Raw genomic sequence first — 54,910 nt, forward strand, 5'->3', positions numbered from 1 at the left:
TACAGCGTGGTGCTCCTGGACGAGGTCGAGAAGGCCCACCCGGAGGTCTTCGACGTCCTGCTCCAGGTCCTCGACGACGGCCGCCTCACCGACGGACAGGGCCGGACGGTGGACTTCCGCAACACCATCCTGATCCTGACCTCCAACCTCGGAAGCCAGTACCTGATGGACCCGGCCACCCCGGCGGAGCTGAAGAAGGCCCAGGTCCTGGAGGTGGTCCGCTCGTCCTTCAAGCCGGAGTTCCTCAACCGCCTCGACGACCTCGTCGTCTTCTCCGCCCTGTCCGGCGATGAGCTCGCGCACATCGCCGAGCTCCAGATCGGCCGCCTCGCCCAGCGGCTGGCCGATCGCCGCCTGACGCTGGACGTCACCCCCGAGGCCCTGGCCTGGCTCGCCGACAAGGGCAACGACCCCGCCTACGGGGCCCGGCCCCTGCGGCGCCTGATCCAGACGGCCATCGGCGACCGCCTCGCCAAGGAGATCCTCTCCGGCGAGGTCAAGGACGGGGACACCGTACGGGTCGACGTGGCGGGCGAGGACCTGCTGGTCGGCAAGGCGCTCTGAGCCCCGGAAGGGCCTTTACCTGCGCCCTACGCCTGTCCGCCCGGAGCGGATAGGCGGGTGCGGGGGTGGACACGGGGTGGGAGCGATGGGGGAGGATGAGTTCATCCGCACGAAGGGAAATACACGGTGAGCATCGACCCGGCCTCGATTCCGAACTTCGGAGGGCAGCAGCCCGATCCGCAGGCCACAGGACCGGCGGGCCCCGTCGTCCCCGACCAGGATCTGGTCAAGCAGCTGCTGGAGCAGATGGAGCTCAAGTACGTCGTCGACGACGAGGGTGACCTCGCGGCGCCGTGGGAGGAGTTCCGCACGTACTTCATGTTCCGCGGCGAGGGCGAGCAGCAGGTCTTCTCGGTGCGGACCTTCTACGACCGCCCGCACAAGATCGACGAGAAGCCCCAGCTCCTGGAGTCGATCGACGACTGGAACCGCCGCACCCTGTGGCCGAAGGTCTACAGCCACACGCACGACGACGGCTCCGTCCGCCTGATCGGCGAGGCGCAGATGCTGATCGGCACCGGCGTCAGCCTGGAGCACTTCGTGTCCTCCACGGTCAGCTGGGTCCGGGCCTCCATCGAGTTCGACAAGTGGCTCGTGGAGCAGCTCGGCCTGGAGAAGGACGTCGACTCCGCGTCCGAGGGCGACGACAAGGGCGGCGACTCGGACGAGGAAACGAACTAGTCAGCCAGTCGTTCCAGCACGTCACAGCGCTACCCGGGCCACGAGGAGCAGGTACGCCCCGTAGCCGTGGGAGAGCCCGGCCAGCACCCCGGTCACCACGACCGCGGTGCGCGGCCGGGCTCTCGCCATGACGGCCGCCACCGGCAGGAGCAGCGGGAACGCGGGCAGCAGGAAGCGCGGCTTCGACTCGAAGAAGCCGGCCCCGCCGAAGGTGATCAGCAGCAGCACCCCGGTGTACGCGAGCAGCGGCAGCGGAGTCCGGTCCAGCGCCAGCAGCACCGCGAGCAGCCCCGCCACGGCCAGCACGGCCACTGTCACGGTGGTCGCCAGTGCCACGTGCCCGCCGGTCAGCACCTTCGCGGCGGAGCCCAGGGCGCCCGCGCCGAAGTCGAAGCGGGAGCCCCAGCGCCGCTGCACGGTGAAGTACCCGCCGAGCGGATTGCGCCCGCGCACCCCGACGGCCAGGACGTACGCGGCCCAGCCCGCGGGCGCGAGCAGCCCGGCCGCCCACACCTCGGCCGCCCGGCCGCCCCGTACGCGACCGCGTACGCCGCTGCTCCGTGCGCCGCTGCTCCGTACGCCGCGCCCCCGCACGCCGCGCCCCCGTACGCCGCGCCCCCGTACGCCGCCGCCCCGTGCGAGGAGCTCGTGCGCGGCCGCGACGGACACGGCCGCGGCCACCGCGATCCCGGTCGGGCGGGTCAGCCCGGCGGCCACCGCGAGGCCCGCCGCCCACAGCCAGCGGCCGCGCAGCAGGGCGTACAGGGTCCAGGCGGCGAGCGCGGCCAGCAGCGCCTCGGTGTACGCGAGAGTCAGCACGACGGCGTGCGGCAGCGCGGCCCACAGCGCGACGAGCAGCACCCCGGCCCGCGCCCCGAGCAGGTGCTCCCCGACCCGGTACACCCCGACGGCCGCCAGCGCGGCGGCCGCCCAGGCGACGGCGAGCCCTGCGACGGCGAGCCCGCCGGGCAGCGCCTGGGAGGCGGCCCGTACGAGCAGGGGGTACAGCGGGAAGAAGGCCACGTCGCTCTGGACGGACCCGCTCGCCGGCCACATCTGGATCCGGCCGTAGCCGTGCCCGGCGATCCAGAGGTACCAGACCGAGTCCCAGGACCCGCCGAGCACCCGGACCGGACTGCGCCCGGCCCACCAGGAAGCGGCGGAGAGCACCAGCACCCCGGACCCGCGCACGGCGGCGAACACCCCGAGCGCGATCACGGGGGACGGGGCCGCAGCCCGGACCCGCGCCGGGGTCAGCACGGACACCGTCGTCGCCATGTCTCCCGACTTTCCGCGTACGCGTGAACAGGCCGGACTCCCGGTCGGCGCCGCCACGATGGAGAAACCCTACGAGGGCGAAACGCTCCCGCGCCGCTCGGCCACGCTCGTCATCCCCGGAGGCGGCGCAGGCGGGCCACCGCCTCTTCCAGTACGTCCGTCCGCTTGCAGAAGGCCCAGCGGACCTGGGTGGCGCCCGCGGACTTGTCGTCGTAGAAGACCTGGTTGGGGATCGCGACCACGCCACAGCGGTCCGGGAGGGAGCGGCAGAAGGCGAGGCCGTCCTTTTCACCCAAGGGGGTGATGTCGGTGGTGATGAAGTAGGTGCCCTGGGGGCGGTAGACCTCGAAGCCCGCAGCGGCCAGGCCGTCCGCCAGGAGGTCGCGCTTCGCGGCGAGGTCGGTGCGGAAGCCCTCGTAGTACGAGTCGGGCAGGGCCAGCGCCTCGGCGACGGCGTACTGGAACGGGCCCGAGGACACGTACGTCAGGAACTGCTTCGCCGAGCGGACCGCCGTGATCAGCTCGGGCGTGGCGGTCACCCAGCCGACTCCTCGTTCGTACGCCCATTCGCATGCTGCGCGGCGAGCTCGAGCAGGGGTGGCCGCGGAACCTGTCCGGGCCGCACTCACGGGCGTACCGTCGGGCTCGGTTACGCGGCACTGTCCGCCGTATCCTGACCACACACGGGAAGGAGCCGTCCATGAGCGTCGACGCGATCGTGCACACCGAGTTCCCCAAGGGGTACACCGTCCTGTTCGGAGCCGACGGAAAGGTGATCATGACGCCGCAGAGCTTCGAGCACTCGAGCACGATCAAGTCGATGCAGTACGACACGGTCGTGTCCCTCGGACGCCATGCGAAGACTGCCTCAGACGTCTATCTCGACTTCCCCGCTGACGAGAACTCCGCCCCCGATCTGGCGATCCTTCGTGAGGATGCCCGCCGGGAGGGCAAGCGCTACAGCTTCGAAGACGTCCTGCTGATCTCCGAGGTCGTCTCGACCTCCTCCGCGCGCAAGGACTACGACGACTGCACCGCGAAGTACGGCCGCTACGGCATCCCGATCTACCTGGTGGTGGACCCCTACGCCCAGGAAGTCGTCCTCCACACCCAGCCGACCGGAACCGGTTACATCGCGGCTCACACGCACAAGTACGGCACCGGCAAGCTCCCCATCCCCCTGGCCGACGGCCGCACCTTCACCCTCGACCTCGACGAGCTCCCGCGTCCGGAACCCGAGGCGAACGCCGGCTGATCTCCGGCCGGGTTCCCGCGGCGCTGCGGCGGGTAGCGTGCCACCGCAAGGACTGCTGCGAACAGGGGGACGCGTCACATGCGGATGAGGTTCGAACCCGAGGCCGAGGAGGAGTTCGAAGCGGCGCGTGAGCTGCTCGTCGACCGCCTGGTCCGGTGGGCCGGGGGGCAGGGGCTGCCGGCGGACGGGTTCATGGCTGAGGCCGCGCTTGACTACCGGCACGGGGCGACCGCTGACGGCCGACTGGGCCTGTGGGATTCGCACCACGTGGAGGAGCTCCTGCTCACCTGGCTTCCCCAGCAGGTCACCGAGCTTCCCGGGGAGGAACGCTCCGACGCCCCGGGCACACTGCGCACCCTGCTGCGCTATCTGCACACCGCGCAGTTGGCGGAACCCCGCGGCCCCGCGCTCCAGGACTCCCTCGCCGCGGTCGACAGGCTCGCGGAGCAGCACCCGGCGGCGATGGCGGACCGTACTCGCTGGGGTCTGGCGAAGTTCTGGGCGATGACGGCCGCGGAGCAGGGCGTGGACATCCTGGACGGGGCGGAATTGCAGCGTTTCGCGGAGCGGGCGCGGCGAGGAGAAGCCCCCTACGACGAGCAGGCCCTCGACGCGGTCATGGAACGGCGGCTGACCGGCCGCACGCTGTCCCGCTCGGCCCGGGCCGAGCCGCAACTGCCCGTCGCGCTGCCCGAGGACGACGAACTGGGAGGAATACCCCCCGGATGCCGCCCGACCGGAGCTGGCCGGCTGGATCACGGCACGCGGCGAGCGGGCCGACGCGCTACGGCAACTGACCGATTCCGTAGGGGCCATGGTTTTCCGTACGCGTGCGCAGGCCATGCTCGGCGTGCTGTCGGCGGCGCTGCCGGACGGTGAGGGCGAGCGCCTGCTGCACACCCTGCGTCGTGACCCCCAGCTGGCGCCGCTGGCGTTGAACGCGCTGGCGCAGCGTGAGTTGCTGTCTCCGGAGGACATGACCGGAGCCGAGCACCTGCTCGTGCTCGCCGAGAACCTGCTCCAGCTGGTGGAGCTGGCGGGCGGCTCGGACGCCGCCGAGGAGGCGCTGCGCGCCCAGGGCACCGAGGTCAGGGACGCGATCACCGCCGCGTCGGACTCGGCGCATCCTGACCGGGCCGGTCTGGCAGAGCTCAGGCAGCTGGCGGCCCGAGCACCGCGTGCTCCTGCCGCCCGTCTCGGCCGCGCCCACAAGCGGGGGCGCGCCACCGGCAGGAGCGGCCGCAAGGGGCGCCGCTGAGCAGCGGCGACACCGCCCGGCGCCGCAGGCGCGGGGTGAGACCGGCACCGGTACGGAGCCAGGGAACTCGGTGGGTCCTGGCTCCGTCCGACGAGGACGCGTGCTTCGAGCGAGGCCGAAGACGGTGTGAGTTCAGGATGCGAGGCGTCGAAGACGGCTGATGGCCTCGGTGAGGACGTCGTCCTTCTTGCAGAAGGCGAAGCGGACCTGGCTGCGGCCGGCGTCGGGGTCGTCGTAGAAGACGGAGTTGGGGATGGCGACGACGCCGCAGCGTTCGGGGAGGGCGCGGCAGAAGGCGTAGGCGTCCTTCTCGCCGAAGGGGGTGATGTCGGTGGTGATGAAGTACGTGCCCTGGGGCTGGTAGACCTCGAACCCGGCCGCGCGCAGGCCGTCGCCGAGCAGGTCGCGCTTGCGCCGCAGGTCGGCGCGGAAGCCGTCGAAGTACGCGTCCGGCAGGCGGAGTGCTTCGGCGATGGCGTACTGGAAGGGACCCGCGTTGACATAGGTCAGGAACTGCTTCGCCGACCGGACGGCGGTCACGAGTTCCGGGGTCCCCGTCACCCAGCCGACCTTCCACCCCGTGAACGAGAAGGTCTTGCCCGCCGAGGAGATGGTGACCGTGCGCTCGCGCATGCCCGGGAGCCCGGCCAGCGGGGTGTGGGAGCCCTCGAAGACCAGGTGCTCGTACACCTCGTCGGTGATGACCAGCAGGTCGCGCTCCACCGCCAGCTCGGCGACGGCCGCGAGCTCCTCGGCGGTCAGGACCGTGCCCGTCGGGTTGTGCGGGGTGTTCAGCAGGAGCAGCCGGGTGCGCGGGGTGACCGCGGCGCGCAGGGCGTCCACGTCGAGGCGGAAGTCCGGGGCGCGCAGGGTGAGCGGGACGCGCACCGCGCCGGCCATGGCGATGCAGGCCGCGTACGAGTCGTAGAACGGCTCCAGGGCGATGACCTCGTCACCCGGTTCGAGGAGGGCCAGCAGGGCCGCCGCGATGGCCTCCGTGGCGCCGGCGGTGACCAGTACCTCGGTGTCCGGGTCGAAGGCGAGCCCGTAGAAGCGCTGCTGGTGGGCGGCGACGGCCGTGCGCAGCTCCGGGACGCCCGGGCCCGGCGGGTACTGGTTGCCCCGGCCGTCGCGGATCGCGCGCACCGCCGCCTCGGCGATCTCCGCGGGGCCGTCGGTGTCGGGGAAGCCCTGGCCGAGGTTGATGGACCCGGTGCGCGTGGCCAGCGCCGACATCTCGGCGAAGATCGTCGTGCCGAAGGCCGCGAGGCGGCGGTTCAGGAAGGGGCGGTTGCTGCTCTCGGGTGCGCTCATGGGCGTCATCCTGCGGGCAACCTCTGGACTTGCTCAAGTGTGCTTTGGCCCGTGTGGCCAGCGGGCATCCCCCTTTCACGCGGGACGCGGGGATCCCGCTCCTCGGGAAGACCGAGGTGGAAGAGAGATTGGGGGCGAGGACCTTGACCGGATTCCTCATCCTGGCCGTCGTGGCCGCTTTCGTCGTTTTCGTGTTCGTGCTGGTCAAGGTCTCCGGCGGGAAGAGCGGCTACGGCGGCTCCGGTTCCAGCTCCAGCTCCAGCTCCAGCTCCAGCAGCTGGTGGGCGAGCGGTGACAGCGGAAGCTCGTCGTCCTCCTGCGGGTCCTCGTCGTCCTCCTGCGGCGGCGGATCCTCCTCGTCCTGCGGTGGAGGCGGTTCCTGCTGACACGGGGCAGCGGGCACCGCGCAGGTCAGGGCGCCCGGCGGGCCAACATCCGTCGGGCGTCCTCCTGTTCGGGCTCCGGCAGGGGTCTTCCGTGCAGGTCGCGGCACCGTCGGTAAAGCCCCGCGATACGCCGCGCAGGTGGAACTTGTTGAACACGTGAACTGTGTAGCCCCCGGGGGGATGTAAACCCCGTCAAGTTGGGTAAAAACGCTGTGAGTGCCGTGCCTTTCATGATTCCCTCGGTTGAGTAGACCAGTCCTCGGACCTCCCTGGACTTCCTGTGGACCCGTGCCGGTGTCCCCCCACCCGTTGACTACCGCTGGCGGGCCCCGGCCCATCTCCCTCGCGCGTTTGCGGAGCCGACTCATGCTCACGACCCTCCAGACCACTTACACCGACACGCGTGCCGCCGATCTGGCCTGGGCCCTCGGGCGGGAGCGGCTGCCCGCCCTGGCCGTGCTGAACCTCGAACTGGTGGGCGCAAAGGTGGAGTTGCGCCTGCTCGGAGCCTCCCACCAGGTGCTCCTGGAGGAGGGCGAGGTGCTCTGTTCGGAGACGGTCGCCTGCATGCCCGGGAGCAGCACGCCGCTGCCGCTCGGCGTGGCCAAGCGGGTCGGCGACTGGGAGTACGAGTTCGCCGCGCGGGTCGAGACCCTGTCGCAGGGCTCGTTCGCCGGGCGGGCGCAGGAGCTGCTCGCGCTGGTCGCGGATCACCCGAACGGGCTGGCCGGAACCTTCCCGGGCAGCCCGCACGCCTTCACCGCCATGCTGGCGCAGCGCTACGAGGGGCAGGTGCGGTGGCGCACCTGGCACGCGTACCCGCAGGAGGGTCAACTGGTCGCCACCCGCACCCGGGTCGGCGTACGGGTGGGGGCCCCGGCTGCCGCGGCCCTGGAGTCCCCGGCCCTGCTGTCCTGATGGCCGGGCGGGGGCGTGGGAGGACCGGGGCGCGGACGTTCTGATGCGGTTGCGCCAACTGGCCGAATCGATGCGTCAGTTGCACCCATGTGGGTGACTTGATGCAAGCGGGCGGTGACGTACGGTTCGCTGCATGATCGACCGTTCCGCCCCGCGCGGGGTGCTCCCGGCTCCGGAGCCGCGGGGCGTGGCGTCCGTCCCGGCCGCCCTGCCCGTACGGCCCCGGACCGGCCGACTGCTCGTCCTGGCCACCGTGTTCGTCTGCGCCGCCTGCGGCCTCGTGTACGAACTGGAGCTGCTCGCCCTCGGCTCCTACCTGATCGGCGACTCCGTCACCCAGGCGTCCGTCGTGCTGTCCGTCATGGTCTTCGCCATGGGCGTCGGTTCCCTGCTCGCCAAACGCCTGCGCGACCGCCCCGCCCTCGGCTTCGCCGCCGTCGAGGCCGGACTCGCGCTGTTCGGCGGGCTCTCGGCCATGGCCCTGTACGCCAGCTTCGCCTGGCTGGGGGAGTCCCGGCCCGCGCTCGTCGCGTTCTCCTTCGCCATCGGCGTGCTCATCGGCGCGGAGATCCCGCTGCTGATGGTCCTGATCCAGCGCATCCGCAGACAGGACGCGGGCGGGGCCGTCGCCGACCTGTTCGCCGCCGACTACGTGGGCGCCCTCGTCGGCGGTCTCGCCTTCCCGTTCCTGCTGCTCCCGGTCCTGGGCCAGCTCACCGGGGCCGTGCTCACCGGCACCGTCAACGCCGTCGTCGGCGGCGGCCTGGTGCTCTGGCTGTTCCGCCGCGACCTCAGCCGGCGCGCCCGCTGGCTGCTGGTCGCCGCGAACGTCGGCGTGCTGGCGACACTGGCCTCCGCCACCGTCCTCGCCGACGACTTCGAGCGGGTCGCCCGCCGGGCCGTCTACGGCGGGGAGGTCCGCGTCGCCGTCCAGACCGGCGTCCAGGAACTCGTCCTCACCGGTCCCTCCACCGGCTCCCCGCGCTCCCTCGACCTCTTCCTCGACGGACGCCTGCGGGTCAGCGGATACGACGAGTACCGCTACCACGAGGCCCTCGTCCACCCCGCGATGACCGGTCCGCACTCCCGGGTCCTGGTCCTCGGCGGCGGTGACGGCCTCGCCGCCCGCGAGGTGCTGCGCTACCGCGACGTCCGCTCCGTCACCGTCGTCGAACTCGACCCCGGGGTGGTCCGGCTCGCCCGTACCGACCCGATGCTCGCCGCGCTCAACGGCCGGGTGTACGAGGACCCGCGCCTCGGCGTCGTCACGCAGGACGCCTTCCGCTGGCTGCGCGGGCCGGCCGCGCGGGACCGCTTCGACGTCATCGTCTCCGACCTCCCCGACCCCGGCATCACCCCCAGCACCAAGCTGTACTCGCAGGAGTTCTACGGGCTCGCCGCGCGGGCCCTGCGCCCCGGCGGCCGCCTCGCGGTGCACGCCGGGCCGCTCGGCACCCGGCCGCGCACGTACTGGACCGTCGACGCCACCCTGCGCGCGGCGGGCCTGCTCACCGCCCCCTACAGCGCGGGCGGCCGCCTCTCCGGCTTCGCCGCCGGGCCCGACCGGACGCAGGGCGCGGCCGATGCGCCGCCGCAGGACTGGGGGTTCGTACTGGCCGCCCGCGACCGGGTGCCGGAGCTGCGCGTGGACCGCGACACGCCGAGCCTGCGCTCGCTGTCCACGCAGTCCCTGCACGATGCCGCGCGGGACGCGGAGCGCGGGCGGCTGCCCGGGCTGCCGCCGTCCACGCTGCCGCACCCGCGCTATACGTAGGCGGGAGTCGGTCGTCTCGGTAGGCTCGACCGCATGGAGCATCAGGTGTTCGTTCCGGTACCGGCAGCCGACCTCCGCGCCGTGCTAATCGATCCCGCCCGGGTGGCGCGCTGCGTGCCAGGGCTCCAACAGGATGCCGACACCGAGTCCGGGCCGCTGTCGGGCCGGCTGAAGGTACGGGTCGGCGGGCACACCGTGACCTATCGCGGGACCCTGGCCGTCACCGAGCGGGAGCCCGGCCACTTCACCTTCGACGGCGAGGGCACCGAGGTCCGGGGCAGCGGCACCGTCAAGCTCTCCCTCGGGCTGCGGCTGACACCGGCCGACGGGGGGACCCGCCTGGACCTCACCGCCGAGGGCGCCGCCGACGGGCGCGCCGCCGGTTTCGCCCCGGAGGCCGCAGCCACCGCCGTGCGCCGGCTCCTCGACCGGGCCGCCGCGCACCTGGCGACGGCGGCTGCCGCCCCCGGGCCGCAGGGCGCCCGGGCGGCCGCCGAACCGGTGACGGACGTGGTGGCCGAGGCCGAGGAGGAGGCCGGCGAGGACGTCGGGGACATCGGGGACGAGATCGACGAGGTCACCGCGTCCGTGTTCGACACCGAGGTGCCGCCCCCGTCCCTGGACCCCTTCCTGGAGGGCAGCTTCGGCGACCTGGGCGACCTCGACGATCTCGCCGGACCCCCGCGCCCACCGGCCGAGGCCGCCCACGCGCGCCGCACGATGATCGGCCGGAGCGCCGAGGAGGTCGACCACGCACCCCCGCGCGGCCGCTACGCCCCGGTTCCGGCCCCCGGCGCGGCGGCGGCGAGCGCGAGCCTGCGCTGGCTCGCTCCGGCGGCCGTGTTCGCCGTGGCCTCGGCGGTGGTCCTGGGCCGAGCCCTGCGCCGCCGCCGCTGACCGCGCCGCCGCTGGCCACGGGGCCGCCGACCCGGCACTAGGGTCGGTCGCATGAGCACGCAACTGAGCGCCGGCGGCGCGGAGCTGACCATCGACCAGGACAACGGCTGCCGGATCAGCAGTCTGCGGATCGACGGGACGGAACTCCTGCGCCAGGGGCCGAAGTACGGCTCCTTCCCGATGGTCCCGTGGTGCGGGCGCACCAGGAACGGGCAGTTCCAGGACGGTGCGACCCTGCACCAGCTGCCCCTCAACCACCCGCCGCACGCCATCCACGGCTTCGGCCGCGACGCTGCCTGGCGCACGGCCCGCGCCACCGCCACCGGGGCGGCCTTCACGTACGAGCTGGGCGACCCGTGGCCGTACCGGGGTGTGGTCACCCATCTCTTCGAGCTCGGTGAGAACGCGCTGACCCTGACCATGGGCGTGGAGACGTACGAGGACTCCTTCCCGGCGCAGGCCGGCTGGCACCCCTGGTTCCACCGCAACCTCGGCCGCGGCGAGGACGTACGCATCGACTTCGAGGCCGGCTGGCAGGAGGAGCGCGGCGCCGACCACCTGCCCACCGGCAACCGGGTCGACCCCAAGCCGGGCCCCTGGGACGACTGCTTCGGCATGCCCGACGGGGTCGATGTCACCCTCACCTGGCCGGGCGCGCTGGAGCTGAAGGTCACCAGCCGCTCCGAATGGGTGGTCGTCTACGACGAGGAGTCCGAGGCCGTCTGCGTCGAGCCGCAGTCCGGTCCGCCGAACGGGCTGAACACGCTGCCGCAGCTGGTCACTCCGGTGGACCCGCTGGAGATCTCCACGACGTGGACCTGGCGGCGGCTCTCGTAGCGCCCAATTAAGCTCGGGGCCATGACTGACGTACGCGATGCGCTTCTGCAGCAGATCAAGGACAAGGCCGTCGTGCACGGCAAGGTGATCCTCTCCTCCGGCCGGGAGGCCGACTACTACATCGACCTCCGGCGGGTCACCCTGGACGGCGAGGCGGCCCCGATGGTCGGCCAGGTCATGCTGGACCTCACCGCCGATCTGGACTTCGACTGCGTCGGCGGCCTGACCCTGGGCGCGGACCCGGTCGCGACCTCGATGCTGCACGCCTCCGCCGCGCGCGGGCAGCGCCTGGACGCCTTCGTCGTCCGCAAGGCACAGAAGGCGCACGGCATGCAGCGCCGCATCGAGGGCACCGACGTCAAGGGCAAGCGCTGCCTGGTCGTCGAGGACACCTCCACCACCGGTGGTTCCCCGCTGACCGCCGTCGAGGCGGTCCGTGAGGCCGGCGGCGAGGTCGTCGCCGTCGCCACGATCGTCGACCGCGGGGCGGCCGACGCCATCGCCGGGGCGGGCCTGCCCTACCTCACCGGCTACGAGCTCGGGGACCTCGGGCTCTCCTGACCCCGGCCCAGTCCGGCCCAGTCCGGCCCAGTCCCGCCCGGCACAAGTGGTGACTTAGGTCCCCAGGAGTCCTGCGGCAGGTCCTGACCTGGTCTTTTCCGACGGGGCGGAGTGTTTCACGTGAAACACTCCGCCCCGTTCGGCCATGTGGGGCGGCCGTCGGGGTGGAGTGTTGGGCGGAGTCTGGAAAGATAGCCCCGACGGCGACGTCGCCCCCAGGTCAGGGCCAGCAATAGCACACTCCCCGCACATCCAAGGAGCGGACAGATGCCCATCGCAACCCCCGAGGTCTACAACGAGATGCTCGACCGGGCGAAGGCAGGCAAGTTTGCCTACCCGGCGATCAACGTGACCTCGACCCAGACCCTGCACGCTGCACTGCGCGGCTTCGCGGAGGCCGAGAGCGACGGCATCATCCAGATCTCCACCGGTGGTGCGGAGTTCCTGGGTGGCCAGTACAACAAGGACATGGTCACGGGCGCGGTGGCCCTGGCCGAGTTCGCGCACGTCGTCGCCGCCAAGTACGACATCACCGTCGCGCTGCACACGGACCACTGCCCCAAGGACAAGCTGGACGGCTACGTCCGCCCCCTCCTGGAGGTGTCCGCCGAGCGCGTAGCCCGCGGTCTGAACCCGCTCTTCCAGTCGCACATGTGGGACGGCTCCGCCGAGACCCTGGCCGACAACCTGGCCATCGGCCAGGAGCTGCTCGCCAAGGCCGCCGCCGCGAAGATCATCCTTGAGGTCGAGATCACCCCGACCGGCGGCGAGGAGGACGGCGTCAGCCACGAGATCAACGACGAGCTGTACACGACCGTCGACGACGCGCTGCGCACCGCCGAGGCCCTCGGCCTGGGCGAGAAGGGCCGCTACCTGCTGGCCGCCTCCTTCGGCAACGTGCACGGCGTCTACAAGCCGGGCAACGTCGTCCTGCGCCCCGAGCTCCTCAAGGACCTCCAGGCCGGCGTCAGCGAGAAGTACGGCAAGTCCTCCCCGTTCGACTTCGTCTTCCACGGCGGCTCGGGCTCCACGGCCGAGGAGATCGCCACCGCGCTGGAGAACGGCGTCGTGAAGATGAACCTCGACACCGACACCCAGTACGCCTTCACCCGCCCGGTCGCGGACCACATGTTCCGCAACTACGACGGTGTCCTGAAGGTCGACGGCGAGGTCGGCACCAAGTCCACCTACGACCCGCGCACCTGGGGCAAGCTGGCCGAGGCCGGCATGGCCAAGCGCGTCACCGAGGCGTGCGCGAACCTGCGCTCGACCGGTACGAAGCTGAAGTAGTCGAGCACCGTACGAACCAGGGGCCCGGCGGCCGTCGAGAGACGGCTTGCCGGGCCTTCGGCTTGCCGGGGCTCGGGCCTCCGCCGGCCTGTCCGACTCCCGCTCCGGTCCGCCCGGGTCCCTCGGGGCGGCCGGGCGGCGATGCCCCAGACTGGTCGCATGTCCATTCACCAGAACCTGCTCGGGGGCCCCGCCCCCACCCACCTCCCCGACGAGCCGGGCCGCGAGGCCCTCGCCGCGGGCACCCCCGCCGTCGAGGTGGCGGCCGCGCACCCCACCTCCTCCCTCGCCTGGGCGACCCTGGCCGACGAGGCGTTCGCCGCCGGCCGCACGGTCGAGTCGTACGCCTACGCCCGTACGGGCTACCACCGCGGCCTCGACGCCCTGCGCCGCGCCGGCTGGAAGGGCCACGGCCCGGTGCCGTGGGAGCACGAGCCGAACCGCGGCTTCCTGCGCGCCCTGAACGCGCTGGCCCGCGCGGCCGAGGCGATCGGCGAGAAGGAGGAGCACGAGCGGTGCTCGACCTTCCTGCGCGACTCCTCGCAGACGGCGGCGGACGCGCTCGCCGCCTGACGCGGCGGGCGTCCGCCGGTGTGTTCCGGTGACTTCCGGCCGGGCCGCGTGTGCGGCCCGGCCGGAAGTGGAATGTGACCTACCCCACTCCCTATTGGAGTGCCTCCCCAACCCGGTCTTATGATGCGGACAGGGGACCGGAGCTCCACTCACCTCACCGGAAGGAGCGGACCGCTACCCGGAAGCACGTGTCGAGGAGACAGCGATGTCGCATACCCTTGATGCCTCCGGAGACGGCGGTTCGGACACCCCGAACCTCGACTTCGCCGGCACGACCCCGTACGAGGACTACGTCCAGGCGGACGTCCTGACCCACCTCCAGCACCTGCGCTCGGACGACCCGGGCGAGATGGTCTTCCTGGTCACGACCCAGGTCATGGAGTTGTGGTTCACGGTCATCGTCCATGAGTGGGAAACCGCCGCCCAGGCGCTGCGCGAGGACGACCTGCAGGTCGCGATGGACGCGCTGAAACGTTCCCTCCGCGAGCTGGAGGCCCTGAACTCCTCCTGGCGCCCGCTCGCCCAGCTCACCCCGGGCCAGTTCAACGCCTACCGCGCCGCCCTCGGCGAGGGCTCCGGCTTCCAGTCGGCGATGTACCGCCGGATGGAGTTCCTGCTCGGCGAGAAGTCCTCCTCCATGCTGGTCCCGCACCGCGGCGCCCCGCGCGTCCACGCGGAGCTGGAGAAGGCCCTGCACGAGCCCAGCCTCTACGACGAGGTCCTGCGCCTGCTCGCCCGCCGCGGGCTCCCGGTCCCGGAGGCGGTCCTGAACCGCGACCTGGCCCAGCGCTACGAGCCCTCGCAGGAGGTCGAAGCCGTCTGGACGGCCCTGTACGAGGACCCCGACCGGAACATGGACCTGCACCGGCTGGGCGAGGTCCTCACGGACGTGGCCGAACTGGTCTGGCGCTGGCGCAACGACCACCTGGTCGCCACCCGCCGCGCGATGGGCGCGAAGACTGGCACGGGCGGCTCGGCGGGCGTGACCTGGCTGGAGAAGCGCGCGACGAAGAACGTGTTCCCCGAGCTGTGGACGGCGCGCAGCCATGTCTGAGCCGACAGCGGATCTCGCGGCCCGCGCCGCGCAGCTGGACGCCGCCGACGAGCTGGCCAAGCTCCGTGAACGCTTCGAGCTGCCCGACGGGGTGGTCTACCTCGACGGCAACAGCCTCGGCGCGCTGCCGGCCGGCGTCGCGCAGCGACTGGCCGAGGTCGTCACCCAGGAGTGGGGCACCAGCCTCATCCGCTCCTGGTCCGAAGGCACCTGGTGGACCGCGCCCGAGCGGATCGGCGACAAGCTCGCCCCGCTCATCGGCGCGGCCCCCGGCCAGACCGTGGTCGGGGATTCCACCAGCGTCAACCTGTTCAAGGCCCTGGTCGGCGCCGCCCGCCTCGCGCGGCCGGGCCGTACCCGGATGCTGGTCGACGCCGCCACCTTCCCCACCGACGGCTACATCGCCGAGTCCGCGGCCCGGATGACCGGCCTGACCGTCATCCCGGTGGACCCGCAGGACGCGGCGGCCGCCATGGGGCCGGACACGGCCGTGGTCCTGCTCAACCACGCCGACTACCGCACCGGGCGCCTGCACGACCTGCCGGCGCTCACCCGTGCGGCCCACGCCGCCGGCGCCATCGCCGTCTGGGACCTGTGCCACTCCGCGGGCGCGCTCCCCGTCGGCCTCGACGCCCACGCCGTGGACCTGGCGGTCGGGTGCACGTACAAGTACCTCAACGGCGGCCCCGGCGCGCCCGCGTACCTGTACATCGCCGCCCGCCACCAGCAGGAGTTCGACTCCCCGCTGCCCGGCTGGAACGGTCACGCGGACCCCTTCGCGATGACCCCGGACTACGCGCCGGCCCCGGGAGCCGTCCGCGGCCGCGTCGGCACTCCGGACATCCTGTCGATGCTCGCCCTGGAGGCGGCGCTCGACGCCTGGGACGGGGTCTGCGTCGAGGCGGTCCGGGCGAAGTCCCTCGCCCTGACGGACTTCTTCCTGGAGTGCGTCGCGGCGTACGTCCCCGAGGGCGTGGTGGAGTCGGTGACCCCCGCCGAGCACGCCCACCGGGGCAGCCAGGTCTCGCTGCGCACCGCGAACGCCCGCGAGGTCATGGCGGAGCTGATAGCGAGGGGCGTCATCGGGGACTTCCGGGCCCCGGACGTCCTGCGCTTCGGCTTCACCCCGCTGTACGTCGGTTTCGCCGATGCGGAGCGTGCGGCGCGGACACTGGGTCACATTTTCGGGTGACCCGGTAGCGAAACGTCACATCACCGGGCGGGCGGGGCTACGGCTCCGCCCGCCCGCGTGCGTGGCCCACCCCGCAAGGAACGTCCTGTTGAGGCCTGATACGGTCCCGCTCTGCCGGAACACCGGAACAACCGGAACATCAGTCCCCGCTGTCCCACGCGTTACCGAGAGGTTGAGTCGATGACGGACCCCGCAGTGGAACGGGACGCTGCCGAGGCCGCCTCGGCCTTCTCCCATCCTCCGGTCGCCCCCGACGTGACGGCGGCCTACGGTGAACACCCCGACCAGGTCGTCGACTTCTACGCCCCGCGCGGCGAGGAAGTCTCGGCCCAGGTCCCGCTGGTCGTGGTCCTGCACGGCGGCGCCTGGCGCGCCCCGTACGACCGCCAGCACATCACCCCCTTCGTGGACTTCCTGGCCCGTCGGGGTTTCGCCGTGGCCAATGTCGAGTACCGGCGCGGCAGTTCGCTGCCGCACCAGGACGCGGCGGGTCCCGTGGCGGGACGCTGGCCCGAGACCTTCGACGACGTGGCCGCGGCCATGGACGCCCTGCCCGGGCTCGCCGCGGCGGCCCTGCCGCAGGCTGACCCCCGCCGGATGGTGATCACCGGCCACTCCGCGGGCGGCCACCTCGCCCTGTGGGCCGCGGCCCGGCACGTACTGCCGACCGGGTCCCCGTGGCGGCTGCCCGCCCCGCCGCTGCTGCGCGGCGTGGTGGCGCTGGCCCCCATCGCGGACTTCGGGGTCGCGGAGGAGCTGGGCGTGTGCGGCGGGGCCTCGGCGCAGCTGCTGGGCGGCGGGGCGCTGTTCGAGGAGCGCCGCCCGTACGCGGATCCGGCGGCGCTGCTGCCGACGGGCATCGCCACGGCGGTGGTGCAGGGCCGGGAGGACATCGTGGTCCCGGACGCGGTGGCGGAGGCGTACGTGGCGGCGGCCGCGCAGGCGGGGGAGACGGTCGGGCTGACCCTGCTGGACGGGATCGGCCACTTCCCGCTCATCGACCCGGCGGCGGACGCCTGCGCGGTGGTCGCGGAGGAGATCTCCCAGCTGGCCTGGTAGGCCGGTCGCCGTATGGCACAGGTCACAGCCGGGGGTGCGATGAGTTCCGGCCGGGCCGGCGGTCTCCATTGCCGTAGAGCGGATACGAATCAACGCGAGGAGCGGGTCCCATGCGCATCGTCATCAGTGAGTTCATGACCCTGGACGGCGTAGTGCAGGCGCCGGGCGGAGCCGAGGAGGACACTGACGGCGGCTTCGCGCACGGCGGCTGGTCGCACCCGTTCTTCGACCCGGAGATCGTGGGCGGGGCCTTCGCAGAGGCGACGTCGAAGGCCGAGGCGCTGCTGTTCGGGCGCCGTACCTGGCAGACGATGGCGGGGGCCTGGCCCGAGCGGGCCGGCGACCCGTTCGCCGACCGGATGAACGAGATCCCCAAGCACGTCGTGTCCCGCACGCTCACCGAGTCCGACCTGACGTGGAACAACACCGCGCTCGTCCCCGGCGACGACGCCGTCGACCGCATCCGCGAGCTCCACGAGCGCGAGGGCGGCGACCTGCTGGTCATGGGCAGCCCCACGCTCGTGCGCACCCTGCTGGCCGAGGGGCTGGTGGACGAGCTCCGGCTCATGATCATGCCGGTGCTCGCCGGCGGCGGTAAGTCGATCTTCCCCGCCGACGGGGGCCTGCGCACGCTCGAACTGGTCTCCACGGTCACCAGCCCCAACGGCGTCAACGTCTGCACCTACCGCCCGGTCGCCAAGGCGTAGGTCCGAAGGACGCGCCGAGGGGCGAGGCGCGTGGTGCGCCTCGCCCCTCGGGGGTCGATCAGTTGTTCCCGCGGGCCGTCAGGGCCTACAGGAACGAGTTGATCTCGATCGTCTCGGTGCGGCCGGGGCCGACGCCGATCGCGGAGATCGGGGCGCCCGACATCTCCTCAAGGGCCTTGACGTACGCCTGGGCGTTCTTCGGGAGGTCCGCGAAGGTCTTGGCCTTGGTGATGTCCTCGGACCAGCCGGGGAGGTTTTCGTAGATCGGCTTCGCGTGGTGGAAGTCCGTCTGCGAGTACGGGAGCTCCTCGACGCGCTTGCCGTCGATCTCGTACGCGACGCAGACCGGGATCTGCTCCCAGCCGGTCAGCACGTCGAGCTTGGTGAGGAAGAAGTCCGTCAGGCCGTTGACGCGGGTCGCGTAACGCGCGATCGGGGCGTCGAACCAGCCGCAGCGACGGTCACGGCCGGTGGTCACACCGCGCTCGCCACCGATGCGGCGCAGGGCCTCGCCGTCCTCGTCGAACAGCTCGGTCGGGAACGGGCCCGCACCCACACGCGTGGTGTAGGCCTTGAGGATGCCGATGACGCGGCTGATCTTCGTCGGGCCGACACCCGTACCCGTGCAGGCGCCGCCCGCGGTCGGGTTCGAGGACGTCACGAAGGGGTACGTGCCGTGGTCGACGTCGAGCAGGGTGCCCTGGCCGCCCTCGAAGAGCACGACCTTGTCCTCGTCCAGCGCGTTGTTGAGGATCAGGGTGGTGTCGGCGACGTAGCCCTTGATCTGGTCCGCGTACTGGAGCATCTCCTCGACGATCGCGGAGGCCTCGATCGCGCGGCGGTTGTACAGCTTCGCGAGGAGCTGGTTCTTGCCCTCCAGCGCCGCTTCGACCTTCTGGGTGAGGATCGACTCGTCGTACAGGTCCTGGACCCGGATGCCGACGCGGTTGATCTTGTCCGCGTAGGTCGGGCCGATGCCGCGGCCGGTCGTACCGATCTTGCGCTTGCCGAGGAAGCGCTCGCCGACCTTGTCGAGGGTGACGTTGTACGGCGTGATCAGGTGCGCGTTGCCGCTGATGAGCAGCTTGGAGGTGTCGATGCCGCGCTCGTTCAGGCCGCGCAGCTCGGAGAGCAGAACGGCCGGGTCGACGACGACACCGTTGCCGATGACCGGGGTGCATCCGGGGGAGAGGATGCCGGAAGGGAGAAGGTGCAGCGCGTACTTCTGGTCGCCTACGACGACCGTGTGGCCGGCGTTGTTGCCGCCCTGGTAGCGCACCACATAGTCAACGGATCCACCGAGCAGGTCGGTGGCCTTTCCCTTGCCCTCGTCACCCCACTGAGCTCCGAGCAGCACAAGAGCGGGCACAGGCGTACACCTCTTCCGGATGGGGCATGTCCAAGGTCAGGGGGCGTACGACGATGTACACCGCAGGCTGAGCCGTCGGACCGGTACCCCGGAATAGACGAAGGCCCTGGCGCAATAGCGCAAGGGCCTCTTGCACAAAGATGCTACCCGAGGAAGGACCGAGGTGTCGGCTCCAGAGCCCACCATGAGCCATGCGGGCGCGCCGGTAGGCGCCCTGCTCGTGCTCGTCGACCCGGTCGCCCGCCGTCTTGACGGCGAGTCCGTGCGGATCGCGAAAGATGTGTTGTCAGCGGGAGCAGCGGCGAAAATCTGCCTGCCGGATTCGCAGGAGGAGTTTGCGCGGGCCCTCGCCCGCCGGGGCCATCGCCAGCCGGTGATCGTCGGCGACGACCGGGCGCTCGTACGGGCCGTCGGGCTGCTGCACCGGGAGCGGGCCCTGTCCGACGGGGTGGTTTCGCTGATCCCCGTGGGTCAGCCGGGGTCCCTGGTGCTGGCGAGGCTGCTGGGGGTGCCGCTGTCGGCCGTCTCGGCCGCGCGGGCGGTCCTGGACGGCACCGTCGGCATGCGGGACCTGCTGGTCGACGACAGCGACGGGGTGGTGCTGGGCGGGCTCAGCATTCCACCCGTCCGGCCGGTACCCCGTCCGGCGGGGCCGTCGGTGTGGAGCGCGTACCGCTCGCTGGTACGCACCCTGGTGCGGCCGCCGGCGGGCGAGGAGAGCGGTGCGTCCGGTGCGTCCGGTGCGTCCGGGGGCTCCGGCGCGTCCGGCGCCGGGCACCGGCTGCGGGTGGAGGCCGACGGGGTGGTGCTCGCGGACGTGGACCGGCTGGTGGAGGACGTCTCCGTGACCCCGCGGGAGGGCGACGGCCTCGCCGAGGTGGTCGTCCGCATGGGCACGGGCCCCGGCTCGGTGGTGCGCACGCGGGCCGGCACCGTGACGGTGTCGGGCGCGGACTTCCGCTACCGCGCCGACTCGGCGGTCACCGGCCCGGTCCGGCGGCGCACCTGGACCCTGCGGCCGGGGGCGTGGGCCCTCAGGCTGCCGCACCAGAGGTGACCTGTGATCCCCCGGGGTCCCCTGCGGTGAGCGGCCCGCCTGCGCCGCCGCCTGCGCCGCCGCCTGCGCCGCCGCCTGCGCCGCCGCCTGGGCCGCCGCCTGGGCCCCTGCCTGCGCCGCCGCCCGCGCCCGCGTGCCTGGCGGCGGAGCTGCGCGAGTGGCGGCGTGACGCGCTGCTGCTGTGCCTGCTGCCGGTGTTCTGCTGGCCGGCGGTGGTGGGAGGGCTGCTGGCCCGGCCGCTGTGGCTGGCGGGGGTGTGGCTGGCGGTGCTGCTGTGCCCGGCGGGGCTCGGTGTGCGGGAGCTGTACGCCGTCCGGCGCGTGCGGCGGGCGCTGTCCTCGCAGCCGGGGCCGGGCTGGGCGGCGTACGACGCGGAGATCGTCCGGAGCCGCGGACCGCGGGCGGGGGCGTCGGTGGCACCGCAGCTTCCGCTCCCGCTGCCGCGGATCTTGCTGCCGGACGGCCGCGTACTGCGCCCGGGGCTCGCGTGGCGCCCGCCCGTCGGGCCGGTCTCCCTCTGGCTGGGGCCGGGCGGCGCCGTCTGGATCCCGACGGCCCGCCGCCGGCTGGGCACTGCCCGGGCGCGGTGACGACGGGGGCGGGTGGTCTCCCGGCGGCGTGCCGCTGCCGCCGGGTTCCCTCCGCGTACGGGCTGCGGAGCCGGACCTCGACCGGCTGATGGCGCAGGACGCCCCGGGCTACACGCCGAGGGCGGCGCGGTACGGCGACAAAGCCCCCGCGGCCGCCGTCGCCACACTGCTCGAACGCGGCGGGGCCGACCACGTCGTACTCGACCCGGGGGTGCGTAGGGCGCTGGAGCGGGCGGCCGCGGGCGGCTGGACCTGCGTCATCGTGACGAACGGCCGCACGGGGCAGCAGGAGGCGAAGATCCGCGGCGATTCCCCGGCGGTGGACGTCGCGGGCGCCCACGCACTCGGAGTCCCGAGCGTCTGGGTCTCGGCGGGCCGCCCTCGGCCGGAGGCCCGGTTCACCCCCACGCGCCGGGCGCCGGACGCGGCGACGGCCATCGGCTCCGTCCTCGCCTCGGCCGGCGCCTGAGCCCGGCCGCGCTCAGGCCTCGGCGAACGGTCCCCCGGTGCCGAAGGCCAACTCGGCGAAGCGCTCGCCGATGCGACGGAGGCCGGCGGGGTCCGGGTGGAGCGCGTCGGGCAGCGGCAGCTCGGCGAAGTCCGCCTCGCCGTAGAGCGAGCGGCCGTCGAGGTAGTGCAGGTTCGGGTCGTCGGCCGCCCGCGCGGTGGTGATGCGGGAGAGCTCGTCCCGGATGATGCCGAGCGTCAGCCGGCCGGGGTCCGAGGGGTCGCCGGTGGCCCGGAAGCTCAGCTTCCCGCCCTCGAAGTCCGGTGCGAGGGGGCCCGGGGTGTCCTCCTGGACGGGGCAGAGGACGGGGGAGACCACCAGCAGCGGCGTGGTCGGGTGGCCCTCACGGATCGTGTCGAGGAAGCCGTGCACCGCCGGGCCGAAGGCGCGCAGCCGCATCAGGTCGGTGTTGACCAGGTTGATGCCGATCTTGATGCTGATCAGGTCCGCGGGGGTGTCGCGCATGGCGCGAGCGACGAACGGGTCGAGCAGCGCGTTGCCGCCGAACCCCATGTTGACCAACTCCACGCCACAGCGGCCGGCGGCCACCGCCGGCCAGGTCCCGGTCGGGCTCTCGGCGGTGGAGCCGTGGCTGATCGAACTGCCGTGGTGCAGCCACACCCGGCGGCCGAGGTCCGGCGCGGCTTCGACCGGGGCGTCGGTGCGCAGGGCGATCACCTCGGTGATCTCCGTCTGCGGGAGCCAGATCTCGATGTCCTTGACGACGCCGGCGGGCAGTTCGGCGAACCGGGCGGTGCCCGACGTGCCGGGAGTGGTGGTCGCCGACCAGGTGGCCATGTCGATGGTGTGGAGGTTGCCGCCGGGCACGCTCGTCCGGCCGGCGAGCCGGCCGTCGACGATCAGGTCGTACACGCCGTCCGGCCTCGCCGGGCCGCCCTGGTAGGCCGTCTTCGTGGGGAGCACGTCCAGCTCCACGGCCGTGGCCCGGGTGCGGAAGGCCAGGCGCACACCGGAGGGCTGGGCCTCCATCATGGCCAGGTTCTGATCGGGGAACTGCTTGCGCGCCCAGGCGGGCAGCCGGTGCGGCAGCACGCCCCGCGCGGTGCGCTCGAAGTCGAGCGCACCGCGCAGCAGGCCGGCGTCGACGGGGGTGGTGATCCAGTCGGCGGCGCTCATGACGCGGTGACCTTCGCGACGAAGGCGTCCAGGTTCCCCGACATGCGCGCGAGGCGCTCGTCGAGGGTCAGGGACTCCTCGTAGCGCACGGTACGCAGCTTCGGCTGCCGCTTGCCCCGCAGGTACAGGGAGCAGGCGAGGTCCGTGCAGATGTACGTGCCGACCGTGTTGCCCTCGCGGCCGCGCGGGCCGGCCAAGGGGGCGACGAGCAGGGTGGTCCCGGAGGAGGCGTGGCCCGTCAGGCAGACCTGGCACAGGCTGGACTTCATGGCGCTGGTGCGGCCGATGGCGGGGACGCGCAGGGAGATGCCCAGCGGTCCTTCCTCCCGGTGCAGCACGAGGTGCGCCCGGAGCGGGGCGCCGGGGTCGACCCAGCCCAGGAAGTCCAGGTCCTCCCAGGGTAGTTCGGCGAAGTCGAGGGGCAGTCGCAGGCGTGCCGCCTCGCCCTTGGTGCAGTTCACGAAGGACGAGCGGATCTGTTTCTCACTGAGCGGTTCCACGGTCGAAGACCCTAATGTCCAGACCAATAGCACCGCATCTCAATATTTCCTGACTTCACTTCCCGACTCCGCGCTAGAACTCCACTGCCAGCTCCCGCAGTCCGCGCATGACGAATCCGCCCTGCCACTGCGGCTCCCGGACCAGCCGCAGCCGCGGGACGCCGTCCGCCAGCAGGGCCCCGAAGGACGCGACCAGCTCCTGTCGGGCGAGCGGAGCGCCCAGGCAGTAGTGGATCCCGGCACCGAAGCTCAGATGCGGGTTGTCGGCCCGTACGAGGTCCAGCGCGTCGGGGGCCGCGAAGCGCGCGGGGTCCCGGTTGGCGGAGCCGAAGAGCAGCGCGACCTCGGCCCCGCGGGGGATGGCCGTGTCCCCGATCCGGATGTCGTCCAGGACCCAGCGCTCGAACATCTGCAGGGGCGTGTCGTAGCGCAGAAGTTCATCCACAGCTGTGGACAACTTTTCGGGATCCGCACGGAAGGTGCGCAGCAGCTCCAGCTGCGCCGGATGGCGGAACAGCGCCCACCAGCCGTTGGCCGTGGCGTTGACGGTCGCCTCGTGTCCCGCGTTGAGCAGCAGTACGCAGGTGGAGACCATCTCCTGCTCGCTGAGCCGGCCGCCCTCATCGTGGGCGGCGATCATGCCGGAGATCAAATCGCCCCCGGGCCGCTTGCGCCGTTCCGCGATCAGCTCGCGCAGGTAGTCGCTGAATTCCACGCTCGCCCGCACGGCCCTGCGCGCCGTCTCCTCGTCGGGCCGCAGCTCGTACATCCCGCAGATGTCCGCCGACCAGGGCCGCAGCAGCCCCCGGTCCGCCTCCGGCACCCCGAGCAGCTCCGCGATCACCGCGACAGGCAGCGGTTCGGCGACGGCGGTGAGCAGATCGCCGCCCCCGTCGGAGACCAGCCGCCCGACCAGCTCCCGCGCCAGCCGCTCGACGGCGGGCACGAGCTGCTCGACCGTGCGCGGCGTGAAGGCCTTGGCCACCAGCCGCCGCACCCGCGCGTGCGCGGGGTCCTCCAGGTCCAGCAGGCCGGTCCCGTTGAGCACGTGGAACGGCTCGTGCTCGGGCGGCGGGGCCTGCTGCCCGAACTCCTCGTGGGTGAAGCGGTGCAGATACGTGCGCCCGAGCCGCCGGTCCCGCAGCAGGGTGCTCACGTCGGCATGGTGCGGTACCAGCCACTGCCCGGTGGCCTCGCACCACAGGGCCCGCCCCGGCTCCCTCAACTCCCGATAGGCGGGGTACGGATCGGCGACGAACGCGGCATCCCACGGATCAAAGCCCATCCCCGCACCCTAAGCGGTGACCCGCCGGTCAGGCCGGGGTTACGAGACGGGTCTCGTATGCGAATACCGCCGCCTGGGTGCGGTCGCGCAGGCCCAGCTTGACCAGGATCCGGCTCACGTGGGTCTTGATGGTGGACTCGGCGACGATCAGGCGGTCCGCTATCTCCGCGTTGGACAGCCCCTGCGCGATCAGGATCAGCACCTCCGTCTCCCGCTCCGTCAACTCCTCCACGCTCCCCGGGTTCGCGACCCTCGGGACATCGGCGAGTTTGGAGAACTCCGAGATCAGCCGCTTGGTCACCGAGGGTGCCAGCAGCGCCTCCCCGGATGCCACCACCCGTACCCCGTCGGCCAGTTGGCGGGCCGAGGCGTCCTTGAGGAGGAAGCCGGAGGCCCCGGCCCGCAGGGCCTGGTACACGTACTCGTCGAGGTCGAAGGTCGTCAGGACCAGCACCTTCGCGTCCGTGTCGGCGGCCACGATCTCCCGCGTCGCCTCCAGGCCGTTCATCTCGGGCATCCGGATGTCCATCAGCACGACGTCCGGTTTCAGCGCCGCGACCTGCGCTATGGCTTCGCGGCCGTCCACCGCTTCGCCGACGACCTCGATGCCCTCCATCGCGTTCAGCAGGACGGAGAAGCCCTCACGGACCATCATCTGGTCGTCCACGATCAGCACTCTGATGGTCGTCATCCCTTGCCCTCCACGGGCTCGGACCCGGGCTCGGGCTGGGGCCGGCTGGTGACCGGTATGAACACCGCCACCTCGTACCCGCCGGCCGCCGTCCGTCCGGCGGTCATCTCGCCCTCCAGCATGGCCACCCGCTCCCGCATCCCGGTGATGCCGTGCCCGGCCCCCGGTGAGGGCCGCACGTCCCCGGTGGCCGCCCCGTTGACGACGCGTATCCCCAGGCCGCCCAGTACGTACGACACCTCCACCCCGGCCGCCGCGCCCGGCGCGTGCCGCAGGGTGTTGCTCAGGGCCTCCTGGATGATCCGGTACGCCGACAGCTCCACGCCCTGCGGCAGCTCCCGCACCGCGCCCGTCACCGTCTTGTCCACGCTCAGCCCGGCCTCCCGCACATTGGCCAGGAGCCCGTCCAGCGAGGCCAGCGTCGGCTGCGGGGCATCAGGTGCCTCGTAGTCCGCGGAGCGCACCACACCCAGCACCCGCCGCAGCTCCGTCAGAGCCGCCACCGCGTTCTCCCGGATGGTGACGAAGGCCGCCTCCAGCTCCGGCGGCGGGTTCTTCACCCGGTACGGTGCGGCCTCCGCCTGGATCGCCACCACCGACATGTGGTGCGCCACCACGTCGTGCAGCTCGCGCGCGATCGTGGTCCGCTCCTCCAACAGCGTCCGCCGGTCCCGCTCGACGGCGGTGACCTCCTGCTGCGCGGTCACCTCCGCCGCCGCGTGGCGGCGGATCTGGATGCTGGCCGCGATGGCCAGCGCGAAGGCGGAGAAGACGAACATGGTGGGCTGGCCGGAGCCGCCGAAGCCGAAGCGGTCACTGAACACGATCGAGGTGCTCATGCCGAACGTCACGGTGATCGCCCACATCCACCCCGCGACGCGGGGCCCGGTCCGCAGGGTCACCAGAACCATGACCGCGATATAGGAGGCGAAGGTGCCCGGAGTCCACGGCCAGGTATCCGACCAGCCGCCGCTCACCACGGCCGCCACCAGCGTCACCCCCAGGGCCAGCCAGTACGCGGCGATCGGGCGGACCAGGGTCATCAGCACCGGAGCGGCCGACATCAGCCCGATGGCGAACCGGGAGGAGTCGGTGACGTACCCCTCATGCGTGGTGCCGGAGAAGAACATGACGAAGAACGCCAACACCGCCACCGCCGCATGGCGACGCCACACGGCGTGGTGGCGTATGCCCTTGGGGAGCAGGCGGACGATGGGGTCATCGGCGCCCGCCAGCGCCAGCGGGCGGTAGGCGAAGGCGTCGGTGAAGAGGTCCTGGCGCAGGGACCGCAGCAGGCCCGTCGCCATTTTGATCTCCGGTGTCCGGGAGGTCCCCCCGGTGGTGGTCTCGCTCATGTACAAGACGGTACGTGCGGCCCCCTGTCACCCGCGTCGCCGCTGAAGGGGATTTCCCGGGGTCCCCCTCAAGTACTACCCGGGGTCCTTCAGTAGCCCGTCGGGCGGATCAGGCCGCTCTCGTACGCGAACACCGCCGCCTGGGTGCGGTCCCGCAGGCCCAGCTTCACCAGGATCCGGCCGACGTGGGTCTTCACCGTCTGCTCGGCCAGGACCAGGTGTCCGGCGATCTCCGCATTGGACAGGCCCTGGGCGATCAACGACAGGACCTCGGTCTCCCGCTCGGTCAGCTCGTCGATGCGGGCCCGCGTGGGCGCCCGCGGGGCGCCCATCCGGGAGAACTCGGTGATCAGCCGCTTCGTGATGTTCGGCGAGAGCAGAGCCTCCCCGGCCGCCACCACGCGCACCGCCTCGGCGAGCTGGTCGGCCGAGGCGTCCTTGAGCAGGAAGCCGGAGGCGCCCGCGCGCAGCGCCTCATACACGTACTCGTCGAGATCGAAGGTGGTGAGCACCAGCACCTTCACGGCCGAGCCCGGGACGGAGGTGATGACCGAGGTGGCCTCGATGCCGCCCATCCCCGGCATCCGGATGTCCATCAGGACCACGTCCGGGGCGAGCTCGGCGACCTTGGCCACCGCCTCGGCGCCGTCCACGGCCTGGCCGATCACCTCGATGTCGGGCTGGGTGTTGAGGAGCACGGTGAAGCCCTGCCGGACCATCATCTGGTCGTCGGCGATCATCACCTTGATCGGGCCGGCGCTGTCGGTCGGGGCACTCATGCGTCCTTCTTCCTCGTGTCGGCGGCGGGAGCCGCCCCCATGGGGAGTACGGCGCTCACCTCGTACCCGCCGTCGGGACGCGGGCCGGCCGCCAGCTCACCCCCCAGCATGCCTGCCCGCTCCCGCATCCCGAGCAGCCCGTGTCCCGCCCCGTGTGACGGCGGGGCCGGCCGCGTCGGCGCGCTGTTGGCGACGCACAGGTGCAACTCGCGGGGCCCGTAGGCGATGCCGACCTCCACGCGGGAGCCGGGGGCGTGGCGCAGGCAGTTGCTCAGGGCCTCCTGCACGATCCGGTACGCGGTGAGCTCGACGCCGGGGGTCAGCGGCCGCCGGATGCCCGCGATCTCGGTGGTGACATCCAGCCCGGCGCCCCGCACGTTGTCCACGAGGCCGTTCAACTCGGCCAGGGTCGGCTGCGGATGGTGCGGGTCGGCGGGATCGTCCGGGTCCTCGGAGCGCAGCACGCCCAGGACGCGGCGCAGTTCGGTCAGGGCCTCCAGCGCGTTCTCCCGGATGCCGGCCAGGTTCTCCTTGAGTTCCTCGGACGGGTTCTCCACCAGATGCGGGGCGACCTGCGCCTGGATGGAGATCACCGACATGTGGTGCGCGACGACGTCGTGGAGTTCGCGGGCGATGCGGCTGCGCTCCTCCAGCAGGGTGCGCCGGGCCCGCTCCTCCTCGGTGAGGGTCTCCTGCTCGACGAGCTCGCTCCGGGCCAGGCGCAGTGCGCGCAGCGCGTACCCGAGGAGGCCCACGAAACCGAAGAGGAGACCGGCGATCACGATGGTGCTCTGGCTCTGGTACGGCCTGAAGAACCCTTCGGCCAGGGCGGTCCAGGCGATCGAGACGCCGACGACGGCGACCGTCACCCGGGGCGGCACGCGCAGCGCGACGAGCAGCACCAGCGGCGCGAACGCGAAGATTCCGCCGGGCAGCCAGGGCCAGGTCTGGCCTTGGCTCACGTGGTCGTGGATCGTCCAGGAGATCAGGCCGGCTGTCAGCAGGCCGAGCCACCAGGCGGGTATCGGGCGGAACATCGCCAGCAGGATGGACACACCCGTCAGGGCGGAGGCGAGGTCCACGAGGCCGCCGCCGACGTCGTGGTGGTCGCGCATCTGCTGCGAGAGGAGGAAGCCCATGGCGACCGCCGCGTAGCAGACGACCGCATGCGGCAGCCAGGCCAGCCAGCGCGGCCGCGACATCCGGGGCAGCGGATCGGCCCGCAGGGTGAACAGCGCCCGGACCAACTCCCGCCACTGGCCGCCGCCCTGGACGGCGTCGGACGGCGGGGCTTCTTCGGCCAGGGATGCGCGCTGCTTGGTCACACGGATCAGCCTAGGCATGACCGGCCTCCTCCAGGCGGCCGGTCCGGAGACGGGGGACGCCGGGTGTCGTCGCAATGGTCCGGGCCGGCCGGGGGGTCTGCGGGGGCCGGGGGCGGGTGCCCTGTTCGTACGCACGGAACGCGGCCCAGCAGATCGCCAGCGCCGCCGCGAGCACGGGCAGCCACAGCAGCCGGGCGGCTATCCACCCCGCGGAGCCGGGCACGGTGTGCAGTCCCGGAAGGTCGGTGGAGACCAGCAGCCCGAGCGCGGTGACGGCCATCATGGCGGTCTGGTGCCAGAGGAAGATCGTCATGGCGGACAGGTTCACCAGGGCCACTTTCGCCCAGGCCCGCGGCCGGCGCATCGCACCGGCCAGCGGCTCCCGGAGCAGCAGGGCCAGGCCGCACTGCGCCAGGCCGAAGGCGACGGCGGCGAGGGTCGGCGGGTTCAGGTTCGAGATCGCGGCGCCGGGGACACCGACCATGGACGCCGGATACCCGCCCCAGAGGATCAGCGCGGCGGTGGCCAGCACGCCACCGCCCAGCAGGAGCGCGGCCGGGGTGCGCCGGGCGAACGCCCCGCGGGACCATGCGGCGCCGAGGGTATAGGGGACGAGCCAGCCGGCGGCCACATTGACCCAGCCGATCCACTCAGGCCCGCCGAAGCCGAACCGCCAGACATCCACGCCGGCCACGACGGCCAGCGGCCACACCGGGCCGAGCCGGGCCACGAGCGGGGTCGCGGCGGTGAGCGCGGCGAAGACGAGGAGGAACCACAGCGGGGAGAGCACCAGCTTGAGGAGGGTCCGGACCGTGTCCAACTCCACTCCGCCGAGCAGCAGTCCGCCCGCCGCCACGGTCCACAGGACCAGCACCGCGGCGACCGGCCGGAAGAGCCGGCCCAGCCGCCGGCCGACCCAGGTGCCGTACGGGACTCCGCGCGCCCGGGCCGAGGCGTAGCCCTGGGCGCCGACGTGGCCGCCGACCAGGAAGAAGACGGCCAGGGTCTGGAACAGCCAGGAGACCGGGGCCAGTGCGCTCATGTGGGCGAGCGGGCTGGTGGCGCTCAGGCCGCCGTTGGCGGTGGTCAGCGCGGTGACCAGCCAGTGGCCCAGCACCACCCCGAGGATCGCGAGGGCGCGCAGCGCGTCCACGGAGCGGTCCCGGGTGGCCGGGGTGCCGGCGTCGATGCGGTCCGCGAGTACGGACCAGCGGGCTCGGGCGCGGCGCAGGGGCTCAGACACGGGAGGCCTCCAGGGCGGTGGGCGCGGCCGGTGCGGCGGGGCCGGCCGACGGGCCGAGCACGATCCGGGCCAGGCTGCCGAGGGACTCGGTGCCGGGCTTGAGGTAGTCGCTGTGGCCGGCGGAACCGGCCGCGAAGGCCCGGGCGCCGAAGGCGGGGTCCACGGGGTCGGCGCCGAAGCCGAGCCCGGCGAGCCGTACGTGCGGGACGTTTCCGATCCAGTCGCCGCTGCCGCGCCCGGCCCATATGCGGGCGCCGGTCGGCAGGTCCGCGGCGGAGTCGGCCCCCGTGCCCGGGCTGCCGAACAGGGCCACATCGGTGACCTCGGGGCCGGTCGGGGTCCGGGCGCAGACCACGGAACCGTAGGAGTGGCACAGCAGCGAGAGGTGGGCCCCCGGGGCGGCCATCCGCGGCAACCGTTCGAGGAACGGGCCCAGTTCGGCCGCGGCCTCCTTCGCCCGGGCGGCGGTGAGGACGGTCGTGCTGATCGTGCCGGGGGTGTCGTACCCCAGCCAGGCGACCACGGCGGAGCGGGGGTGCTCGGCCTGGAGCCGCTGCTGAAGGGCGACGGCCCCGGCGCGGAACCGTTCGTAGGTGTCCAGGGTGGTGTCCGAGCCGGGCACCAGGACGGCGACCCGGTCGGCGGTCTCCAGATCGCCGAACACCGCGGTGACGCGGCCCTTGCCGCGTCCGTCGAAGGCGAGGAACCGGGCGCCGTCGTCGGCCTCCATCGCGCGCAGCTTGCCGGCCCGGGCATCGCGGCCGGCGTCCTGCGCCATGCGGGCGGCTTCGGCGAGGTTGGCGCGGCTGGCCGAGTACCGGGCGAGGAGGCCCGTAGGCCCGTCGAAGGCCACGGGGTCGGGGGCGGGGACATTGGGGGAGGCGGCGGCGGAGACGGGGAGCACGACGGCCGCGGCGACGAGCCCGGCCAGCAGGGTGCGGCGCAGACGGCCGCCGGGGCGGCGGCCGTTGGGACGTGCGGTGGGGCGGGCGGTCATGGTTCCCCGATTCCTTTGCTCGATACACAGGGCGGCTGCGGGGGCCGCTGTGGCCGCCCGCGTTCTCTCTGGTTTCGAAATTAGGAATCGGACCCCGTCATCGGCGTCCCGCTGCGGAGCCGCCTTCTGAGCTGGCTCTCAGGTATGACAAGGGGTACTTGGGAGCCACGGCGCCCCCCTGCGACCCCCGGCAACCCCCCCGGCAACCCCCCCGGCCCCCCAATTGCGCGGATCCCGTCCGCTAGGGTCCCGGGATGAACGACACCGACTGGCGCCGCGACCGGATCGCGAGCGCGCACCGGGGCGAGAACCCCACCGTCCTGCGCCGCCTCGACGCCGGCTTCGCCGTGATCGGGGACCGGCAGTTCCTGCCCGGCTACGCGGTACTCCTCACCGACGACCCCGCCGTGACGCGCCTCTCGGACCTGCCCCGGGCGCGCAGGGCCGCGTACCTGGGCGACATGGAGCGGCTCGCCGAGGCCGTCGAACTGGCCTGCCGCCGCCTCGATCCGGCCTTCCGCCGCGTGAACATAGAGATCCTGGGCAACACCGACCCGTACCTCCATGCCCACGTCTGGCCCCGCTACGACTGGGAGCCCGCCGACCTCGTCCGGATGCCCGTCTGGTTGTACGAGGAGCAGTACTGGAGGAGCCCGGAGTACGAACTCGGCGCGCGTCACGACGCGTTGCGCGCCGCCATCGGGGAGGAACTCGACCGGCTGTAGGGGCGGATCGCGGCTACCGTTCAGCCAGTACGTCCAAGGCCGCGGCCAGCCGCTCCAGGACGCGCACGGTCTCGGCGAAGCCCTCCTCGCCGAGTTCCTCCGCGAGCCGGTCGGCCAGGTCCGCGTGTCCCGGGTTGATACGGGCGATGGCGGCGCGCCCGGCCTCCGTCGGGCGCAGCAGCTTCGCGCGCCGGTGCGCCGGGTTCGGTACGTACTCGGCCAGGCCCTTGGCGGCGAGCAGGTCCGCGATCCGTTGCACGCTCTGCCGGGTGATGCCCATGGCCCGGGCGATGCCGGCGACGGGCAGCGGCTCCCGGAGCACGGCACCAAGCACCTGCCACCAGGCCGCGGTCAGCCCGGCGGGGCGGGCCAGCTCCTCCGAAACGGCGAGGAACTGGCCGTTCAGCCGGAACACCCCGAGCGCGGTGCGGCTCAGCAGGTCCTGGCGGGCGCGTACGGGGAGGTCGGGGAGGTCAGGCATCGCCGGACTCCGCCGCGGCCATGAGGACGGGGTACGCGCTCGCGTCCGAGTCGTGGAACAGGCGGTACCACGCGTCGAGCGCCTCCGGCCCGTACACCGAGAGCCGCGCGAAGACCTCGCGGGCGAACGCCACCGGTTCGGTCGGACCCGCCGTGATCAGGTCGCCGTCCGTGACCGCGTCGGCCTCGACGTACCGCTCGGCGCCCGCGTAGCCCGGCTGCCCGGCCAGGTAGAAGGGGGCCGCACTGGTGTGCGTACGGCCGTCCAGTACGCCGGCCCGGGCGAGGCCCGCCGTGGCTCCGCAGATCGCGGCGACCGGGACGCCGGCCGCCAGGAACTGCGCGGCCTTGGCCGCGAAGGGGGCCAGCTCCTCGCTCGTGTCCCACAGGCTCGCGCCCGTGAGGATCAGCAGCTCGGAGTCCTCGGGGCGCAGGTCCGCGAGGGCCATGTCGGGCTGGACGCGGACGCCGCCCATGGTGGCCACCGGCCGGCCGGGGCCGGAGGCGCTCACGGTGCGGACCTGGTGGCCGCGCTGGGTGAGGTGCGCGGTGGTGTGGCCCGTCTCCCAGTCCGCGTAGGTGTCGTAGACCGCCAGGTGGACCTGCCGCCGCGGGGCAGCCTCCTCGGTCGCCGCCGTCGCGTCCGCCGCCGTCGCGTCCGCCATGGCGTCGGTCGCGTTCGTCGTCCCGTTCGATGTTCCGGTCATGGGGCTCGCCTCCACTGTCCGTGCATCACTGCGTTCTCTGATGACAAGAGACTGTCATCTCGACAGGATGCTGTCAATCACCGGAATCAGACCCGTGGAACCCGCCGCGCAGACAGACTGCCGAGACCCGCCCCCCACCCCCATACAGTCCGCCGATGTCCCTCCCCACCTGCGCACTTCTAGCGTGGCCGCATGACCCCTCACGTCACCTCCGGCGCCGCCGTCAAGGCCGCCGACCGCGCTCACGTCTTCCACTCCTGGTCCGCTCAGGCCCTGATCGACCCGCTCGCCGTCGCCGGGGCCGAGGGTTCGTACTTCTGGGACCACGACGGCAACCGCTTCCTCGACTTCTCCTCCCAGCTGGTGAACACCAACATCGGCCACCAGCACCCCAAGGTCGTCGCCGCCATCCAGGAGCAGGCCGCCAAGCTCTGCACCCTGGCCCCCGGGTTCGCCGTGGAACCGCGCTCCGAGGCCGCACGCCTCATCGCCGAGCGCACCCCGGGCGACCTCGACAAGATCTTCTTCACCAACGGCGGCGCCGAGGCCGTCGAGAACGCCGTCCGCATGGCCCGTCTGCACACGGGCCGCGCCAAGGTGCTCTCCACCTACCGCTCGTACCACGGCGCCACCGCCGCCGCGATCAACCTCACCGGCGACCCGCGCCGCTGGCCCTCCGACACGGCGGCCGCCGGTGTCGTGCACTTCTGGGGCCCGTACCTCTACCGCTCGGCCTTCCACGCGACCACCGAGGCGGAGGAGTGCGCCCGCGCCCTCGCCCACCTCGCCGACACCATCGCCTTCGAGGGGCCGCAGACCATCGCGGCGGTCATCCTGGAGTCGGTGCCCGGTACGGCCGGGATCATGACCCCGCCCGCCGGCTACCTCGCCGGGGTGCGCGAGCTCTGCGACCGCCACGGCATCGTCTTCATCCTCGACGAGGTCATGTCGGGCTTCGGCCGGACCGGGAAGTGGTTCGCCGCCGACCACTGGGGCGTCACCCCCGACCTGATCACCTTCGCCAAGGGCGTCAACAGCGGCTACGTCCCCCTCGGCGGCGTCGCGATCTCCGCCGAGATAGCCGAGACCTTCGCCACACGCCCGTACCCGGGCGGGCTCACGTACTCCGGGCACCCGCTGGCCTGTGCCGCCGCCGTGGCGACGATCAACGCCATGGAGGAGGAGGGCGTGGTCGAGCATGCCGCCCACCTCGGCGAGAACGTGATCGGCCCGGCCCTCGCCGAGCTCGCGGAGCGCCACCCCTCGGTCGGGGAGGTCCGCGGCCTGGGCGTCTTCTGGGCCCTGGAGCTCGTACGGGACAAGGAGACGCGCGAGCCGCTCGTGCCCTACAACGCCGCCGGGGCCGCCAACACGCCCATGGCCGAGTTCGCCGCGGCGTGCAAGAAGTCCGGTCTGTGGCCGTTCGTGAACATGAACCGCACGCACGTCGTGCCCCCGTGCACCATCTCGGAGGCCGAGGTCAAGGAGGGTCTGGTCCTCCTCGACGAGGCGCTGACGGTCGCGGACCGTCACACTTCGGCCGCGTAGCGTCGGTATAACGATCGCTAAATCCGCATACCGGCCACAAATCGTTCGGTTTCAGCCTCGCTGTCTGGCCTATGGTGTCCGAAGATCTATGGAGGAGACGGGACCCCTATGCCAGGCAGCGGCGCTGTCACGCGCAACACACTTCGGCAGCAGATCGCGGATGCGCTGCGTGACGAAGTGCTTGCCGGACGCCTCCCGCCGGGGACGGAGTTCACGGTCAAACAGATCGCTGAGCAGTACGAAGTCTCCGCCACGCCCGTCCGCGAGGCTCTCGTGGACCTCTCGGCGCAGGGGCTGCTGGACTCGGTCCAGCACCGAGGCTTCAGGGTCCGTGTCTTTTCCGTTGACGATTTCCGGGGAATGATCGAGGCTCGGACGCTTATAGTGGACGGGATCTTCCGTCGGCTCGTCGAGCGTGGCACCTCCGCAAGCTATGGCGAGCGGCTGGTGTCGGTGCGTCGACGTGCAGAGGAGGCGCGGCGGGCCGCGCAGAACGGATCGCTTGAAGTGCTGATCGGTTACGACCTGCGCTTCTGGCGGGAACTGAGCGGGCTGGTCGGAAACTCGTACATCACCGAGTTCCTGCACCGGATCCGGGTGCAGTGCTGGGTTTTTGCCGTACCCCACCTGCAGCGTGCGCCGCAGCAGATGCGCGCCGCGTTGTGGGACGGGCACGGCGAGCTCGTGGACGCGATCACACTCGCGGACGCCGAGGAGGTGCGCCGCTTGGTGCACGCCTACAATCAGCACGGCTTGGACTGGGCTGCCGCTCTGTAGGCGGGCGTTCGGTCTCCACCGAGACCGGCCGCGGGACGACGAGACGAACGGCTTGAACGGGTTGAAAACCAAGAACGGCATACTCACTGCCCCCGCGGTCTCCGCCAGGGGCAAGTCCGCCGACCCCTCGCCCGGGTCCGTCGGCCTGTCCGTGGTCATCCCGGCCTACAAGGAGGAGGAGCGGCTCGCTCCGACTCTTGACGTCGTGCGGGAGTACCTCGACGAGCACGTCGGCACCGGCTCCGCCGACTGGGAGATCGTCGTCGTCGACGACGGCTCCCCGGACGGGACCGCCGCCATCGCGCTGAAGGCGGCCGACGAAGACCCCAGGATCCGGCTGATCCAGTCCGAGCAGAACCGCGGCAAGGGCAACGCCCTGCGCCTCGGTGTCGTCGGCTCCCTCGGCCGGCGCGTCCTGATCATGGACGCCGACCTGGCGACTCCCATCGAGGAGCTCGACAAGCTGGAGCAGTCCCTGGCCGGCGACGAGAACCTCGACGCCGCCATCGGCTCCCGCGCACACCGCGACTCCGCCATCGAGCGCCAGCAGAGCATGCTGCGCGAGGTCCTCGGCTGGGTCGGCAACCGGGTCATCCGCCTGGTCGCCGTCCCCGGGATCCGCGACACGCAGTGCGGCTTCAAGCTGTTCGACGGCGACCAGGCCCGCACCGCCTTCGGTGCCTCCAAGCTCGACGGCTGGGCCATCGACGTGGAGATCCTCCAGTACTTCCGGCGCAAGGGGTGGCCCGTGGCCGAGGTTCCGGTGCGCTGGGCACACCAGGACGGTTCGAAGGTCCAGCTCCTCGACTACCTGCGCACGCTCGGCGAGCTGATGCGCCTGAACGCGGGCGGCATCGCCGTCGCCGCGCTCTACCTGCTGGGCTCGCTCTTCCTCTACAAGGGGCTGTGGAGCGACCTGGACGGGAAGATCCTGGCGCACTCGCTGCAGGACCAGAACCAGTGGGAGTGGTTCTTCGGCGTCACCGCCGACAACGTCTCCCACTTGCGCAATCCGCTCTTCACCGACTTCCAGAACATGCCCGAGGGCGTGAATCTGATGGGCAACACGGTGATGCTCGGGCTGTCCGTGCCGCTGACTCCGATCACGCTGCTCTTCGGCCCGACCGTCACCCTGGCGCTGGTCTTCACCCTCGGCATCGCCGGGACCGCCTGGGCCTGGTACTGGCTGATCCACCGCCGGCTGACCGAGAGCCGCTGGGCCGCAGCCGTGGGCGGTGCCCTCGCCGCCTTCGCGCCGCCGATGATCTCGCACGCCAACGCGCACCCGAACTTCGTCGTGCTCTTCATGATCCCGGTGATCATCGACCGGGCGCTGCGCCTGTGCGAGGGCAAGAGGGTCGTCCGCGACGGTGTCCTGCTGGGCCTGTTCTCCGCGTACCAGGTCCTCCTGGGCGAGGAGCCGTTCCTGCTCTCCGCCATGGGCATGCTGATCTTCGCCCTCGCGTACGCCTTCTACGACCGCGAGACGGCCCGCAAGGCCATCAAGCCGCTGGGCAAGGGCCTGGCCATCGCCGCGGCCGTCTCCGTGCCGCTGGTGGCCTTCCCGCTGTACTGGCAGTTCTTCGGCCCGCAGAGCTACCACTCGGTGCTGCACGGCGAGAACGGGGCGGGCAACCCGCTCCGCGCCCTGACCGAGTACTCGGCGCGCTCGCTCTTCGGCGACGCGGACAACGCCGGCAAGCTCTCGATGAACACCACCGAGCAGAACGCCTTCTACGGCTGGGCGCTGCTGGCCCTGGCCGCCGCGATCACCGTGTGGATGTGGCGCCGGACCGTCGTCCGCGCGCTGGGCATCACCGCCGTGGTCGCCGCGGTGCTGTCCCTCGGCCCCTCGGTGAAGATCGAGACCCTCGGCATCACCGTCCCCGGCCCGTGGGCGCTCCTGCGCCACGCGCCGCTGCTGGAGTCGGTCATCGAGAGCCGTGTGGCGATGGTCTGCGCGCCCGCCTTCGGCCTGCTGATCGCCCTGGCGCTCGACCGGTTCATCGGCTTCAGCGCCCGTGAGCACCGCGTCCTCGGCTACATGGCCGTGGGTGCCGCGCTCATCCCGATCCTGCCGCTGCCGCTGGTGGTCAAGGCCCGCGAGCCGGTGCCGACCTTCATCACGCAGGGCCTGTACAAGGACTACGTCAAGGACGGCCAGTCCCTCGTACCGGTACCGCTGCCGGACCCGATGACGGGCAACCCGCTCCACTGGCAGAGCAGCACCGGCTTCGGCTTCAAGCTGGCCGGCGGCTACTTCAACGGCCCCGACGGCCCGGACAAGGTCGGCATCTACGGCGCCAAGCCGCGGATGCTGTCCAGCCTCCTGAGCGACATCCGCTGGGGCGCCCCGTCGCCGGTGGTCACCTCGCAGATGCAGGAGGAGGCCCGCAAGGACCTCGCCTTCTGGAACGCGGGCGCGCTGGTCCTGCCCGAGAGCCAGAAGCACGCCAAGGAGCTGCGGACCACGATCACCGAGCTGCTGGGCCAGGAGCCGGAGAAGGTCGCCGACTCCCTGGTGTGGCGGGTCGCTCCCCAGTAGCCACAGCCGCATCAGTACGCACTTCCATGAACCCCGTCGGACCTCCCGGTCCGGCGGGGTTCTGCGCACCCCTTCGCGGAGGGTGTCCGGCGCACTACTCTGGCCCGATCGGCGGCAAACGACTGATCGGAGGCCGAGTGGCCTGTGACCTGTGGCTGGTCCCCCTTGTCGACGTGCTGTGCCACAGCCCCGACAACCCGTTCGCGGAAGAGATCGCCTCGTACGACAAAGCGCTGGGCGAGGCCGGACTGCCGTCCGTGCCGGTGTTCGCGTACATGCCCGGCCTGAGCGGCGACGTCGCCCCGGTCGCCGGCTTCGACTACGACGCCCTGCACTTCCTGCGGCGGGCGTACCTCCTGCAGCTCTGCGGGCTGCCGGTGACGCCCGTGGACGAGCTGGGCGGGGACTACGAGCAGCTGCTGGAGATGTTCGAGCCGACGGCCCAGCAGTCGCACCTGGTGTGGCACTACGACCACGCGGGTGCGTACGTCCCGGTGGACTTCGCGGCCCCGCTGGCCAACGAGGAGCTGCTGGCCGGGGGCGGGCCCCTGGGGTCCGCGCAGGGGCTCCTGCGGGAGCTGACGTTCGTCGCGCCCGCGATCGGGATAGACCCGGGGAACCCGCCGGCGGCGCCCGCTCCGCCGGGGCGGCCGACGTCGCTGGAGGAGCCCGCGGGGCCGATCCCGTACGACGACAGCCCCTTCGCGCGGGAGCGGCACGTGTGGCTGGGACTGCACGCGGCGGCGACCCGCAGCCTCGGCCAGGGCTCGATGATCATCTTCAGCTGACGGGATCCTCCGGATCCCGGACCCGGTGCTCCGACCCGCTCGCTCGCCCGCCCGCCCGCCCGCCGGACGGCTACCTCGGCTGTTCCGGCGGGCGCTGGCGCGGCATGTTGGGGCGGGTGCCCGGGGGGAGCGGGAAGCGGGCCGGGGGGATGCCGGCGTCCTGGCGGGCCGGGGAGCCGCCCAGGGACTGCATCACCAGCGGCGCGGGCCCCGTGCGGAACTCCACCATCCAGTCCGCCGTCTCCGAGCGCACCAGCTCCGTGATGTCCTCCGAGAACCGGCGCAGCACCGTCAGGCAGCGCTCCGCCGCCTCGCTCGCCGTGCCCTCGGTCGGGCCCAGGATCTCCCGTACGTTCTCCGAGGCCCAGTCGAACTGGAGTCCCTGGAGCCTGCGCTGCACGGCCTGCGCCGTGGCCACGTCCCGCATCCAGCCCGAGGTCAGCCCGAAGAACCGGTCGCAGGCCAGGCAGGCGGCCGCCAGGAGCAGGCAGAGATAGCCGTACGAGGACGCGCCCGGGGCCGAGCCCGTCAGCTCCAGCAGCGGCATCGCGGCGCCCGCGACGGCACCGGCCGCCGCCCCGGCGCGCAGCAGCCGCGCGCCCCGGCGCTTCCACGCCCGGTCGGACAGGTACCACTCGGCGGTGCGCAGGGCGTCGGCCTCGACCCGGCGGTAGAGCTCGTCGAGCCGCTCGGCGGGCTCGCCCCAGTCCCCGAGAGGGAACGGCCGGCCGGTCAGGTCGCCGTCCTCTGCGGGATCCCGGGGTGGCCCCTCGGGCTGCATCTCCGGCTGACTCACCCGGCACTCCCTCTGCCTGCGCTGACGTGTGGTGGTGCGCGTGTGCGCAATGATGCGCATGCTCTTCCTACCTTCGAATGGCGGGTCATGGGCAACGAATCCCCGGATTTCCGCCCGCAAGGAGGTCTCCATCAGGTACGCGCACGCCTGGTCTCTCACTCGAAAGAGTTGGTCCTCACGGCGTAGGGCGCGGCGCCCGGGGAGCACGTAGGCTCGGATTGACCAAGCCGTCCCGGGCTTGGACCGAGCTACGGAGTGAGTGACCTGTGATTCCCGGTGGTGGCCAGCCCAACATGCAGCAGCTGCTCCAGCAGGCCCAGAAGATGCAGCAGGACCTCGCCGCGGCCCAGGAAGAGCTGGCCCTGGCGGAGGTCGACGGCCAGGCGGGCGGTGGCCTGGTCAAGGCGACCGTCACCGGCTCCGGTGAGCTGCGCGCCCTGGTGATCGACCCGAAGGCCGTGGACCCCGAGGACACCGAGACGCTCGCCGACCTGGTGGTCGCGGCCGTCCAGGCGGCCAACGAGAATGCCCAGGCGCTCCAGCAGCAGAAGCTGGGCCCGCTGGCCCAGGGGCTGGGCGGCGGCAGCGGCATCCCCGGCCTCCCCTTCTAGCCCCGGCGGCCCCCGCGGCCGCGGCATACTCCCCCCGAAGCGAAAGAAGGCAGTCCGTTGTACGAAGGCGTGGTCCAGGACCTGATCGACGAACTGGGCAGGCTGCCCGGCGTCGGGCCCAAGAGCGCGCAGCGGATCGCCTTCCACATCCTGCAGGCCGAACCCACCGACGTCCGCCGCCTCGCGCACGCGCTGCTCGAAGTGAAGGACAAGGTCCGGTTCTGCGCGGTGTGCGGGAACGTGGCGCAGGAGGAGCGGTGCGGCATCTGCCGTGACCCGCGCCGCGACACGACGGTCATCTGTGTCGTCGAGGAGCCGAAGGACGTCGTCGCGATCGAGCGGACCCGCGAGTTCCGGGGCAAGTACCACGTCCTGGGCGGCGCGATCAGCCCGATCGAGGGCGTCGGCCCGGACGACCTGCGCATCCGCGAGCTGCTGGCGCGCCTCGCGGACGGCGAGGTGACCGAGCTGATCCTCGCCACCGACCCGAACCTGGAGGGCGAGGCGACCGCCACGTACCTCGCTCGCATGATCAAGCCCATGGGCCTGAAGGTCACCCGCCTGGCCAGCGGGCTCCCCGTAGGGGGAGATCTGGAGTACGCGGACGAGGTCACGCTCGGGCGGGCCTTTGAAGGAAGGCGACTTCTCGATGTCTGACGCAACGCTGCACGCCCTGGGCCAGGACCCGGACGACTTCGCCGTCCAGATCGCGGACCAGATCGAGTCCTTCATCGTCGCGGTCACCGAGGTGGCCAAGGGCGAGGACCCGGACAGCGCGGTGCCCTTCCTCCTCCTGGAGGTGTCCCAGCTGCTGCTGGCGGGCGGCCGGCTGGGCGCGTACCAGGACGTCCTCCCGGACGAGCGCTACGAGCCCGACCTCGGCCCCGAGCCGGACGTGGACGATCTCCGCGAGCGCTTCGCGCTGATGCTGGAGCCGGTCGACGTCTACTCCGAGGTCTTCGACCCCTACGAGCCGCGCAAGGCCCCGGTCGCGCACCGGATCTCCGACGACCTCGCCGATGTGGTGGCCGACCTGCGCCACGGCCTCATCCACTACCAGGCGGGCCGGGTCACCGAGGCGCTGTGGTGGTGGCAGTTCTCGTACTTCACCAACTGGGGTCCGACGGCCTCGGCGACGCTGCGCGCCCTGCAGTCGCTCGTCGCCCACGTGCGGATGAACCAGCCGCTGGAGGAGCTCGACGGCCTCGACACCGACGAGGACCTGGCCGAGGAGGAGCTCGCGGAGCAGGCCGGACGGGTGATGGCGGAGGAGCTCGGGCGCCTCGGGAAACCGTGAGATTCGCCCTGTCGGCCGTCCCGATCGCCGCAGATCGCCTGGTCAGGGAACCTGTTCTTTGATCTGTTCGTCTCATGATGTGGCACGGAGCGGCCGGATCGCGGTCGCTCGTTAGACTGCACCAGCAATGAGACGGACCGAGCGAGGAGCGCACGTGGGCCTTGTCGTGCAGAAGTACGGAGGCTCCTCCGTAGCCGATGCCGAGGGCATCAAGCGCGTCGCCAAGCGGATCGTGGATGCCAAGAAGAACGGCCACCAGGTGGTCGTCGTGGTTTCCGCGATGGGCGACACGACGGACGAGCTGATCGATCTCGCCGAGCAGGTGTCGCCGATGCCTGCCGGGCGCGAATTCGACATGCTGCTGACCGCCGGAGAGCGGATCTCCATGGCGCTGCTGGCCATGGCGATCAAAAACCTGGGCCACGAGGCCCAGTCGTTCACCGGTAGCCAGGCGGGCGTCATCACCGACTCGGTCCACAACAAAGCGCGCATCATCGATGTCACGCCGGGCCGCATCCGCACCGCGCTGGACGGCGGCAACATCGCCATCGTCGCCGGCTTCCAGGGCGTGTCCGCGGACAGCAAGGACATCACCACCCTCGGCCGGGGCGGCTCGGACACGACCGCCGTCGCGCTCGCCGCGGCGCTGGACGCCGAGGTCTGCGAGATCTACACCGACGTCGACGGCGTCTTCACCGCGGACCCCCGCGTCGTGAAGAAGGCCAAGAAGATCGACTGGATCTCCTCCGAGGACATGCTGGAGCTCGCGGCCTCCGGTTCCAAGGTGCTGCTGCACCGCTGCGTCGAGTACGCACGCCGCTACAACATCCCGATCCACGTCCGTTCGTCCTTCTCGGGACTTCCGGGCACCTGGGTCAGCAACGAGAATCCGCAAGGGGACGAGCAGGTGGAGCACGCCATCATCTCCGGAGTCGCTCACGACGTCTCCGAAGCCAAGATCACGGTCGTCGGCGTCCCGGACAAGCCGGGTGAGGCCGCGGCGATCTTCCGCGCCGTCGCCGACGCCGAGATCAACATCGACATGATCGTGCAGAACGTGTCCGCCGCCTCCACGGGTCTGACGGACATCTCCTTCACCCTCCCCAAGACCGAGGGCCACAAGGCCATCGACGCGCTGGAGAAGGCGAAGGGCAGGATCGGCTTCGAGTCCCTGCGCTACGACGACCAGATCGGCAAGATCTCCCTGGTCGGCGCGGGCATGAAGACCAACCCGGGCGTCACCGCCGCCTTCTTCCAGGCGATGTCGGACGCGGGCGTGAACATCGAGCTGATCTCCACCTCGGAGATCCGCATCTCGGTGGTCACCCGCCAGGACGACGTCAACGAGGCCGTCCGCGCCGTGCACACGGCCTTCGGCCTCGACTCCGACAGCGACGAAGCCGTCGTCTACGGCGGCAGCGGACGATGACCGCGACCCGGTCCCCCGGCCCGGCGCTCGCCGTGGTCGGGGCGACCGGAGCAGTCGGCTCCGTCGTGCTCCGGATCCTCTCCCAGCGGGCGGACGTCTGGGGTGACGTACGCCTGATCGCCTCCGCGCGCTCGGCCGGCCGGATGCTGTCCGTCCGCGGTGTCGAGAGCGAGGTGCTCGCCCTCACCGAGGACGCCTTCGACGGCCTCGGCGCGGGCGACGTCGTGCTCTTCCTCACCCCGGCCGAGGTCTCGGCCCGGTGGGCTCCCGCCGTCACCGCGCGCGGCGCCGTCGTCGTGGACCAGTCCGCGGCGTTCCGCGAGGACCCCGAGGTGCCGCTGGTGGTGCCCGAGGTGAACGGGCACGCCGTACGGACGCTGCCGCGCGGGATCGTCGCCGGTCCCGACTGCGTGACCGGCGCGATGATCGCCGCCCTGGGCGCGCTGCACGCCGAGTACGGGCTGGCCGACCTGGCCGTCTCCACCTACCAGGCCGCGAGCGCCGCGGGCCGGGCCGGCTCCGAGGCGCTGCGCCGCCAGCTGTCGCTGGTGGCCGGGACCGACCTGGGGGAGCAGCCCGGGGACGTACGCCGTGCCGTCGGCGAGGACACCGGCCCCTTCGCGGCGCCGCTCGCGCTGAACGTCGTACCGTGGTCCGGTGAGCTGTGCGAGGACGGCTGGTCCTCGCACGAGCTGGCCGTACGGGCGCAGGCCCGGCGGATCCTGCAGCTCGACCGGCTCCCGGTGGCGGTGACCTGCGTACAGGTGCCCGTGCTGACGGGGCACTCGCTGACCGTTCGGGCCCGTTTCGGGGCCGAGGTCGACGCCGCGCACGCGCGGGAAATCCTGGACGCCGCGCCCGGGGTGGTCCTGGTGGACGACCCGGCGGCGGGGGAGTTCCCGACCCCGTCGGACGCGGCGGGCACGGATCCGGCCTGGGTGGGGCGGGTGCGGGCCTCGCTCGACGATCCGCGCGGCCTGGAGTTCTTCGTCTGCGCCGACAATCTGCGCCAGGGTGCCGCGCTGAACGCGACCCGGGTCGCGGAACTGGTCGCGGGTGAGTTTGCGTAGTTCACTTTGTAGGATCGTCACTGATCCCTTGATCAAGGTGATGGCCCGACTGCCGCCTCGAAACACGGGGCAACCGGGAAGAGCGGCTACGCATGAGGGCATTGGGGATATCGCGGAGCAGTCCGCCGCGCGTGTACAACCCTGACGGGGGGACGCGTGTCCAACAGGCGTGGCAGAGGCATTGCTGGACTTCGCAGTCATACCGGTGCGCACCGGGGTATATCCGTCGCGCCGGGGTTCCCGGCTGTCCGGCGGGTTCCCGGTGATCGTTCCCGTCCCGCCGTCCCGTCCGGCAGCTTCGGCCCCCACCGCGCCCCCGGCGCTGTCGCCCGCCGTGCCGATCCGCGGCCGTGTGCCCTCGCCGCGCGAAGGCGCTGACAGCCATGGGAGCATCCCGGCGGCCGCGACGGCCGAGGCGGTGGAACTGGTGGCGGGGACCACCGTCGACCACCTCACCGAGACGTACCAGGCGCACTACCGCTCGCTCCTCGGGCTCGCAGCGCTGCTCCTCGACGACACCGCCTCCTGCGAGGACGTGGTCCAGGAGGCATTCATCCGCGTGCACTCCGCCCGCAACCGGGTCCGTGACCGGGACAAGACCCTGGCGTACCTGCGCCAGACCGTCGTCAACCTCTCGCGTTCCGCCCTGCGCCGCCGCATCCTCGGCCTCAAGCTGCTGTCGAAGCCGATGCCGGACATGGCGAGCGCCGAGGAGGGCGCGTACGACCAGTTGGAGCGGGACGATCTCATCAAGTCGATGCGCGGACTCCAGCGGCGCCAGCGCGAGGTGCTGGTGCTGCGCTATTTCGCGGACATGACGGAGGCCCAGGTGGCCGAGACGCTCGGGATCTCGCTCGGCTCGGTGAAGGCGTACGGATCGCGGGGCATTGCCGCGCTGCGGGTGGCGATGGAGGCTGCGCAGTCATGAACGAGGACCACAAGCCGGGCGAGGAAGAGGCACTGCGGAGCCTGCTGCGCGGGGCCGTCGAGGGACTCCAGCCCTCCGAGGGCGCGCTGGACCGGCTGCGGTACGCCGTACCCGTGCGCCGTACGCGCCGGCGCCAGGCCGTCGTGAGCGCGGCCGCGGCGGTGCTGCTGGCCGGGACGGCGATCCCGGCGGCCCTGCACATGGGCGCCGCGCAGGGCGAGAGCGCCGACCGCTCGGCCATGGCCGGCCACGGCCGGCACCAGGGCGGCAAGGACGGCTCCTCCGACCCGCACCAGAACGGCTCCGGCACCCACCCGAGGCCCACGGAGCGCTCCGGCCGGAACTACGGCGGCGCCGGCGGGGTCGGGGGCGGACCCTCGCCCGTGTCCAGCGGCGCCCCCGACGCGGCGACGGGCACCGGCCCCTCGGGCCGGCCCAGCGGCGGCAGCGTCGTCGGCTCCGGCAGCGGGATGCTGCCCCCGCCGGCGGCTCCGGGCGTGCCCGGGTGCAGTGCCGAGCAGCTCGGGGTGTCGGCGAGTGCGCGCGCCCGGGAGGCGGACGGCAAGGTCTACGGGAGTTTCAAGGTCACCAACGTCTCGCCGCGCGGCTGCACCGTCCTCGGCCCGGACACCGTGACCGCGGCCCCCGCGAGCGGGCCCGCGCCCGGCCAGGGCGGTACCGCCGTGGCCGTCGCCGGCCACAGCGCGGGGGATCCGGCGAGCGGGCTGCTGCCCGACCCGTCGAAGGAGGCGCCGCTGATGCTGCTCGCTCCGAACGCGGCGTACGAGGTCCGCTTCGCGTACGTGCCCCCGGACCAGGCCTGCTCGGCGACGACCCCGAAGCCGGGCGGCACGCAGCCGCAGGGCGGCGTGGCGAACGCCCCGGTGGACGGCGACAGCGCGGGCGCCACGGGTGCGGACGGCGGCGCGGGCTCGGGATCGACCGGCGGGACGGGCGGCACGACGCCGCCGGCTCCGGCCGGTACGGGGGTGACGGTGTCCCACACGCCCAGTACCCCGCTGCCCGGGGCGACCACGACGCAGACGACGATCCCCGACGCGTGCGGGGGCACGGTCTACCGCACGGGAGTGATCCCGGTGGAGACCCCGGCGGCGCCGTAGCCCTCCGGACGGAGCCGGGGCCGCAGCCGGGGCCGGGGCCGCAGCCGGAGCGCCCGGCCGCCGTCGCGCGGCTACGGCGCGACGGCCAGGCCGGCTTCCGCGTCGCGCAGGGTCTCCACCTCGCGGCGGTAGAGGCGGAACCACATGAAGAGCACGAAGGCGGCGAAGACGAACCACTCGCCGGTGTAGCCGAGGTTCTGGAAGGCCTTGAGGTCGAGCCCGGTGTTGCTCGGCGCCTCCGCGGGCACCGGAACCAGCCCGTCGGACGGGGTCTGCACGGTCAGCCACGCGTCGTACAGCTCGTACGGCACGAGGTTGACCAGCGAGGCCGCGCCGATCACGCCGAGCTGCCCGGCCGGTAGGCCGCCCTCCGCGTTCACGCCCTTGGTGCTGGAGTTCTCGGAGGCCTGCAGCGCGCCCGCCACCTCGACGCGCCCGGTCGGCGCCGCCGGCGCCCGGCCCGCGTCCGCGGTGCCCGGCAGCCAGCCCCGGACCACCGGGACGGCCTTGCCGGAGTCGGTCCTGAGCAGGGTCAGTACGTAGAAGCCGGACTTGCCGTCGAGCCGCCGGTCCGGGACGAGCAGCTGCTCGGCGTACTCCCCGGAGGCCGAAGCGAGCTGCCCGGAGGTCTTCTTGTCCACCGGAAGCAGCGATTCCAGCGGTACGGGCGCCTGGCCGGCGGGCTGCCCGGCGGTCGCCTCCTGGTGGGTGGCGACGCGGTCCTCGAACCGGCCGAGCTGCCAGGTCCCCATGAACAGGCAGAAGGGAACGCCGAGCGCGACGAAGACGTTGATCCCCCACCACCGCGGGGTCAGGAGAAACCGGTGCACCCCACCACCGTACGGGGGGTGCACCGGTCGCCTTCTCCCGGGGCTCCGTCAGGCGGACGGGCCGGGCAGGTGCTTCAGCGCGAAGTCCAGCTCCATCCGGACCTGCTTGATCCGCTCCTCCACCACGAGCGAGCCGTGCCCGGCGTCGTAGCGGTACACGTCGTGCACCGCCCCGCGCGCCGCGAGCCGGTCCACGTAGTTGTCGATCTGCCGGATCGGGCAGCGCGGGTCGTTGACGCCCGCCGCGATGTGGACGGGAGCCTTCACCGCATCGACGTAGGTCAGCGGCGAGGACACCTCGAAGCGCTCCGGGACCTCCTCCGGCGTGCCGCCGAAGAGGGTGCGGTCCAGGGACTTCAGCGCCTCCATCTCGTCGTGGTAGGCCGTCACGTAGTCGGCGACCGGTACCGCGGCCAGCCCCACCGCCCAGGCCTCCGGCTGCATGCCGAGGCCCAGCAGCGTCAGGTAGCCGCCCCACGACCCGCCCGACAGCACCAGCCGCTCCGGATCCGCGAGGCCGCTCGCGACGGCCCACTCGCGGACCGCCCCGATGTCCTCCAGCTCGATCAGGCCGACCCGGTGCTTGAGCGCGTCGGTCCACTCGCGCCCGTACCCCGTCGAGCCCCGGTAGTTGACCCGCACCACGGCGAAGCCGTGGTCCAGCCAGGCGGCCGGGCCCGCCGCGAAGGCGTCGCTGTCGTGCCAGGTGGGCCCGCCGTGCACCTCGAAGACCGTCGGGAAGGGGCCGTCGCCGTGGCCCACCGGCCGCTGCGCCAGCGCGTGGATCCGCCCGCCGGGGCCCTCCACCCACACGTCCTCCACCGGCACCGAGCCGGGCGGCCGGAAGCCCGGAGGGTCCAGTACGACCCCGCCCGCCGTCGAGCGCAGCGCCGAGGGCTCGGCCGCCGAGGACCACTGGTACTCCACCGACCCGTCGGGCCGCGCCGTGGCGCCCGAGACCGTCCCCGGCGGGGTGTCCAGGCGTACGAGGCCCCGCGCGGCCAGGTCGTAGCGCCACAGCTCGCTGCGCGCCTCGAAGCTGTGCGCGATCAGCAGCGCGGAACCGTCGGGGTACCACTCGGCGCTGACGTCGCCCGGGAGCTCGACCGCCAGCTCCTCCTGCGTACCGGTGGCCACGTCCCACACCATCGGCTCCCAGCGGCCGCGCCGCTGGTGGCCGATCAGCAGCCGGGTGTCGCCCGCGACCGGCGCGAAGCCCAGCACCTCCAGGCCGAGCTCCTCGGTACCGCCCTTGGAGTCGTCCAGCTCGGCGACGGTCTCGCCGTCGAGGGTCAGCACGCGCAGGGCGGAGTGCATGGCGTCGCCGTGCTCGGTGTGCTCGATGGCGATCAGGGACCCGTCGTGGGACAGGTCGCCCACGCCGGCCGACTCGCGGTGCCGGTAGACGACGGCGGGAGCGCTGCCGTCGGCCCGTACGACGTGGATCGTGGACCCGTCCTCGTCGGTGGACCGGCCGACGACCGCCGTGCCGTCACGGCCGATGGCGAGCCCGGCGGGGTACGAGGGCTCCAGCCCGGGCGTGGCCGGCTCGTCGGGGCCGCCTGCGAAGGGCTGGCGCACCCAGGTGCCGAACTCGTCGCCGTCGGTGTCGGAGAACCACCAGATCCACTCGCCGTCGGGGGAGAGGGCGCCGTCGGTGGTGCCGTTCGGGCGGTCGGTGGCCTGCCGCTGCGCGCCGGTGGCGCGGTCCCAGGCGTAGAGCTCGTAGGTCCCGGTCGCATTGGAGACGAAGAGCGAACGGTCCGGGGCGTCCTCTGCCCAGTCGGGCAGTCCTACGCGCGGCGCCCTGAACCGCTTTTCCCAGTCGGGCATGGCGTGTGCGTCAGTCATGCCCCTATGTAACCCGATGCCCCGGGATGCCGACTGGTCCGAACGGGTGCATGGTGGTGTGCGTACTCCGATCGTCCTGACGTTTCCGAGGAGGAGCGATCATGGCCAAGAAGGCTCGTACCGGTCAGCACGGCCACCAGGATTCCCAGCGTGCGATGGCGAAGAACACGGCGGCCGAGGCACGCGCCAAGGCCGCGGTCCAAGACGTGCACTCGTCCGCCGCGAAGACCCGGGGCATGCAGCAGAAGGCCCAGTCCAAGCGCGGCTGATCCACCGGCCACGGAACTAAGGTGGCCCCATGCGGATGATCGTCCGGGGCGCCCGGCTGCTGCACGCCGGTGACGGCACCGGAAGCCGGGGCCTGTACGACGTCGAGGTCGCGGAGGACGGGCGGATCGCCCGCGTCCTCCCGCACGACGACCAGAAGGAACCGCCGGCCACGGGCGTGCTGATCGAGGCCCACGGCGGGCTCCTCACCGCGCCCTTCGTCGAGCCGCACATCCACCTCGACACCGCTCTGACCGCGGGCGAACCGCGGCCGAACGCCTCCGGCACCCTATGGGAGGGCATCGCCTGCTGGAGCGAGCGCAAGCGGACCCTGACCCGCGAGGACGTCATCGCGCGGGCCACCGAGGTGCTGCGCTGGCAGGCGGCCCAGGGCGTGCTGCACGTCCGCACCCACTGCGACGTCACCGACCCGGCGCTCACCGGGCTCGACGCCCTGCTGGAGGTCCGCGACCGGGTCCGGGACGTCATGACCCTCCAGATCGTGGCCTTCCCGCAGGAGGGCATCGCCTCCTTCCCGGACGGCGGGGCGCTGCTGCGCGAGGCGATCGTGCGCGGGGCCGACGTCGTCGGCGCGATCCCGCACTTCGAGGACACGCGCGAGGATGGGGTGGCTTCGCTGGGCACCGCCTTCGCGCTGGCCGAGGAGTACGGACTGCGGGTGGACGCCCACTGCGACGAGATCGACGACGAGCAGTCCCGGTTCGTGGAGGTACTGGCCACCCTCGCCCTGCGCACGGGTCTGCGCGAGCGCGCCACGGCCTCCCACACGACGGCGATGGGCTCCTACGGCGGCGCGTACAGCTTCAAACTCCAGCGGCTGCTGGCGCGGTCCGGGATCAACCTGGTCTCCAACCCCTTCGCCAACCTCGGCCTCCAGGGCCGCTTCGACGCCTACCCCAAGCGGCGCGGCCTCACCCAGGTCAAGGAGATGCTGGCGGCGGGGGTCAACGTGGCCTTCGGGCATGACGACGTGATGGACCCCTGGAACGCGCTCGGCACCGGCAACCCGCTGCAGACCGCCCTCGTCGGCATCTACGCCGCCCAGCTCACGGGGGCCGACGAGATCCCGGTGGCCTTCTCGATGGTGACGGACCGCGCGGCGCGCGTGCTGGGCCTGTCGGAGGCGGAGTACGGCATCGCGGAGGGCGCCCCCGCCTCCTTCGTCCTGCTCCCGGCACCGAGCCCCGAGGAGGCGATCCGCCGCCAGGTGCGCCCGCGGTACGTCGTCTCGCGCGGCACGGTCCTCGCCGAGACCCCGCCGGCACCGGCCCGGCTGCTGGCGTGGCCGGGCGAACAGGCCCCCTCCGAGGTGGACTTCACCCGGCGCCGCCTACCCTGACACGTCATGACATGGACTTTTGACACGCCGGCGGGGCGGGCCGCCCTGGAGATCGCCACCGAGTACGCGGACGCGGAGCTGCTCGCCCACTCCGTCCGCTCCTACGCCTTCGCCGCGCAGTACGCGGAGCAGCACGGGCTGACGTACGACGGGGAACTCCTCTACGTCAGCGCCCTGTTGCACGACCTCGGCCTGACGGCGCCCTTCGACAGCCACACGCTCCCCTTCGAGGAGGCGGGCGGCCACGTCGCGCGCGTCCTGACGGCGGGCCTGGGCTGGCCGGCGCAGCGGCGGGCCCGCGCGGCGGAGGTCATCGTGCTGCACATGCGCGACGACGTCACGGCGGCCGAGGACGTCGAGAGCCACCTGCTCCAGGTCGGCACCAGCGCGGACGTCTCGGGGCTGCGGGTGGCGGACTTCGACCCGGCGTTCACGGCCGGTCTCCTCGCGCAGCACCCGCGGGGCGGCTTCGGGGCGTCCTTCCTCGCGCTGGTCGAGGACCAGGCCGTACGCAAGCCCGCCTGCGCGGCGGCGGCGTACGTCGCGGGCGGCGCGGCCGCGCGCATCGCGGCGAACCCGCTGGGCTGACCGGGACCGGCCGCCCCGGCCCGTCCGGGGCGGCAGGGTGGGTCAGAAGAACCCGAGGAGGTTGTCCAGGGACCAGACCTGCCAGCCCATCGCGAAGAAGGCCACGGCCGAGATCAGCGCCATCATCAGGTTCTGCCCCTGCTCGCCCCAGTCGTGGATCATGAGCACGAGGTAGATCAGGTTCAGGAGCAGCCCGGCCACCAGGGCTATCGGGGTCAGGAAGCCGGCGATGAGCCCGAGCCCGAGCGCCAGCTCCGCGTAGGCGACGAGGTAGGCCATGAAGCGCGGGTACGGCTTGACCACCAGGTCGAAGCCGCGCGTGACGAAGCCCCACCGGTGCTCGGCCGCCACCCCGGCCGCCCACCGGATGCCGCCACCGCCGAACCAGTCCTTCTTGTCCTTGTGCCGCCAGCTCTCCAGCCACCACAGCCCGAGCCCGATGCGCAGAACGGCGACCCATTCGGGCCCGCCGAGCCAGATGGTCTGCATCCCCGGTTCCCTTCCCTCGCGTACCTGACGATCCGTCAGTTTCCAGGCGAGGGCACCACGTGGCAAGGGGTCCGACGACCCCCGGCCCGGCATCTTCAAGATCAACCGGAAGTCATGGCCACCCGTACGGCCGCACACAACGAAGCAGGGCCGGTTTCCCTGAAGGAAACCGGCCCTGCGACTACAGCGTCGGGGTGGCGGGATTTGAACCCACGACCTCTTCGTCCCGAAGCAACCCGGGCCGATGGGTGATCTGCCGGTCCTGCTCCGCTGACCTGCGACGGAGGTTCGCCAGTGTCTGTGGTTGTCCGCCGCCGTACGGTGCCGTTGTCACGCAGTTAGACACTCACCGCTGCGCTCCTCCGTGGCATCCACAGCCGCCGAGTCAGCGGAACAGTTCCGGTACCGGGCAGACCTCCAACGGCTCCTCTGGCCGGTCGGCCCAGTGCCACCACACGTGCGGGCCGGGACACTTCCACAGCGCCCGGCACACCCGCTTGTCGTCTTCCGTCCGCCGGGACAGGACCAAGCCGCAAGACTTCAAGGGCTGGCTGCACTCGGGACAGGTCGGCGCGCCACTCGTCATGCTCCGCACGCTAGCCGACCTCTCAGTGATCTTCTGCTCCGTAGCTCTAGCCAGACCGGTCAGCGAGGGTCATTCCAGCCGTTTCGGAGCCGCACTGAGGCAACGCCGATCAGGCACGGTTGCGGTGGTTGCTGTACGCGACTGCTGTACTTCCGCCCAGCAAGGCTGCCAGCAATGCCATCGTGTTGACGTATACCCCTACGATTTCGGCCGCAGCCGGCCAGAGAACCAGAACGACGACGATCACCGGGACAAAGTCATTGACCCGGCTGGGATTTGACTCCTGGCCGCACAACGCCAGAATCGACATGGACCCTCCTGGGGTTCCGGGCCCGCCCCCAGCCGTCACGGTTCCAGCCTCAAGCGGCAGGGGGCGGGCGAGCGAGTTTCCATCATGGGGCGTCTCGACGCGGGGCCAAACTCTCGCTAGACAGATCAACTCACCGTCGTTAGCTGTCGCTAATTCGCAGCGTCCGGTTCAATTCTGGTATTACTGTAATTGCTGGTACGCACCCACCTGGGCCTTACCGTTTCCAATATTTGCGACTTTATAATGAAGCGTTGTAAGGACAGGGGACGCGAGGGGTGTACGCGTAACGATCGCTATGACCCGGCGCGACAGATGCGTGATGCAGATCACAATCCGGTCGGACGCGACCACAGCACCACCTGCTGTCATCCCGTCTGCCGTCGTCCCACACGGAGTGGTAGCGGGGCAGTCGCCAGGGGCCCAGGTGGAGCGCCCTGCTGGACGAACGACCTGGGCCCCTGGCGGCTGGTCTGCTACGGCTTGCCCTGGGACGACGGCAGGCGGGATGACAGCCCCCACCCCGAACCACAACCCACCCGCGGGCGCATGACGGGCCCCGCATCCCGGAGTCGGAGCGCCCCCGCCGGAGGCATGTCGGTGAGTGATGGCGCTGCCGGCCCGTAGGGCTCGACTCATGCCCTTGGGCCTACCCGCCTACAGGGGCGGGCGTCGGCGCAGCGGGGGCGGAGCGGGCCGCAGGCAGGAGCGTCGCCCCGAGCGGAGCCGGGAAGCCCGCCCGGCGGAGCGGAGCGCAGCCGGGTGCTTGATGAGGTAGAGAAACCTGTAACAGGTCCCCGCCGCTCCTGGCGGTCTTGCCGCCCTGGCCCGTAGCTGCTGGCATACCTGTGGGGACGGCAGCATGGGGGGCTGATGAGCGATCTCACGGTGAATCCGTGGAAGAGGCATGGCAGGGACCGGCTCTATGTGAACCTGCCGAACGGAATGGCTGTCGCCTGGGCAGACCGAGCGACGATGACCGTGACGATCAAGGTGCAGAAGTACCGGGACGAGGCACTCGCCCTCCTCCGGCTCCACCTCGGGGACGGGCTCGTCGTCGACGCCACACCCTCAACCCGCGTCCAGGCCTCGGACCCCGAACCGCCCGTCCCCGAGCCCCGGCCCACGCCCCCAAGGCACCGGCCAGATCGGGTGGCCTCCCTCCCGCCCCTCTCTCCGGGTGACGACCTGGCACGGAACCGCCCCGGGGCGCGTCTGCTGGGGACCATCGCCGAACGCGGCCCGTCTACGGCCCAGCGGTGGAAGGCGAAGCTGCTTAGACAGTCCTCGGAGTGGGACAACTGGTACACGGGACTTGAGGGAGAGCGGCGGGTCGGCCAGGAGCTGAATCGCCTGTCTCCGCTCGGCTGGCGGGTTCTCCACGGGGTCGAGAAGAGCAACGGCGGCGACATCGACCACTTGGTGATCGGACCCGGAGGCGTGTTCAGCATCAACACCAAGACCCACCGGGGCGCTTCGGTCTGGGTCGGTGACTCGATGGCCAAGGTCAACGGCGGGCCGCCGCAGCCCTACGCCGCTGCGAGCAAGGCCGAGGCCGACTACGTACGAAGGGTGCTCGGGCGGTACTGCGACTTCGAGGTCCCCGTCGAGCCGGTCCTGGTCTTCGTCGGCGCCGCGGCTCTAAAACGGGCAGTGACGCAGTATGCCGTTCGGATCTATCAGGAACGGGAGGTCTCGGCCCTCGGCCCGCTGACCGGCAAGCTCAACCCGGAGCAGGTGGAGAGCGTCTACGCCGTCGCCCGTCACCGACGCGCCTGGCTCCGGGCCTGACCCGCTTCATCGCGCAGGAGCCGACTCGTGAAGCCGTGCCGACACAGCCGCTCGTACGCCTCGGTCACGTCGCCGGGGACCTGCTGGCTGATCATGAAGCCCTGCGCCGGGTAGATCAGCAGACGCTGCAAGGCACCGACCAGCATGTCGATCACCAGGCGAGCATCACCGATGGAGTCGACGTACTCGTCCAGGGTCATCGGGCTGGAGGTACTGACGATCTCGACCTCGGGCCACAGCTTCCGCGCGGTGGCGTACGCACGCCGCTCCTCGTACGGCTTGCTGATCAGCAGCACGGAGGAGACGTCGACACCGGCCTCCTCGAGCAACTCTCGGGAGAAGCGGATGTTCTCGCCCGTGTTCCGGGCTCGCGGCTCGACGAGTACGGCCGAGCTGGGGACGCCGAGGTCGAGCGCCCGCTCTCGATAGTGGACGGCTTCACCGCGGGGCATCCGCTCCTGCGTCGTCGGGCTGGTGGCACCGGTGAAGACGAGGAGAGGAGCCATGCCGGTCCGGTACAGCTCGGCTGCGGTGTCGGCCACGCCCAAGTCATGGCTGCCGAGCCCGATCGCGACGGAGCACGGCCGGGGTGTGTGGCCCATCTGGTGGTAGTCCCAGAGGCGCCGCGTGTCCGCCCAGTCCTGTGTCGAGATCACTGCTGGCCTTCCGTGTCCTTCGCCGAGTCCGGCACCTTGAAGTCGTACTCCCAGGCGAACCGCGAGGCAGCGTGCACCCCGATGGCGAATTCGACCACGGTGCCGTCCGCCGTGTAGGTCGTACGGTGCAGCTCGACGACCGGTTCGCCCGGCGGTAGCTGCAAGAGCTTCGATTCGTCCGCAGTGGGCGTGCGGGCGAAGACCCGCTCCTTCATGTGGTCGATCTCGTAGCCCGCGTCGTACAGCACGCGAAACCCGCCGCCTCGGCCGGCAGGACCGGGCGTCGGATCCACCAAACGCGTACCTTCTACGTGCTCGGGCCGGTAGTAGCTGGTCAGCGTGTGTGTCGGCTGATCGCCTTCCTTCACCAGCCGGGCACGGGCATAGACCGGGGCGTTCGCCGGCAGACCGTGTGCGGCGGCCACCTCGGGGGATGCCTCGACGAGGCTGACGGACTGGGTCTGCTCGTTGCGGCGGTACGCCCGACCCGATGCCACGCGGTCCGCGATGAACGCCACCTCATCCCCATCGCGCCACTTGGCCTTGTCGTACCGGGCGATACCAAGCCGCTTGAGCGGCACCTGCTGTCGCACGACGGTGCCGTGGCCTCGGGAAGAGGTGACCAAGCCTTCCGCTTCCAGCGCCTTGTACGCGGCATGAACCGTGGACTTGGAGCCTTCTCCCGCCTCGACCAGCTCTCTGATGTGCGGCAACTGTTGGCCCGGCGCGTAGTCACCGCCTCTGATCCGTTCAGCCAGCTTGTCCGCCAGCTCTCGCCACTTGGGCGCCATTTCGAACTCCTCTCGCCGGAATCAGTCAAACACAGTCCCAGGACTGTTGACAGTCCTGGGACTGCGGTGCACTATCTCCTTAGGCGCTCGCAGTCCTAGGACAGCGAGCCTCGGCAGCCTTCTTTGGGCTGCTCCGAC

The 54,910-nt window shown here is 72.0% G+C and carries 57 protein-coding genes and 1 pseudogene; 35 read left to right on the forward strand and 23 right to left on the reverse strand.

Annotated elements, in window-relative coordinates:
* Together AB0M99_RS23595 and AB0M99_RS23600 are read left to right on the forward strand one after the other, a co-directional pair.
* The coding region (locus AB0M99_RS23595; protein ID WP_365923491.1) for an AAA family ATPase at positions 1-564 on the forward strand (564 nt) is incomplete at its 5' end.
* A 126-nt stretch (positions 565-690) separates the two neighbouring features.
* Complete coding sequence (locus AB0M99_RS23600; protein ID WP_365923493.1) at positions 691-1,245, forward strand: YbjN domain-containing protein; 555 nt, start codon at positions 691-693, stop codon at positions 1,243-1,245.
* A 21-nt stretch (positions 1,246-1,266) separates the two neighbouring features.
* Here AB0M99_RS23600 and AB0M99_RS23605 read toward each other — a convergent pair whose 3' ends face one another.
* Together AB0M99_RS23605 and AB0M99_RS23610 are read right to left on the reverse strand one after the other, a co-directional pair.
* Positions 1,267-2,523, reverse strand: coding sequence for a hypothetical protein (locus AB0M99_RS23605; protein ID WP_365923495.1), 1,257 nt, complete (start codon positions 2,521-2,523; stop codon positions 1,267-1,269).
* Positions 2,524-2,633: 110 nt separating this feature from the next.
* A pseudogene (locus tag AB0M99_RS23610) lies at positions 2,634-3,071 on the reverse strand (aminotransferase class I/II-fold pyridoxal phosphate-dependent enzyme); the annotation flags it as partial.
* A gap of 152 nt (positions 3,072-3,223) precedes the next feature.
* Between AB0M99_RS23610 and AB0M99_RS23615 the strand changes: the two are divergent.
* The 3 genes from AB0M99_RS23615 to AB0M99_RS23625 all read left to right on the forward strand — a co-directional run bounded on the left by AB0M99_RS23615 (position 3,224) and on the right by AB0M99_RS23625 (position 5,036).
* Positions 3,224-3,778 (forward strand): Uma2 family endonuclease, encoded by a 555-nt coding sequence (locus tag AB0M99_RS23615; protein ID WP_365923497.1) that lies wholly within the window; start codon positions 3,224-3,226, stop codon positions 3,776-3,778.
* Between the two features lie 78 nt (positions 3,779-3,856).
* Positions 3,857-4,657, forward strand: a complete 801-nt coding sequence (locus tag AB0M99_RS23620; protein WP_365923499.1) for a hypothetical protein — start codon at positions 3,857-3,859, stop codon at positions 4,655-4,657.
* Positions 4,593-5,036, forward strand: a complete 444-nt coding sequence (locus AB0M99_RS23625) for a hypothetical protein (RefSeq protein ID WP_365923501.1) — start codon at positions 4,593-4,595, stop codon at positions 5,034-5,036. Before AB0M99_RS23620 ends, AB0M99_RS23625 begins: the two co-directional genes overlap by 65 nt.
* A gap of 132 nt (positions 5,037-5,168) precedes the next feature.
* On the opposite strand, the gene AB0M99_RS23630 is transcribed toward AB0M99_RS23625, so the two are convergent.
* Both AB0M99_RS23630 and AB0M99_RS23635 read right to left on the reverse strand, forming a co-directional pair.
* Positions 5,169-6,350: a pyridoxal phosphate-dependent aminotransferase gene (locus AB0M99_RS23630; protein WP_365923503.1), complete on the reverse strand. Its 1,182-nt coding sequence runs from the start codon at positions 6,348-6,350 to the stop codon at positions 5,169-5,171.
* Between the two features lie 229 nt (positions 6,351-6,579).
* Positions 6,580-6,753 carry a hypothetical protein gene (locus AB0M99_RS23635; protein WP_365923505.1) on the reverse strand — a complete coding sequence of 58 codons (174 nt, stop codon included), beginning with the start codon at positions 6,751-6,753 and terminating at the stop codon, positions 6,580-6,582.
* A gap of 349 nt (positions 6,754-7,102) precedes the next feature.
* On the opposite strand from AB0M99_RS23635, the gene AB0M99_RS23640 reads away from it, so the two are divergent.
* The 11 genes from AB0M99_RS23640 (at position 7,103) to AB0M99_RS23690 (ending at position 17,598) form a co-directional block, all read left to right on the forward strand.
* Entirely contained in the window at positions 7,103-7,654 is a 552-nt protein-coding gene (locus tag AB0M99_RS23640) for a DUF2617 family protein (RefSeq protein ID WP_365923507.1), read from the forward strand.
* A 133-nt stretch (positions 7,655-7,787) separates the two neighbouring features.
* Entirely contained in the window at positions 7,788-9,428 is a 1,641-nt protein-coding gene (locus AB0M99_RS23645) for a polyamine aminopropyltransferase (RefSeq protein WP_365923509.1), read from the forward strand.
* A 33-nt stretch (positions 9,429-9,461) separates the two neighbouring features.
* Positions 9,462-10,325 (forward strand): SRPBCC family protein, encoded by an 864-nt coding sequence (locus AB0M99_RS23650; RefSeq protein WP_365923510.1) that lies wholly within the window; start codon positions 9,462-9,464, stop codon positions 10,323-10,325.
* Positions 10,326-10,376: 51 nt separating this feature from the next.
* The gene (locus AB0M99_RS23655; RefSeq protein ID WP_365923512.1) at positions 10,377-11,162 is read left to right on the forward strand and encodes an aldose 1-epimerase; all 786 of its coding nucleotides are present in this window, start codon (positions 10,377-10,379) and stop codon (positions 11,160-11,162) included.
* 21 nt (positions 11,163-11,183) lie between these two features.
* A complete protein-coding gene (gene pyrE, locus AB0M99_RS23660) occupies positions 11,184-11,723 on the forward strand; it encodes an orotate phosphoribosyltransferase (protein ID WP_365923514.1) in 540 nt (179 codons plus the stop codon).
* Between the two features lie 267 nt (positions 11,724-11,990).
* Complete coding sequence (fbaA, locus tag AB0M99_RS23665; RefSeq protein ID WP_365923516.1) at positions 11,991-13,013, forward strand: class II fructose-bisphosphate aldolase; 1,023 nt, start codon at positions 11,991-11,993, stop codon at positions 13,011-13,013.
* Positions 13,014-13,172: 159 nt separating this feature from the next.
* Positions 13,173-13,586 carry a DUF3151 domain-containing protein gene (locus tag AB0M99_RS23670; protein ID WP_365923518.1) on the forward strand — a complete coding sequence of 138 codons (414 nt, stop codon included), beginning with the start codon at positions 13,173-13,175 and terminating at the stop codon, positions 13,584-13,586.
* Positions 13,587-13,791: 205 nt separating this feature from the next.
* Positions 13,792-14,640 carry a tryptophan 2,3-dioxygenase family protein gene (locus tag AB0M99_RS23675; protein WP_365923520.1) on the forward strand — a complete coding sequence of 283 codons (849 nt, stop codon included), beginning with the start codon at positions 13,792-13,794 and terminating at the stop codon, positions 14,638-14,640.
* Complete coding sequence (gene kynU / locus AB0M99_RS23680; RefSeq protein WP_365923522.1) at positions 14,633-15,832, forward strand: kynureninase; 1,200 nt, start codon at positions 14,633-14,635, stop codon at positions 15,830-15,832. The genes AB0M99_RS23675 and kynU overlap by 8 nt, the downstream gene beginning before the upstream one ends.
* Positions 15,833-16,012: 180 nt before the next feature.
* Positions 16,013-16,891 (forward strand): alpha/beta hydrolase, encoded by an 879-nt coding sequence (locus AB0M99_RS23685; RefSeq protein ID WP_365923524.1) that lies wholly within the window; start codon positions 16,013-16,015, stop codon positions 16,889-16,891.
* A gap of 110 nt (positions 16,892-17,001) precedes the next feature.
* The gene (locus AB0M99_RS23690) at positions 17,002-17,598 is read left to right on the forward strand and encodes a dihydrofolate reductase family protein (protein WP_365923526.1); all 597 of its coding nucleotides are present in this window, start codon (positions 17,002-17,004) and stop codon (positions 17,596-17,598) included.
* An 85-nt stretch (positions 17,599-17,683) separates the two neighbouring features.
* Here the strand turns inward: AB0M99_RS23690 and AB0M99_RS23695 are convergent, their stop codons facing one another.
* Positions 17,684-18,967 carry an adenylosuccinate synthase gene (locus tag AB0M99_RS23695; protein ID WP_365923528.1) on the reverse strand — a complete coding sequence of 428 codons (1,284 nt, stop codon included), beginning with the start codon at positions 18,965-18,967 and terminating at the stop codon, positions 17,684-17,686.
* 184 nt (positions 18,968-19,151) lie between these two features.
* Between AB0M99_RS23695 and AB0M99_RS23700 the strand changes: the two genes are divergently transcribed.
* From AB0M99_RS23700 to AB0M99_RS23710, 3 genes are all read left to right on the forward strand, one after another.
* Positions 19,152-20,024: a diacylglycerol kinase gene (locus AB0M99_RS23700; RefSeq protein WP_365923530.1), complete on the forward strand. Its 873-nt coding sequence runs from the start codon at positions 19,152-19,154 to the stop codon at positions 20,022-20,024.
* Between the two features lie 194 nt (positions 20,025-20,218).
* Positions 20,219-20,614, forward strand: coding sequence for a hypothetical protein (locus AB0M99_RS23705; protein WP_365923532.1), 396 nt, complete (start codon positions 20,219-20,221; stop codon positions 20,612-20,614).
* A gap of 28 nt (positions 20,615-20,642) precedes the next feature.
* The gene (locus tag AB0M99_RS23710) at positions 20,643-21,083 is read left to right on the forward strand and encodes a hypothetical protein (protein ID WP_365923534.1); all 441 of its coding nucleotides are present in this window, start codon (positions 20,643-20,645) and stop codon (positions 21,081-21,083) included.
* 12 nt (positions 21,084-21,095) lie between these two features.
* Here AB0M99_RS23710 and AB0M99_RS23715 read toward each other — a convergent pair whose 3' ends face one another.
* The 9 genes from AB0M99_RS23715 to AB0M99_RS23755 form a co-directional block, all read right to left on the reverse strand.
* The gene (locus tag AB0M99_RS23715; protein WP_365923536.1) at positions 21,096-22,259 is read right to left on the reverse strand and encodes an SGNH/GDSL hydrolase family protein; all 1,164 of its coding nucleotides are present in this window, start codon (positions 22,257-22,259) and stop codon (positions 21,096-21,098) included.
* Complete coding sequence (locus tag AB0M99_RS23720; RefSeq protein WP_365923538.1) at positions 22,256-22,759, reverse strand: FBP domain-containing protein; 504 nt, start codon at positions 22,757-22,759, stop codon at positions 22,256-22,258. The genes AB0M99_RS23715 and AB0M99_RS23720 overlap by 4 nt, the downstream gene beginning before the upstream one ends.
* 73 nt (positions 22,760-22,832) lie before the next feature.
* Positions 22,833-24,044: a cytochrome P450 gene (locus AB0M99_RS23725; protein WP_365923540.1), complete on the reverse strand. Its 1,212-nt coding sequence runs from the start codon at positions 24,042-24,044 to the stop codon at positions 22,833-22,835.
* Between the two features lie 28 nt (positions 24,045-24,072).
* Positions 24,073-24,735 (reverse strand): response regulator transcription factor, encoded by a 663-nt coding sequence (locus AB0M99_RS23730; RefSeq protein ID WP_365923542.1) that lies wholly within the window; start codon positions 24,733-24,735, stop codon positions 24,073-24,075.
* Positions 24,732-26,090, reverse strand: a complete 1,359-nt coding sequence (locus AB0M99_RS23735) for a histidine kinase (protein ID WP_365923544.1) — start codon at positions 26,088-26,090, stop codon at positions 24,732-24,734. The genes AB0M99_RS23730 and AB0M99_RS23735 overlap by 4 nt, the downstream gene beginning before the upstream one ends.
* Before the next feature lie 89 nt (positions 26,091-26,179).
* Positions 26,180-26,869, reverse strand: coding sequence for a response regulator transcription factor (locus AB0M99_RS23740; protein WP_365923546.1), 690 nt, complete (start codon positions 26,867-26,869; stop codon positions 26,180-26,182).
* Positions 26,866-28,212: a sensor histidine kinase gene (locus tag AB0M99_RS23745; protein ID WP_365923548.1), complete on the reverse strand. Its 1,347-nt coding sequence runs from the start codon at positions 28,210-28,212 to the stop codon at positions 26,866-26,868. Before AB0M99_RS23745 ends, AB0M99_RS23740 begins: the two co-directional genes overlap by 4 nt.
* Positions 28,205-29,437, reverse strand: coding sequence for an acyltransferase (locus AB0M99_RS23750; protein WP_365923550.1), 1,233 nt, complete (start codon positions 29,435-29,437; stop codon positions 28,205-28,207). Before AB0M99_RS23750 ends, AB0M99_RS23745 begins: the two co-directional genes overlap by 8 nt.
* Entirely contained in the window at positions 29,430-30,434 is a 1,005-nt protein-coding gene (locus AB0M99_RS23755; protein ID WP_365923552.1) for an alpha/beta hydrolase, read from the reverse strand. Before AB0M99_RS23755 ends, AB0M99_RS23750 begins: the two co-directional genes overlap by 8 nt.
* A 254-nt stretch (positions 30,435-30,688) precedes the next feature.
* Between AB0M99_RS23755 and AB0M99_RS23760 the strand changes: the two genes are divergently transcribed.
* Positions 30,689-31,159, forward strand: a complete 471-nt coding sequence (locus AB0M99_RS23760; protein ID WP_365923554.1) for a diadenosine tetraphosphate hydrolase — start codon at positions 30,689-30,691, stop codon at positions 31,157-31,159.
* A 13-nt stretch (positions 31,160-31,172) separates the two neighbouring features.
* Here AB0M99_RS23760 and AB0M99_RS23765 read toward each other — a convergent pair whose 3' ends face one another.
* Together AB0M99_RS23765 and AB0M99_RS23770 are read right to left on the reverse strand one after the other, a co-directional pair.
* Complete coding sequence (locus tag AB0M99_RS23765) at positions 31,173-31,640, reverse strand: MarR family transcriptional regulator (RefSeq protein WP_365923556.1); 468 nt, start codon at positions 31,638-31,640, stop codon at positions 31,173-31,175.
* Positions 31,633-32,304 (reverse strand): DJ-1/PfpI family protein, encoded by a 672-nt coding sequence (locus tag AB0M99_RS23770; protein ID WP_365923695.1) that lies wholly within the window; start codon positions 32,302-32,304, stop codon positions 31,633-31,635. Before AB0M99_RS23770 ends, AB0M99_RS23765 begins: the two co-directional genes overlap by 8 nt.
* A gap of 234 nt (positions 32,305-32,538) precedes the next feature.
* Between AB0M99_RS23770 and AB0M99_RS23775 the strand changes: the two genes are divergently transcribed.
* From AB0M99_RS23775 to AB0M99_RS23790, 4 genes are all read left to right on the forward strand, one after another.
* On the forward strand, positions 32,539-33,894 hold the full coding sequence (locus AB0M99_RS23775; RefSeq protein ID WP_365923558.1) for an aspartate aminotransferase family protein: 1,356 nt from the start codon (positions 32,539-32,541) through the stop codon (positions 33,892-33,894).
* Positions 33,895-34,002: 108 nt separating this feature from the next.
* Positions 34,003-34,671 carry a GntR family transcriptional regulator gene (locus AB0M99_RS23780; protein WP_365923560.1) on the forward strand — a complete coding sequence of 223 codons (669 nt, stop codon included), beginning with the start codon at positions 34,003-34,005 and terminating at the stop codon, positions 34,669-34,671.
* Between the two features lie 79 nt (positions 34,672-34,750).
* A complete protein-coding gene (locus AB0M99_RS23785; RefSeq protein WP_365923697.1) occupies positions 34,751-37,216 on the forward strand; it encodes a dolichyl-phosphate beta-glucosyltransferase in 2,466 nt (821 codons plus the stop codon).
* A 137-nt stretch (positions 37,217-37,353) separates the two neighbouring features.
* On the forward strand, positions 37,354-38,004 hold the full coding sequence (locus AB0M99_RS23790; RefSeq protein ID WP_365923562.1) for a hypothetical protein: 651 nt from the start codon (positions 37,354-37,356) through the stop codon (positions 38,002-38,004).
* 70 nt (positions 38,005-38,074) lie between these two features.
* Here AB0M99_RS23790 and AB0M99_RS23795 read toward each other — a convergent pair whose 3' ends face one another.
* Entirely contained in the window at positions 38,075-38,800 is a 726-nt protein-coding gene (locus AB0M99_RS23795; RefSeq protein WP_365923564.1) for an SLATT domain-containing protein, read from the reverse strand.
* 266 nt (positions 38,801-39,066) lie between these two features.
* Between AB0M99_RS23795 and AB0M99_RS23800 the strand changes: the two genes are divergently transcribed.
* The 7 genes from AB0M99_RS23800 (at position 39,067) to AB0M99_RS23830 (ending at position 45,256) form a co-directional block, all read left to right on the forward strand.
* Positions 39,067-39,411 (forward strand): YbaB/EbfC family nucleoid-associated protein, encoded by a 345-nt coding sequence (locus tag AB0M99_RS23800; protein WP_365923566.1) that lies wholly within the window; start codon positions 39,067-39,069, stop codon positions 39,409-39,411.
* A 57-nt stretch (positions 39,412-39,468) separates the two neighbouring features.
* Positions 39,469-40,068, forward strand: a complete 600-nt coding sequence (gene recR, locus AB0M99_RS23805; protein WP_030010802.1) for a recombination mediator RecR — start codon at positions 39,469-39,471, stop codon at positions 40,066-40,068.
* Complete coding sequence (locus tag AB0M99_RS23810; RefSeq protein ID WP_365923568.1) at positions 40,061-40,708, forward strand: DUF5063 domain-containing protein; 648 nt, start codon at positions 40,061-40,063, stop codon at positions 40,706-40,708. The genes recR and AB0M99_RS23810 overlap by 8 nt, the downstream gene beginning before the upstream one ends.
* Before the next feature lie 154 nt (positions 40,709-40,862).
* Positions 40,863-42,137 carry an aspartate kinase gene (locus tag AB0M99_RS23815; RefSeq protein WP_365923570.1) on the forward strand — a complete coding sequence of 425 codons (1,275 nt, stop codon included), beginning with the start codon at positions 40,863-40,865 and terminating at the stop codon, positions 42,135-42,137.
* Positions 42,134-43,207: an aspartate-semialdehyde dehydrogenase gene (locus AB0M99_RS23820; RefSeq protein WP_365923572.1), complete on the forward strand. Its 1,074-nt coding sequence runs from the start codon at positions 42,134-42,136 to the stop codon at positions 43,205-43,207. Before AB0M99_RS23815 ends, AB0M99_RS23820 begins: the two co-directional genes overlap by 4 nt.
* 199 nt (positions 43,208-43,406) lie before the next feature.
* The gene (locus AB0M99_RS23825; protein ID WP_365923699.1) at positions 43,407-44,135 is read left to right on the forward strand and encodes a SigE family RNA polymerase sigma factor; all 729 of its coding nucleotides are present in this window, start codon (positions 43,407-43,409) and stop codon (positions 44,133-44,135) included.
* Positions 44,132-45,256: a hypothetical protein gene (locus AB0M99_RS23830; protein ID WP_365923574.1), complete on the forward strand. Its 1,125-nt coding sequence runs from the start codon at positions 44,132-44,134 to the stop codon at positions 45,254-45,256. The genes AB0M99_RS23825 and AB0M99_RS23830 overlap by 4 nt, the downstream gene beginning before the upstream one ends.
* Before the next feature lie 71 nt (positions 45,257-45,327).
* On the opposite strand, the gene AB0M99_RS23835 is transcribed toward AB0M99_RS23830, so the two are convergent.
* Together AB0M99_RS23835 and AB0M99_RS23840 are read right to left on the reverse strand one after the other, a co-directional pair.
* Positions 45,328-46,086: an SURF1 family protein gene (locus AB0M99_RS23835; RefSeq protein WP_365923576.1), complete on the reverse strand. Its 759-nt coding sequence runs from the start codon at positions 46,084-46,086 to the stop codon at positions 45,328-45,330.
* Between the two features lie 48 nt (positions 46,087-46,134).
* Positions 46,135-47,937: a prolyl oligopeptidase family serine peptidase gene (locus AB0M99_RS23840; protein ID WP_365923578.1), complete on the reverse strand. Its 1,803-nt coding sequence runs from the start codon at positions 47,935-47,937 to the stop codon at positions 46,135-46,137.
* A 101-nt stretch (positions 47,938-48,038) separates the two neighbouring features.
* On the opposite strand from AB0M99_RS23840, the gene AB0M99_RS23845 reads away from it, so the two are divergent.
* Genes AB0M99_RS23845 through AB0M99_RS23855 form a run of 3 tightly spaced genes read left to right on the forward strand, consistent with a single transcriptional unit; the run spans position 48,039 to position 50,152 of the window.
* Complete coding sequence (locus AB0M99_RS23845; protein WP_365923580.1) at positions 48,039-48,206, forward strand: hypothetical protein; 168 nt, start codon at positions 48,039-48,041, stop codon at positions 48,204-48,206.
* Between the two features lie 29 nt (positions 48,207-48,235).
* A complete protein-coding gene (gene codA / locus AB0M99_RS23850) occupies positions 48,236-49,564 on the forward strand; it encodes a cytosine deaminase (protein WP_365923582.1) in 1,329 nt (442 codons plus the stop codon).
* A 6-nt stretch (positions 49,565-49,570) separates the two neighbouring features.
* Positions 49,571-50,152, forward strand: coding sequence for an HD domain-containing protein (locus tag AB0M99_RS23855; protein WP_365923584.1), 582 nt, complete (start codon positions 49,571-49,573; stop codon positions 50,150-50,152).
* 42 nt (positions 50,153-50,194) lie between these two features.
* Here AB0M99_RS23855 and AB0M99_RS23860 read toward each other — a convergent pair whose 3' ends face one another.
* Together AB0M99_RS23860 and AB0M99_RS23865 are read right to left on the reverse strand one after the other, a co-directional pair.
* Entirely contained in the window at positions 50,195-50,641 is a 447-nt protein-coding gene (locus tag AB0M99_RS23860; protein ID WP_365923586.1) for a DoxX family protein, read from the reverse strand.
* A gap of 695 nt (positions 50,642-51,336) precedes the next feature.
* Complete coding sequence (locus tag AB0M99_RS23865; RefSeq protein ID WP_365923588.1) at positions 51,337-51,537, reverse strand: hypothetical protein; 201 nt, start codon at positions 51,535-51,537, stop codon at positions 51,337-51,339.
* A 972-nt stretch (positions 51,538-52,509) separates the two neighbouring features.
* Between AB0M99_RS23865 and AB0M99_RS23870 the strand changes: the two genes are divergently transcribed.
* A complete protein-coding gene (locus AB0M99_RS23870; protein WP_365923590.1) occupies positions 52,510-53,325 on the forward strand; it encodes a nuclease-related domain-containing protein in 816 nt (271 codons plus the stop codon).
* Here the strand turns inward: AB0M99_RS23870 and AB0M99_RS23875 are convergent.
* Both AB0M99_RS23875 and AB0M99_RS23880 read right to left on the reverse strand, forming a co-directional pair.
* Positions 53,298-53,981 (reverse strand): YdcF family protein, encoded by a 684-nt coding sequence (locus tag AB0M99_RS23875; protein WP_365923592.1) that lies wholly within the window; start codon positions 53,979-53,981, stop codon positions 53,298-53,300. The genes AB0M99_RS23870 and AB0M99_RS23875 overlap by 28 nt on opposite strands.
* A complete protein-coding gene (locus AB0M99_RS23880) occupies positions 53,978-54,772 on the reverse strand; it encodes a GntR family transcriptional regulator (protein ID WP_365923593.1) in 795 nt (264 codons plus the stop codon). Before AB0M99_RS23880 ends, AB0M99_RS23875 begins: the two co-directional genes overlap by 4 nt.
* Between the last annotated feature and the right edge of the window lie 138 nt (positions 54,773-54,910).

This window comes from Streptomyces sp. NPDC051183 (assembly GCF_040682455.1).
In the GTDB taxonomy this organism is placed as follows: domain Bacteria; phylum Actinomycetota; class Actinomycetes; order Streptomycetales; family Streptomycetaceae; genus Streptomyces.

Coding starts and splice junctions, on each gene's coding strand:
- AB0M99_RS23780 (WP_365923560.1), top strand. CDS start 34,003: ATGCCAGGCAGCGGCGCTGTCACGCGCAACACACTTCGGCAGCAGATC.
- AB0M99_RS23765 (WP_365923556.1), bottom strand. CDS start 31,640: ATGCCTGACCTCCCCGACCTCCCCGTACGCGCCCGCCAGGACCTGCTG.
- AB0M99_RS23685 (WP_365923524.1), top strand. CDS start 16,013: ATGACGGACCCCGCAGTGGAACGGGACGCTGCCGAGGCCGCCTCGGCC.
- AB0M99_RS23625 (WP_365923501.1), top strand. CDS start 4,593: ATGGTTTTCCGTACGCGTGCGCAGGCCATGCTCGGCGTGCTGTCGGCG.
- AB0M99_RS23810 (WP_365923568.1), top strand. CDS start 40,061: ATGTCTGACGCAACGCTGCACGCCCTGGGCCAGGACCCGGACGACTTC.
- AB0M99_RS23740 (WP_365923546.1), bottom strand. CDS start 26,869: ATGAGTGCCCCGACCGACAGCGCCGGCCCGATCAAGGTGATGATCGCC.
- AB0M99_RS23640 (WP_365923507.1), top strand. CDS start 7,103: ATGCTCACGACCCTCCAGACCACTTACACCGACACGCGTGCCGCCGAT.
- AB0M99_RS23615 (WP_365923497.1), top strand. CDS start 3,224: ATGAGCGTCGACGCGATCGTGCACACCGAGTTCCCCAAGGGGTACACC.
- AB0M99_RS23620 (WP_365923499.1), top strand. CDS start 3,857: ATGCGGATGAGGTTCGAACCCGAGGCCGAGGAGGAGTTCGAAGCGGCG.
- AB0M99_RS23880 (WP_365923593.1), bottom strand. CDS start 54,772: ATGGCGCCCAAGTGGCGAGAGCTGGCGGACAAGCTGGCTGAACGGATC.
- AB0M99_RS23715 (WP_365923536.1), bottom strand. CDS start 22,259: ATGAGCGCCGCCGACTGGATCACCACCCCCGTCGACGCCGGCCTGCTG.
- AB0M99_RS23755 (WP_365923552.1), bottom strand. CDS start 30,434: ATGACCGCCCGCCCCACCGCACGTCCCAACGGCCGCCGCCCCGGCGGC.
- AB0M99_RS23870 (WP_365923590.1), top strand. CDS start 52,510: ATGACCGTGACGATCAAGGTGCAGAAGTACCGGGACGAGGCACTCGCC.
- AB0M99_RS23700 (WP_365923530.1), top strand. CDS start 19,152: ATGAGCCATGCGGGCGCGCCGGTAGGCGCCCTGCTCGTGCTCGTCGAC.
- kynU (WP_365923522.1), top strand. CDS start 14,633: ATGTCTGAGCCGACAGCGGATCTCGCGGCCCGCGCCGCGCAGCTGGAC.
- AB0M99_RS23645 (WP_365923509.1), top strand. CDS start 7,788: ATGATCGACCGTTCCGCCCCGCGCGGGGTGCTCCCGGCTCCGGAGCCG.
- AB0M99_RS23605 (WP_365923495.1), bottom strand. CDS start 2,523: ATGGCGACGACGGTGTCCGTGCTGACCCCGGCGCGGGTCCGGGCTGCG.
- AB0M99_RS23655 (WP_365923512.1), top strand. CDS start 10,377: ATGAGCACGCAACTGAGCGCCGGCGGCGCGGAGCTGACCATCGACCAG.
- AB0M99_RS23840 (WP_365923578.1), bottom strand. CDS start 47,937: ATGACTGACGCACACGCCATGCCCGACTGGGAAAAGCGGTTCAGGGCG.
- AB0M99_RS23670 (WP_365923518.1), top strand. CDS start 13,173: ATGTCCATTCACCAGAACCTGCTCGGGGGCCCCGCCCCCACCCACCTC.
- AB0M99_RS23845 (WP_365923580.1), top strand. CDS start 48,039: ATGGCCAAGAAGGCTCGTACCGGTCAGCACGGCCACCAGGATTCCCAG.
- AB0M99_RS23760 (WP_365923554.1), top strand. CDS start 30,689: ATGAACGACACCGACTGGCGCCGCGACCGGATCGCGAGCGCGCACCGG.
- pyrE (WP_365923514.1), top strand. CDS start 11,184: ATGACTGACGTACGCGATGCGCTTCTGCAGCAGATCAAGGACAAGGCC.
- AB0M99_RS23675 (WP_365923520.1), top strand. CDS start 13,792: ATGTCGCATACCCTTGATGCCTCCGGAGACGGCGGTTCGGACACCCCG.
- AB0M99_RS23630 (WP_365923503.1), bottom strand. CDS start 6,350: ATGAGCGCACCCGAGAGCAGCAACCGCCCCTTCCTGAACCGCCGCCTC.
- AB0M99_RS23855 (WP_365923584.1), top strand. CDS start 49,571: ATGACATGGACTTTTGACACGCCGGCGGGGCGGGCCGCCCTGGAGATC.
- AB0M99_RS23770 (WP_365923695.1), bottom strand. CDS start 32,304: ATGGCGGACGCGACGGCGGCGGACGCGACGGCGGCGACCGAGGAGGCT.
- AB0M99_RS23650 (WP_365923510.1), top strand. CDS start 9,462: ATGGAGCATCAGGTGTTCGTTCCGGTACCGGCAGCCGACCTCCGCGCC.
- fbaA (WP_365923516.1), top strand. CDS start 11,991: ATGCCCATCGCAACCCCCGAGGTCTACAACGAGATGCTCGACCGGGCG.
- AB0M99_RS23745 (WP_365923548.1), bottom strand. CDS start 28,212: ATGCCTAGGCTGATCCGTGTGACCAAGCAGCGCGCATCCCTGGCCGAA.
- AB0M99_RS23690 (WP_365923526.1), top strand. CDS start 17,002: ATGCGCATCGTCATCAGTGAGTTCATGACCCTGGACGGCGTAGTGCAG.
- codA (WP_365923582.1), top strand. CDS start 48,236: ATGCGGATGATCGTCCGGGGCGCCCGGCTGCTGCACGCCGGTGACGGC.
- AB0M99_RS23735 (WP_365923544.1), bottom strand. CDS start 26,090: ATGAGCGAGACCACCACCGGGGGGACCTCCCGGACACCGGAGATCAAA.
- AB0M99_RS23865 (WP_365923588.1), bottom strand. CDS start 51,537: ATGTCGATTCTGGCGTTGTGCGGCCAGGAGTCAAATCCCAGCCGGGTC.
- AB0M99_RS23730 (WP_365923542.1), bottom strand. CDS start 24,735: ATGACGACCATCAGAGTGCTGATCGTGGACGACCAGATGATGGTCCGT.
- AB0M99_RS23775 (WP_365923558.1), top strand. CDS start 32,539: ATGACCCCTCACGTCACCTCCGGCGCCGCCGTCAAGGCCGCCGACCGC.
- AB0M99_RS23860 (WP_365923586.1), bottom strand. CDS start 50,641: ATGCAGACCATCTGGCTCGGCGGGCCCGAATGGGTCGCCGTTCTGCGC.
- AB0M99_RS23820 (WP_365923572.1), top strand. CDS start 42,134: ATGACCGCGACCCGGTCCCCCGGCCCGGCGCTCGCCGTGGTCGGGGCG.
- AB0M99_RS23830 (WP_365923574.1), top strand. CDS start 44,132: ATGAACGAGGACCACAAGCCGGGCGAGGAAGAGGCACTGCGGAGCCTG.
- AB0M99_RS23725 (WP_365923540.1), bottom strand. CDS start 24,044: ATGGGCTTTGATCCGTGGGATGCCGCGTTCGTCGCCGATCCGTACCCC.